Annotated in this window: 53 protein-coding genes, 1 pseudogene and 1 riboswitch (1 of these 55 cut by a window edge); of the genes and pseudogenes, 34 read left to right on the forward strand and 20 right to left on the reverse strand. The window is 61.1% G+C overall.

Annotated features, from left to right (window positions below; all coding sequences use genetic code 11):
* From QN219_RS01400 to QN219_RS01410, 3 genes and pseudogenes are all read right to left on the reverse strand, one after another.
* Window positions 1-72, reverse strand: a pseudogene (locus QN219_RS01400) (2-dehydro-3-deoxy-6-phosphogalactonate aldolase); the annotation flags it as partial.
* Between the two features lie 14 nt (window positions 73-86).
* Complete coding sequence (locus QN219_RS01405; protein ID WP_283997397.1) at window positions 87-1007, reverse strand: 2-dehydro-3-deoxygalactonokinase; 921 nt, start codon at window positions 1005-1007, stop codon at window positions 87-89.
* The gene (locus QN219_RS01410) at window positions 1004-1774 is read right to left on the reverse strand and encodes an SDR family oxidoreductase (protein ID WP_283997398.1); all 771 of its coding nucleotides are present in this window, start codon (window positions 1772-1774) and stop codon (window positions 1004-1006) included. The genes QN219_RS01405 and QN219_RS01410 overlap by 4 nt, the downstream gene beginning before the upstream one ends.
* Before the next feature lie 132 nt (window positions 1775-1906).
* Here QN219_RS01410 and QN219_RS01415 point away from each other — a divergent pair, with 132 nt between their 5' ends.
* The 12 genes from QN219_RS01415 to QN219_RS01470 all read left to right on the forward strand — a co-directional run bounded on the left by QN219_RS01415 (window position 1907) and on the right by QN219_RS01470 (window position 13971).
* Window positions 1907-2719: an IclR family transcriptional regulator gene (locus QN219_RS01415; protein WP_283997400.1), complete on the forward strand. Its 813-nt coding sequence runs from the start codon at window positions 1907-1909 to the stop codon at window positions 2717-2719.
* 198 nt (window positions 2720-2917) lie between these two features.
* Window positions 2918-3658, forward strand: a complete 741-nt coding sequence (locus tag QN219_RS01420) for a LuxR family transcriptional regulator (protein WP_283997402.1) — start codon at window positions 2918-2920, stop codon at window positions 3656-3658.
* 141 nt (window positions 3659-3799) lie between these two features.
* Window positions 3800-4573 carry a LuxR family transcriptional regulator gene (locus QN219_RS01425; protein ID WP_376741409.1) on the forward strand — a complete coding sequence of 258 codons (774 nt, stop codon included), beginning with the start codon at window positions 3800-3802 and terminating at the stop codon, window positions 4571-4573.
* A 626-nt stretch (window positions 4574-5199) separates the two neighbouring features.
* Window positions 5200-6357: an Mrp/NBP35 family ATP-binding protein gene (locus QN219_RS01430; protein ID WP_283997404.1), complete on the forward strand. Its 1158-nt coding sequence runs from the start codon at window positions 5200-5202 to the stop codon at window positions 6355-6357.
* 302 nt (window positions 6358-6659) lie between these two features.
* Window positions 6660-7637: a magnesium transporter CorA family protein gene (locus QN219_RS01435; RefSeq protein WP_283997406.1), complete on the forward strand. Its 978-nt coding sequence runs from the start codon at window positions 6660-6662 to the stop codon at window positions 7635-7637.
* A 17-nt stretch (window positions 7638-7654) separates the two neighbouring features.
* On the forward strand, window positions 7655-9556 hold the full coding sequence (locus QN219_RS01440) for a potassium transporter Kup (protein ID WP_283997408.1): 1902 nt from the start codon (window positions 7655-7657) through the stop codon (window positions 9554-9556).
* Window positions 9557-9862: 306 nt separating this feature from the next.
* Entirely contained in the window at window positions 9863-11005 is a 1143-nt protein-coding gene (locus tag QN219_RS01445) for a cell wall hydrolase (protein ID WP_283998230.1), read from the forward strand.
* Between the two features lie 293 nt (window positions 11006-11298).
* Complete coding sequence (locus tag QN219_RS01450) at window positions 11299-11658, forward strand: AtpZ/AtpI family protein (RefSeq protein ID WP_283997410.1); 360 nt, start codon at window positions 11299-11301, stop codon at window positions 11656-11658.
* A 60-nt stretch (window positions 11659-11718) separates the two neighbouring features.
* Window positions 11719-12471 (forward strand): F0F1 ATP synthase subunit A, encoded by a 753-nt coding sequence (locus tag QN219_RS01455; protein ID WP_173510687.1) that lies wholly within the window; start codon window positions 11719-11721, stop codon window positions 12469-12471.
* Window positions 12472-12555: 84 nt separating this feature from the next.
* Window positions 12556-12783 carry a F0F1 ATP synthase subunit C gene (locus tag QN219_RS01460; protein WP_012707029.1) on the forward strand — a complete coding sequence of 76 codons (228 nt, stop codon included), beginning with the start codon at window positions 12556-12558 and terminating at the stop codon, window positions 12781-12783.
* 77 nt (window positions 12784-12860) lie between these two features.
* Window positions 12861-13472: a F0F1 ATP synthase subunit B gene (locus QN219_RS01465; protein ID WP_283997411.1), complete on the forward strand. Its 612-nt coding sequence runs from the start codon at window positions 12861-12863 to the stop codon at window positions 13470-13472.
* Between the two features lie 13 nt (window positions 13473-13485).
* Complete coding sequence (locus QN219_RS01470) at window positions 13486-13971, forward strand: F0F1 ATP synthase subunit B (protein WP_283997412.1); 486 nt, start codon at window positions 13486-13488, stop codon at window positions 13969-13971.
* 174 nt (window positions 13972-14145) lie between these two features.
* On the opposite strand, the gene QN219_RS01475 is transcribed toward QN219_RS01470, so the two are convergent.
* Both QN219_RS01475 and QN219_RS01480 read right to left on the reverse strand, forming a co-directional pair.
* Window positions 14146-14796, reverse strand: a complete 651-nt coding sequence (locus QN219_RS01475) for a ribonuclease HII (protein WP_283997414.1) — start codon at window positions 14794-14796, stop codon at window positions 14146-14148.
* 197 nt (window positions 14797-14993) lie between these two features.
* Window positions 14994-16151: a PA0069 family radical SAM protein gene (locus tag QN219_RS01480; protein ID WP_283997416.1), complete on the reverse strand. Its 1158-nt coding sequence runs from the start codon at window positions 16149-16151 to the stop codon at window positions 14994-14996.
* A gap of 179 nt (window positions 16152-16330) precedes the next feature.
* Between QN219_RS01480 and QN219_RS01485 the strand changes: the two genes are divergently transcribed.
* Window positions 16331-16861 carry a glycosyl transferase gene (locus tag QN219_RS01485; RefSeq protein ID WP_283997418.1) on the forward strand — a complete coding sequence of 177 codons (531 nt, stop codon included), beginning with the start codon at window positions 16331-16333 and terminating at the stop codon, window positions 16859-16861.
* 321 nt (window positions 16862-17182) lie between these two features.
* On the opposite strand, the gene moaB is transcribed toward QN219_RS01485, so the two are convergent.
* From moaB to QN219_RS01500, 3 genes are read right to left on the reverse strand one after another with little or no spacing between them, the layout of a single operon-like run.
* On the reverse strand, window positions 17183-17725 hold the full coding sequence (gene moaB / locus QN219_RS01490; protein ID WP_283997419.1) for a molybdenum cofactor biosynthesis protein B: 543 nt from the start codon (window positions 17723-17725) through the stop codon (window positions 17183-17185).
* A 6-nt stretch (window positions 17726-17731) separates the two neighbouring features.
* Window positions 17732-18643, reverse strand: coding sequence for a 4-(cytidine 5'-diphospho)-2-C-methyl-D-erythritol kinase (locus QN219_RS01495; protein WP_283997421.1), 912 nt, complete (start codon window positions 18641-18643; stop codon window positions 17732-17734).
* 4 nt (window positions 18644-18647) lie between these two features.
* Window positions 18648-20480, reverse strand: a complete 1833-nt coding sequence (locus QN219_RS01500; protein ID WP_283997422.1) for a tetratricopeptide repeat protein — start codon at window positions 20478-20480, stop codon at window positions 18648-18650.
* Between QN219_RS01500 and QN219_RS01505 the strand changes: the two genes are divergently transcribed.
* Entirely contained in the window at window positions 20472-20636 is a 165-nt protein-coding gene (locus tag QN219_RS01505; protein ID WP_283997423.1) for a hypothetical protein, read from the forward strand. The genes QN219_RS01500 and QN219_RS01505 overlap by 9 nt on opposite strands.
* Here the strand turns inward: QN219_RS01505 and QN219_RS01510 are convergent.
* The gene (locus QN219_RS01510; RefSeq protein ID WP_283997424.1) at window positions 20633-21649 is read right to left on the reverse strand and encodes a polyprenyl synthetase family protein; all 1017 of its coding nucleotides are present in this window, start codon (window positions 21647-21649) and stop codon (window positions 20633-20635) included. The genes QN219_RS01505 and QN219_RS01510 overlap by 4 nt on opposite strands.
* 109 nt (window positions 21650-21758) lie before the next feature.
* On the opposite strand from QN219_RS01510, the gene QN219_RS01515 reads away from it, so the two are divergent.
* The 12 genes from QN219_RS01515 to QN219_RS01570 all read left to right on the forward strand — a co-directional run bounded on the left by QN219_RS01515 (window position 21759) and on the right by QN219_RS01570 (window position 32496).
* Window positions 21759-21980 (forward strand): DUF2007 domain-containing protein, encoded by a 222-nt coding sequence (locus tag QN219_RS01515; protein WP_283997426.1) that lies wholly within the window; start codon window positions 21759-21761, stop codon window positions 21978-21980.
* Between the two features lie 52 nt (window positions 21981-22032).
* The gene (locus QN219_RS01520) at window positions 22033-22806 is read left to right on the forward strand and encodes a tRNA1(Val) (adenine(37)-N6)-methyltransferase (protein WP_283997428.1); all 774 of its coding nucleotides are present in this window, start codon (window positions 22033-22035) and stop codon (window positions 22804-22806) included.
* An 85-nt stretch (window positions 22807-22891) separates the two neighbouring features.
* A complete protein-coding gene (locus tag QN219_RS01525) occupies window positions 22892-23758 on the forward strand; it encodes a S49 family peptidase (RefSeq protein WP_173510674.1) in 867 nt (288 codons plus the stop codon).
* A 118-nt stretch (window positions 23759-23876) separates the two neighbouring features.
* On the forward strand, window positions 23877-24068 hold the full coding sequence (locus QN219_RS01530; protein ID WP_283997430.1) for a hypothetical protein: 192 nt from the start codon (window positions 23877-23879) through the stop codon (window positions 24066-24068).
* Between the two features lie 114 nt (window positions 24069-24182).
* Window positions 24183-25145: a glycine--tRNA ligase subunit alpha gene (locus tag QN219_RS01535; protein ID WP_173510672.1), complete on the forward strand. Its 963-nt coding sequence runs from the start codon at window positions 24183-24185 to the stop codon at window positions 25143-25145.
* Between the two features lie 514 nt (window positions 25146-25659).
* On the forward strand, window positions 25660-26208 hold the full coding sequence (locus QN219_RS01540) for a LemA family protein (protein ID WP_283997431.1): 549 nt from the start codon (window positions 25660-25662) through the stop codon (window positions 26206-26208).
* 22 nt (window positions 26209-26230) lie between these two features.
* The gene (locus QN219_RS01545) at window positions 26231-28168 is read left to right on the forward strand and encodes a DUF2207 domain-containing protein (RefSeq protein ID WP_283997432.1); all 1938 of its coding nucleotides are present in this window, start codon (window positions 26231-26233) and stop codon (window positions 28166-28168) included.
* Window positions 28169-28270: 102 nt separating this feature from the next.
* A complete protein-coding gene (glyS, locus tag QN219_RS01550; protein ID WP_283997433.1) occupies window positions 28271-30436 on the forward strand; it encodes a glycine--tRNA ligase subunit beta in 2166 nt (721 codons plus the stop codon).
* 97 nt (window positions 30437-30533) lie between these two features.
* The gene (locus tag QN219_RS01555; RefSeq protein ID WP_405052075.1) at window positions 30534-31067 is read left to right on the forward strand and encodes an AraC family ligand binding domain-containing protein; all 534 of its coding nucleotides are present in this window, start codon (window positions 30534-30536) and stop codon (window positions 31065-31067) included.
* Entirely contained in the window at window positions 30989-31363 is a 375-nt protein-coding gene (locus QN219_RS01560) for a cupin domain-containing protein (protein ID WP_283998232.1), read from the forward strand. The genes QN219_RS01555 and QN219_RS01560 overlap by 79 nt, the downstream gene beginning before the upstream one ends.
* Window positions 31350-31979 (forward strand): LysE family translocator, encoded by a 630-nt coding sequence (locus QN219_RS01565; RefSeq protein WP_283997434.1) that lies wholly within the window; start codon window positions 31350-31352, stop codon window positions 31977-31979. Before QN219_RS01560 ends, QN219_RS01565 begins: the two co-directional genes overlap by 14 nt.
* A 31-nt stretch (window positions 31980-32010) precedes the next feature.
* The gene (locus QN219_RS01570; RefSeq protein ID WP_283997435.1) at window positions 32011-32496 is read left to right on the forward strand and encodes a DUF523 domain-containing protein; all 486 of its coding nucleotides are present in this window, start codon (window positions 32011-32013) and stop codon (window positions 32494-32496) included.
* A 189-nt stretch (window positions 32497-32685) separates the two neighbouring features.
* On the opposite strand, the gene QN219_RS01575 is transcribed toward QN219_RS01570, so the two are convergent.
* The 5 genes from QN219_RS01575 to QN219_RS01595 all read right to left on the reverse strand — a co-directional run bounded on the left by QN219_RS01575 (window position 32686) and on the right by QN219_RS01595 (window position 39718).
* Window positions 32686-33210, reverse strand: a complete 525-nt coding sequence (locus QN219_RS01575) for a plant virulence effector HPE1-like domain-containing protein (RefSeq protein ID WP_283997436.1) — start codon at window positions 33208-33210, stop codon at window positions 32686-32688.
* 266 nt (window positions 33211-33476) lie between these two features.
* On the reverse strand, window positions 33477-34748 hold the full coding sequence (purD, locus tag QN219_RS01580) for a phosphoribosylamine--glycine ligase (RefSeq protein ID WP_283997437.1): 1272 nt from the start codon (window positions 34746-34748) through the stop codon (window positions 33477-33479).
* A gap of 201 nt (window positions 34749-34949) precedes the next feature.
* Complete coding sequence (locus tag QN219_RS01585) at window positions 34950-37322, reverse strand: bifunctional diguanylate cyclase/phosphodiesterase (RefSeq protein ID WP_283997438.1); 2373 nt, start codon at window positions 37320-37322, stop codon at window positions 34950-34952.
* Window positions 37319-38359, reverse strand: a complete 1041-nt coding sequence (locus QN219_RS01590) for a spermidine/putrescine ABC transporter substrate-binding protein (RefSeq protein WP_283997439.1) — start codon at window positions 38357-38359, stop codon at window positions 37319-37321. Before QN219_RS01590 ends, QN219_RS01585 begins: the two co-directional genes overlap by 4 nt.
* Window positions 38360-38521: 162 nt before the next feature.
* Entirely contained in the window at window positions 38522-39718 is a 1197-nt protein-coding gene (locus tag QN219_RS01595; RefSeq protein WP_283997440.1) for an MFS transporter, read from the reverse strand.
* 110 nt (window positions 39719-39828) lie between these two features.
* On the opposite strand from QN219_RS01595, the gene QN219_RS01600 reads away from it, so the two are divergent.
* From QN219_RS01600 to ubiA, 3 genes are all read left to right on the forward strand, one after another.
* Window positions 39829-40680: a helix-turn-helix transcriptional regulator gene (locus QN219_RS01600; protein WP_283997441.1), complete on the forward strand. Its 852-nt coding sequence runs from the start codon at window positions 39829-39831 to the stop codon at window positions 40678-40680.
* A gap of 122 nt (window positions 40681-40802) precedes the next feature.
* On the forward strand, window positions 40803-41606 hold the full coding sequence (locus tag QN219_RS01605) for a MipA/OmpV family protein (protein WP_283997442.1): 804 nt from the start codon (window positions 40803-40805) through the stop codon (window positions 41604-41606).
* 67 nt (window positions 41607-41673) lie between these two features.
* A complete protein-coding gene (ubiA, locus tag QN219_RS01610) occupies window positions 41674-42633 on the forward strand; it encodes a 4-hydroxybenzoate octaprenyltransferase (protein WP_283997443.1) in 960 nt (319 codons plus the stop codon).
* Window positions 42634-43138: 505 nt separating this feature from the next.
* On the opposite strand, the gene QN219_RS01615 is transcribed toward ubiA, so the two are convergent.
* Window positions 43139-43705, reverse strand: coding sequence for a DUF6101 family protein (locus tag QN219_RS01615; protein ID WP_269277509.1), 567 nt, complete (start codon window positions 43703-43705; stop codon window positions 43139-43141).
* A 315-nt stretch (window positions 43706-44020) separates the two neighbouring features.
* On the opposite strand from QN219_RS01615, the gene QN219_RS01620 reads away from it, so the two are divergent.
* The gene (locus QN219_RS01620) at window positions 44021-46198 is read left to right on the forward strand and encodes a DUF1217 domain-containing protein (protein ID WP_283997444.1); all 2178 of its coding nucleotides are present in this window, start codon (window positions 44021-44023) and stop codon (window positions 46196-46198) included.
* A 51-nt stretch (window positions 46199-46249) separates the two neighbouring features.
* On the opposite strand, the gene QN219_RS01625 is transcribed toward QN219_RS01620, so the two are convergent.
* Entirely contained in the window at window positions 46250-47689 is a 1440-nt protein-coding gene (locus tag QN219_RS01625; protein WP_283997445.1) for an FAD-binding oxidoreductase, read from the reverse strand.
* Between the two features lie 140 nt (window positions 47690-47829).
* Entirely contained in the window at window positions 47830-48804 is a 975-nt protein-coding gene (locus tag QN219_RS01630; RefSeq protein WP_283997446.1) for an L-threonylcarbamoyladenylate synthase, read from the reverse strand.
* Window positions 48805-48923: 119 nt separating this feature from the next.
* Between QN219_RS01630 and QN219_RS01635 the strand changes: the two genes are divergently transcribed.
* Window positions 48924-49148, forward strand: coding sequence for a hypothetical protein (locus QN219_RS01635; RefSeq protein ID WP_283997447.1), 225 nt, complete (start codon window positions 48924-48926; stop codon window positions 49146-49148).
* Here QN219_RS01635 and QN219_RS01640 read toward each other — a convergent pair.
* Complete coding sequence (locus tag QN219_RS01640) at window positions 49132-49731, reverse strand: DUF6656 family protein (RefSeq protein WP_283997448.1); 600 nt, start codon at window positions 49729-49731, stop codon at window positions 49132-49134. The genes QN219_RS01635 and QN219_RS01640 overlap by 17 nt on opposite strands.
* Window positions 49732-50037: 306 nt before the next feature.
* A riboswitch (cobalamin riboswitch) is annotated at window positions 50038-50239 on the forward strand.
* A gap of 108 nt (window positions 50240-50347) precedes the next feature.
* On the opposite strand from QN219_RS01640, the gene QN219_RS01645 reads away from it, so the two are divergent.
* Together QN219_RS01645 and QN219_RS01650 are read left to right on the forward strand one after the other, a co-directional pair.
* Window positions 50348-51592 carry an aromatic ring-hydroxylating dioxygenase subunit alpha gene (locus QN219_RS01645; protein ID WP_283997449.1) on the forward strand — a complete coding sequence of 415 codons (1245 nt, stop codon included), beginning with the start codon at window positions 50348-50350 and terminating at the stop codon, window positions 51590-51592.
* Window positions 51589-52689, forward strand: coding sequence for a hybrid-cluster NAD(P)-dependent oxidoreductase (locus tag QN219_RS01650; protein WP_283997450.1), 1101 nt, complete (start codon window positions 51589-51591; stop codon window positions 52687-52689). Before QN219_RS01645 ends, QN219_RS01650 begins: the two co-directional genes overlap by 4 nt.
* A 29-nt stretch (window positions 52690-52718) precedes the next feature.
* On the opposite strand, the gene QN219_RS01655 is transcribed toward QN219_RS01650, so the two are convergent.
* Together QN219_RS01655 and QN219_RS01660 are read right to left on the reverse strand one after the other, a co-directional pair.
* Window positions 52719-53783 (reverse strand): glycoside hydrolase family 25 protein, encoded by a 1065-nt coding sequence (locus QN219_RS01655; protein WP_283997451.1) that lies wholly within the window; start codon window positions 53781-53783, stop codon window positions 52719-52721.
* A gap of 210 nt (window positions 53784-53993) precedes the next feature.
* Window positions 53994-54983 carry a transporter gene (locus QN219_RS01660; protein WP_283997452.1) on the reverse strand — a complete coding sequence of 330 codons (990 nt, stop codon included), beginning with the start codon at window positions 54981-54983 and terminating at the stop codon, window positions 53994-53996.
* 234 nt (window positions 54984-55217) lie between these two features.
* Between QN219_RS01660 and QN219_RS01665 the strand changes: the two genes are divergently transcribed.
* Window positions 55218-56792, forward strand: partial view of an acyl-CoA dehydrogenase gene (locus QN219_RS01665; protein ID WP_283997453.1) — the 5' portion only. Its footprint extends 207 nt past the window's final position; only the first 1575 of its 1782 coding nucleotides appear in the window; the start codon lies at window positions 55218-55220; its stop codon lies off the right edge, out of view.

A 56792-nucleotide genomic window follows, 5' to 3' on the forward strand; every position in this document is an offset into this window, starting at 1 on the left:
TTCTGCGGGCTTCAGCCCGCGCAGGATGGCGATCAGCGGATATTTCATCGGCGGCAAGGGGATGCGGTTCATCTTCATTCTTTCTGTCAAAGGGGCCAAATCGCGCAGGCGGCGGTGGAAAGGCCCGCCCGTACCGCATCGTCGGCGTCAACATGCTGAATTTTAAGGCCCTGGCTTTCCAGGGCTGCACGGTAGAGTGCGCCAAGCGGGCCTGAAGCGACGAGGCAAATTCCGTCGATCGATCCGGCTGTGGCAAGGGCGCCGGCGATCTCGATGCCGATCAGCGTGCCGGAGAGCCGTGCCTTGGCGTCGGTCGAGCTGATCCCGTTGAGAAGCTGTCCCGCGCGGACGGAGAAAAGCAGATTCGTGGCAAGTGCCGGCTTCCTCGTCGCTTCTGACACGGCCTCGACGAACGCCGGCTCTCTGCCGGTAAAGGCGCCTCCATCCGACACGGCATGACTGAGGATTGAATGACGTGAGACGACATCGAACAATTCGCCGGTCATGAAGGTGGAAAAACCGTCGACCGTCTCGCCGCTGAGGCGGACCCATTTGCTGTGGGTGCCCGGCATGCAGACGAGGTGCCGCCCGCCGCCAAGCGTGCTGGCGGCGCCGAGAAGCTGCGTTTCTTCACCACGCATCACGTCGGGGTGCTGCAGGCCGCGTTGGGCGAGGCCCGGAAGTATCCGGATATCGCGATCGACGTCCGGGATGGAGATAGCACTTCCTGCAATTGCAGTGAGTGCGGCCGGTGTATCGAGGTAACCTGCCTCCCTCCAGCCCTGACGGGCACCGGCCATGCCGCAAATGATGATCGGGAGGTGGCCGGGAGCGTCTGTCGCGGCGAGATGCGCGTCGAGAACCGAATGAAAGCCGACCTTTGCCGCCGTCGTCATGCCTTCCGCGCTGCGGCGCTCCGCAAGAACGGCTCCATCTTCCCCTATGATCCACAACCGGAAGCTCGTGGTTCCCCAGTCGACCGCGGCATAATAGGCTGCCGTCATCAAAATACGCCTCCATCGATGATCATTGTCTGGGCCGTCATTGCATCTGAGCAGTCGGAAGCCAGGTAGAGGCAGGGCCCCACGAGGTCATCGGCGATCAACATGCGTTTCAGACACTGCCTCTCTTGCATCCGCGTGATCGCGTCGTCATTCAGCCACAGCCGCCTCTGCCGTTCGGTGACGATCATGCCCGGAAGGATCGCGTTGACGCGAATATTGTCCGGCCCGAGTTTCCCGGCGAGCGACTTGGTGAGCCCGACGATGCCGGCCTTCGCCGTTGCATAGGCAGGAACGTCCGGCATGTTGAGCATGAAGGCGATCGACGAGAAATTGATGATCGATCCGCCTCCGTTGCGGCGCATGTAGGGCACTACTGCCTGGCTCATGAAAAAGAAGTGCCTGAGATTGATGGACAGGCTTTCGTCCCAGCTTTCTTCCGTCACCGCTTCGAATTGCTGCCGGTCGTCACGAGCGGCATTGTTGACGAGCACGCGGATCGAGCCGAGGGTGCTGGCAGCGGTGTCGACCGCCGATTTCAAGGTCGAGGTCTGCCTGAGATCGGCAGGAATGAATTGCGGCCTTCTTCCAGTTTCGGCGGCCAGCTTTTCGCAAAGTGCAAGGCTCTCTTCCTCTGCGATGTCGATGAAGGCCACTCGCGCGCCTTGCCGCAAAAAGCCTTCCACCAGTGCGGCGCCGATGCCGGACCCGCCGCCGGTCACGAGCACCCCGTTGTTTTGCAGGTCGGGAAACTGACCGCTCGGCAATGGCATGGCATCTCCCTGCTTCTGGGTCTGGGACGGATGGAAGTTCCATTATGTGGATCTATGTTTTATTATCTGGAATTATCGCGCCATTGCTTTTATTCTGTCAAGGTACGATGCCGCTGATCGAAGCTGGGTGAGATGGACGAGATCAAGACGACCGATGCAGAGGTTGAAATCGCCGGTACCGGCACGCTCGGCAAAGCCATGGCGGTTCTTGAGGCCGTGGTGACGGCAGGCAGTCCCCAGCGGTTCACCGATATCGTTCAGTCCATCGGCCAGCCGCGCGGGACGGTGCACCGGCTGCTCAGCCACCTCGTCGAGGAAGGCCTGCTCGTGCAGGGCCGTGACCTGTCTTACGAGCCCGGCCTTCGCTTGCTGAAGCTCGCCTATCGTTCGTGGTCGGGTAACCGGTTTCGGGACATCGCCGAACCGCATCTTTTGCGTCTGCACGAGCTGACCGGCGAGACGGTTCACCTCGGCGTCCTGCGGGAGACGGAGATCATTTATGTCGACAAGGTCGAGAGTCGACAGACAGTGCGCATGAGCTCACAGATCGGCAAGGCGTCGCCAGCCTATTGCACAGGCATAGGCAAGGCGGCGCTGTCGTCGCTTCCTCAGCCGGAACTGGATCGCATAGCCGCAAAGATGACGTTCCACCCATTCACCGCCCATACGCATCGCTCGGCAGCGGCCCTGCTTGCCGAAATCGATGAAATTCGCCGTGAGGGACACGCTTTCGACCGGGAGGAACATGAGGCGGAAATCTGCTGCGTCGCCGCGCCGATCGCCATCCCGGAACACGATCTGGTTGCGGGCGTGTCCGTCACCGGCCCCGCCTATCGCGTCAACATGGCGCAACTGGCGGCTTGGGCCGACGTCGTGCGCGGGGCGGCGGGAAAGATCGAGGAGGAGGTCCGAATGCGCCTTGGCCCCGGGCGCAATGGACGTTAACTCCGCTTTACGGTAAATTAGGAACTTCGACTGGACGAGGTGTTCCAAGAACGTTAGCTTGCGATATATCAGGCCCGCCGCTACGGCCGGTTGCAAGGGCCCAAAGCGGAATTTGCTTTCTGGCGAAAGCATTGACGCAATTTTATGATGGCGAGAGCGGCCTCGCTCGATCGGGCGCGGGATGTGGGAGACGAGCGGGTGGTAGATTTCAGCGCAGGCATATCGTCATTGATTCTCCCTGGCGGGCGGTCTATCGCCGAAGCGCTAGGCAGCGAAGACGATATCAGGCGGGTTCTCGGTCAGATATCGGATGCCTACGGCTTTCGCGGATTCCTGGTTCTGTCCATCCCGGAGACCGGATGCCACAGTCTTTCCACGCAGGCGCTGATTACGACCTGGCCGTCGGAGTTCCTGAGACGCTACGACAGTGCCGGCCTGATCGACGGCAGCCCCGTCGTCCAACGGTTGCGGCGCAGCACAATTCCCTTCACCTACGATGCCCACCAGCTTGCGCGCAGGCGGCTTGACGGCAAGGGTGATGCCGCGGTTAGCGTCTTTGAAACGGCCGGGCTGCCGAGAGGCGTCTATCTGCCGGTTCACGACGCTTCGGGACGCCGCGCGGCCATAGCCTTTGGCGGGAGCAGGGAGCTTGTATCCAATGATGAGATGCAAGCGCTCAATCTTTGGGCGGGTCTTCTCTACAGCCGGCTGAGCGAAGTGCGGGTGCGTGACAGGCGAGGACCCGGTAGCCTTTCGCGTCGTGAGATCGAGTGCCTGCGCTGGGCGGCTGCCGGCAAGACGACCATGGAGATGGCGAGGATCATGGCGCTGTCCGAATACACGGTGAACCATTACCTTAATCGCGCAACGCGCAAATTGGATTCGGTCAATCGTGTTCAGACCGTTGCAAAAGCCATACGCGCCGGTCTGATCAACTGAATTCTAGCCTTTTCGGAGAGGCAGACCGAATATGCAGCCCGCTAACCGGGGGAAATACACAGTCTTTTGCGCATGAATAGCGCCGAACGTCGATCACCTGTTGGCATTGGTCGACCGCTCGGGCTATTTGATAATTGATGAATGCCATGGAACGCGCGAATGCAAGATACGATGACGGCCGGGATGACTGACACCGATCTGCCCCGGGGCGGTGATTTCGCGTCTGAAATCGCAAAGCTTGAGACCCAGTTCGATATCATCCGCTACATGCGGCGGGTCACGCAGATCTTTGGCTTCAAGGCATTCCTCATCTGCTCGATTCCGGCGATCGAAGTGGAGAGACTGGCGGCGACCACCGTTATCTCCAACATGCCGGCCGAGCTCCTCAGCAAGTACGACAGCCTGTCAATGCTGCGTTTCAGCACCGGGGTACGTCGACTGAGGGAGACGACGACGCCGTTCCAGATCATGCTCGACGACTGGGAGAAGGAGGGTGGCAAGCCGGCCACGGCCGCGGATTACATCGCCATGCTGCGCGAAAACGGCATCTTCCAGGCAAATTATTTCCCGGTTCACGACGCCGAGGGCGGACGGGGCGCGGTGATCCTCATGGGTCCGGAAGCCGATTTGCCGATGACGGCCGCCATGGAATTGCAGATGATCGCGATCCACGTCTACAACCGGTTGGCGGAGATCGGTTCCGTATGGAAGAGCACCAACACCGCGCTGTCCGAGCGGGAAATCCAGTGCCTGAGCTGGACGGCGGCTGGCAAGACCAGCGCCGAAATCGCCGGGATCCTCGGTCTCTCCGAGCACACGGTCAATCACTACCTCAATCACGTCACCAAGAAGCTCGACGCCGTAAACCGCACGCAAGCGGTCGTGAAGGCGATGAAGAAGGGCTACATCAGCTGATCGCCGGCGCCAGCGAAAAACACTGAGGCGGCATTCCGATCCTGCTCCGCCCATATCCTTCCTGCGTGGAAGGATTACCGTCGGCGCCGCACCTTCTGTACGCAAATAGTACGTTTGCCCAGAAATAGTGCAGCCATCTTCATCGGCAACGTTAATGCGCGGCGGCTTCATCATCTTGAAATTAATGAATATTCCAGAATGGTCTGAGTCTGGCACGCCTTGTGCATATGCATTGTCGTGTCCAGAGGGGACCACAATAAGACAGCGCCCAAGAAGGTTGCGAGGGCAGGGCCGCCGCCGATCGTTCGTGATCCCGGATGTACGGACACAACGATCGGCTGGCGGCCCTGTTTTTTCCTATCTGTCGCATTGGCGAACCGCTCCGCCTCAATTATCACTGCATAATTCCTTAAATCGGGTCTGATTTGAGGATAAATTATCCACTGCATGTTTCCTTAAATCGTAGGCGATTTAAGGATAAAAACATGCAGCAATTCAAAGTGCTACAGCGTCCTTTGCGCGTCTGAAGAGGCGCGCGGCGCTGTAGTGGTTCAAAGCGTTACCGCCTGCGATCGTCCGAAAGGCGCCAGGCGCGGTGGCACGAACAGACAGATGAAGAGGGCGATATGCCGGACGTAACCAGGGAAACGGTTCTTGAAAAGCTGCGCAGCGTGCGCGGTCCGGATATGGAAGGCAATATCGTTGACCTCGGTCTCGTTTCCGATGTCTTCATTTCCGACGGCAAGGCTTATTTTTCGATCACGGTGCCGGCCGACCGGGCGAAGGAGCTTGAGCCGATGCGTGCGGCAGCGGAAAGGGTCGTGCGCGAAATACCCGGCGTCAAGGCGGCGATGGTCGCGCTGACGGCCGACCGCAGGGCGGCACCGCAGGCGGCGCCGGTGGAAAGACCGCGGCAGGTTCCGCCCACGACACACGGGCACGCTCAGCGTCCGACCGGCGGCTCTCCGGCAAAGGCAGGTATCCCGGGCGTCGGCGCCATCATCGCGGTTGCCTCCGGCAAGGGTGGTGTCGGCAAATCGACGACATCGGTGAACCTTGCGCTCGCGCTGCAGGCGAACGGTCTTAAGGTCGGTCTGCTTGACGCCGATATTTACGGACCCTCCATGCCGCGCCTCTTGAAAATCAGCGGCCGGCCGCAACAGATCGAAGGGCGGCTTATTCGCCCCATGGAGAACTACGGGCTTAGGGTCATGTCGATGGGATTCCTCGTCGATGAGGAGGTCGCCATGATCTGGCGCGGTCCGATGATCCAGTCGGCTCTGCTGCAGATGCTACGCGAGGTGGCCTGGGGCGATCTCGACGTTCTCGTCGTGGACATGCCGCCGGGCACGGGCGATGCCCAACTGACGATGGCTCAGCAGGTGCCGCTGGCCGGCGCCGTCATCGTCTCGACGCCGCAGGATCTCGCGCTCGTCGATGCACGCAAAGGTCTTGCGATGTTCCGGAAGGTGGAAGTCCCTGTTCTCGGCATTGTCGAGAACATGAGCTATTTCGTGGCACCCGATACCGGCAAACGCTACGATATCTTCGGTCACGGCGGCGCACGCAAGGAAGCCGAGCGCATCGGGGTGCCGTTCCTCGGCGAGGTGCCTTTGACCATGGGCATTCGCGAAACCTCCGATGCGGGAACTCCGTTGGTGGTTTCGGAACCCGGCGGTGAGGTCGCGCGTATCTACCGGGATATCGCAGCGAAGGTTTGGGAGCAGGTCTCCGCGGCTCGCCAGAACAAGAGCAGGGCGATGCCCGATATCGTCTTCGAATAGATTTGCTTCACTCGCGCGCGCAGGCTAGGTTGCGCCGAAAATGAAATCCTGTGGGGACAGGCATGCGCCAAGGTGCATTGATTTTGCGTGGCCGTTGCGCCATATGCCTTGCCGCACTCGTGCACGATGATCGGCGCTGTGCCTCTCACCGGAGACATGGCCTCCGGAGACAAACGATTGAGGATTTGTCGTGCCGGGCGGAAGCTTCATCTGATGAATCTGCATTGTGGAATTCGTGTGGCGGTTGATCGCTCCGGAGCCTCGTGGGTTGCCGTCGCTGGCCGCATAAAAAGGGCAGCGGCATGATCATGGGCTATTGTGCCAATGGCGAGGCCGTCGCCTTGTCAGCGGCAGAGCCGCCAGCGTCCTTGCGGCCTGATGTCGTCTGGATCGATCTTCTCGACCCGAGCAAGGCCGAAGACCTGATGATGGAGAAATTGCTGGGAATTTCCATTCCGACGCGGGAAGACCTGAAGGATATCGAGCCGTCAAGCCGTCTTTATACCGAGAACGACGCCGTGTTCATGACGGCATCGCTGGTCTACCGCAGCGACACGGATATTCCCGGATTGACCGATGTCGGCTTCATTCTTTCGCGCGGACGGCTGGTGACGATCCGTTATGCTGAACCCAGGGCTTTCGGGCTGTTCAAGGCGGGCATGCATCGGATTCCCGGCGGCTGCCGCAACGGCGCAGTGCTTCTGACCCGGTTGCTTGAGACGATTGCCGACCGGACAGCGGAAATTCTGGAGCAGGCCGTGGACAAGATTGATGGCCTGTCGATCGAGGTTTTTGGTGATAAGGCTGCAGCCAGACGCCGCCCGCCGCAATTGCTCGAGGCTCGCCTGCGCGATGTGGCGGGTCACCACAGGCTGGTTGCGAAAACGCGCGACAGCCTCGCTTCGCTTTCGAGGCTCCTGACCTTCGTCTACACTGTTCCGGACGTGCAGGAGGACAAGGACAGCCGCGAACTCTGCCGCTCGATCTCCCGGGACATACAGTCGCTCTCCGAGCACGCGGCGTTTATCTCGGGAAACATCACCTTTCTGTTGGATGCGTCTCTTGGCCTTATCAATGTCGAGCAGAATGCGATCATCAAGATCTTCTCGATAGCATCCGTGGTCCTCTTGCCGCCGACCCTCGTCGCTTCCATCTACGGCATGAATTTCCGCGTGATGCCTGAGCTCGAATGGCAGCTCGGCTATCCGTGGGCACTTGCGGCTATGGTGATTTCGGCCGTGATCCCCTTCCTCTTCTTCCGCTGGAAAGGCTGGCTTTAAGAGCCTGTTGGACACTCATGTCTCAATTGTCTGCCCCCGCCATACCCGGGTCCGAAAATTTGCGCCGCCTGCTGGTCCTGGGCCTAGGATCGATCGGCGTCGTGTATGGCGATATCGGCACAAGCCCGCTCTACGCTTTCCGTGAGGCGCTGCGGCCCGTTTCGGATGACGGCGTCACGGACGCCGAGATCATCGGCTTGATTTCGTTGATGATCTGGGCGCTGACGATCATCGTCACCATCAAATACGTGTTGTTTCTCTTGCGGGCCGACAACCAGGGGGAGGGCGGGACGCTTTCCCTGCTTGCCCTTTTGATGAAGACCGCCAACGGCCACACGTCGATCCTTTTCTTCATGGGGATAGCCGGGGCGGCTCTGTTCATCGGCGACGCGATGATAACGCCGGCCCTGTCGGTTCTTTCGGCCGTGGAGGGACTGAAGCTGGTGACGCCTGCCCTTACGGATTACGTCGTCCCGATTGCCGTTGTCATTCTGCTGCTGCTCTTCGCTGTACAGTCGAAAGGTACGGCTGCCGTTTCCAATTTCTTCGGACCGATCACCCTTGTCTGGTTTTTGGTGATGGGCGCGGTCGGTCTGATGCACATCGCTGATGATCTGTCGATCTTCGCGGCGTTCAATCCACTTTACGCCGCCACGTTCATGATTAACGAAGGCTTCGTCGGTATCGTCGTGCTCGGTGCGGTCTTTCTGACCGTCACCGGCGCGGAGGCGCTCTATGCAGACCTCGGCCATTTCGGTCGGCGACCGATCCAATGGGCGTGGTTCACTGTCGTCTTTCCGGCGCTCACCTTGAACTATCTCGGTCAGGGCGCGTTCGTGCTCAAGAACCCGGACGCGATGTCCGATCCGTTCTTCCTCATGTTTCCGAAATGGGCGCTGCTTCCCGCCGTCATTCTTGCGACCGCGGCGACGATCATCGCCAGCCAGGCGGTGATTACCGGCGCCTTTTCCCTGACGCGCCAGGCAATCCATCTCGGCTTCCTGCCGCGCATGGCGATATTCCACACATCCGAGACCCATACCGGCCAGATCTATTTGCCGAACGTCAACACGCTGCTGATGTTCGGTGTCATGGCTCTGGTCTTCGTGTTCGGCTCCTCCGAGGCGCTGGCAACTGCCTATGGCATCTCCGTCACCGGTGCCATGGTCGTGACCACGATTCTCGCGTTCGAGTTCCTGCGTGTCCGTTGGAACTGGTCGGTCTGGTGGGCGACCGGCGCGCTGCTGCCGCTGTTTGCGCTGGAATTCGTCTTTCTCGGCGCCAACATGCTGAAGATCCATGATGGCGGCTATGTGCCGATACTGATCGCCGCGACCTTCATCGTGATCATGTGGACCTGGAAGCGCGGCACGGAACTGCTGCATGCCAAGACGCGGCATATCGACATTCCGCTGGCGAGCTTCATCAAGTCGATCGAACGCAAGAGCGAGCATGCGCCGGTGGCCGTACCCGGCACGGCGATCTTCCTGACAAGCGATCCCGAGTCGACACCTGCCGCCCTGCTCCACAACATCAAGCACAATCACGTCCTGCACATGCAGAACTTCGTCCTGACGATCCGCACGGCCAATACACCGAAAGTGCGGAAGGAAGAGCGGGTCAGCGTGAAACCGCTGTCCGAGCGCTTCACGCTGCTCGAGATGAAATTCGGCTTCATGGAAACCCAGAACGTCTCGCAGGCGCTGGGACTTTTCCGCAAGTCGGGACTCAAGTTCGACATTATGTCGACGTCGTTCTATCTCGGTCGCCGCAAACTTGTGCCCGACGCCCAGTCCGGCATGCCGCACTGGCAGGATCGTCTGTTCATCGCGCTCGCCAGTGCGGCGATCGATCCATCGGACTATTTCCGTCTGCCGACCAACAGGGTGGTCGAACTCGGCTCGCACGTGATCATCTGAACGGTCTGCGAAGAAGTACCGCCTCCGACGCAAGCATCGCCGGCTCTACCGCATGTTTTTGTCCCCAAATCGGAGCCGGCACGGCACTGCAGTGGTGCCGCATTAACCAAACATCAAGGTTAATGCTTCATTTTCTAGGCTCGAACGAAGCGGTTCCGGTGCGCCGTCCGACCGCTTCCAAATCTTAGCTTCCTGCACGGAATCTTGCCGCTGGCCCTCTGCCGGCTTGCGAGAACGCGTGCCCGAGTAAGAGTTGCGTGGAGCCGGTTGGTGCGTAAGAGCCAGAAGTTGCGTAGCAAGTCTCGTATGTCGTTGCCGGCCTGGGCTGCGCCCGCGATCATCGGCATTGCCATTTTCATGAGCTTCCCTTCCACGGTCGCCTATTCCGACCTCGCGACCTTTCTGTCAGGCATTAATCATGGCGGCGAGCGCTGGCGGATGTATCTGACGCAATCGCCCGCCGGTTCGCTCCACGAGGTCGAGATGGTGTTCGCCGATCCGATCACCACCGGTGCCTTGGATGGCGGCGCCGGTGTCACCTTGCCCGACGGCAGCCACGTGGCCCTGACCGCGGAAACCAAGCACAAGGGTGGGACGTCTGACGAAGACCGTGTAACGCGCAAGCTGAAGAAGGGTCGGATCGTCGCCGTGAGCCCGGTGACGCCGCCGAAGGACTTTACCGCCGGTTCGATCCTCCAGCGCACGAGTTCGCTGACCGAGCCGGACTTCGACGGCGCCGAGAAGATGGTTTTCGCCAAACCGCGCATTAAGGGCAAGGAGATCGAGATCGCCACGGCCTTCTACAGAAAGAAACCGCCGAAGGCTGAACCCGGCGTCTCGCCGATGCTCGCCAAGCTCATCACCAACGACAAGGCCGATGTTCTTGCGACCGCCTATGTCCGGCCCGAGCCGGACTATGCGCGTGAGTCGCCCTTCGATTCCATCCTCAGGGAAGACAGGAATGCGGGGCGGTTCATTCCGGAGATCGCGCCCGACGACCATGCCTGGGCGGCAACAGCTTTGCCAGCGACGGTCTTCACCAAGGAGGAGCAGACCTGCCTTGCCGAAGGGATCTATTTCGAGGCCCGCAGCGAGTCTGTAAAGGGTCAGGCAGCCGTGGCCCAGGTCATCCTCAATCGCGTTCGCAACCCCACTTACCCGAAGACGATCTGCGGCGTCGTCTACCAGAACAAGGCGTGGCGCAACCGTTGTCAGTTCTCGTTCGCCTGCGACATGATCCGCGACCTGATCTACTCGCGCTCGCACTGGAAGACCGCCAAGGAAGTCGCGATGGCCGTGACTGCCGGCAAGATCTGGCTGCCGGAAGTGGGGTCGGCAACGCATTATCACGCGACCTACGTCAAGCCGGCCTGGGCAAAAACCATGAAGCGCGTCGGCAAGATCGGATTGCACATCTTCTACCGCACCTACGGCGGCGGCTGGAGTTGATCGACGAGCTCGATTCCGATGGATGACGGGATGCCGAACAGCAGGCGAACCTCGTTCAGCTGGCGCCGATTCCCGTTGCCGCTTTGCCGCAGCTGGCCGAAATTACAGCTAACCTTATGATATTAAACGTAAATATTGTCCACGCCCAACGTGCTCCCATGCCTTGACTATGAGGGTCCCTAAAACTATGTTGCGCGCGACTTCAAATGGGGGCCGAAGCGTGGCTTGAACACCGGCCGTTTGTATGACCGAAATCGCGTTTAAGATCGCGTGGGGCAGCAAAGGGGAGCCATGTGACGGAGAAACCGGAAGAAAGTCTGGAAGCGCGGCTGAAGCGCCTTGGCGACGACATCGCGTCCAAGCGGACGGACAAGTCGGACGATGCCGAGATGCGCGCGGCGGAAAGCCGGCAAGGCTACGCAGCGGCGATGAAGCTCTCGAGCGAGTTCATCGCCGGGATCCTTGTCGGGGCGTTTCTAGGCTATCTTTTGGATCACTTTGCGGGTACAGGGCCGTGGGGCATGATCGTCTTGCTGCTCCTCGGGTTCTGTGCCGGCGTCTTGAACGTGCTGCGGTCGGCCGGAATGGTGGCGACACCGGAATCGGCCAAACGCGGCCCTGGAAATGAAAAGAAGGACGGGGATGGCGCCTGAGGCGCCGCCTGAAAGAACACGGTTTCCGCTTGCGGGCGGGCAAAATGAAAGAGAAGCGCGGTGTCAAACGATCCGACCCACCAGTTCCTGGTCAACAAGATTGTCCCGATCGAAATTGGCGGAATTGACTTTTCCTTCACCAATGCGTCGCTGTTCATGGTCGCGACCGTCGGCGTGGCCGCCGGCTTTCTTTATCTGACCACGTCGCAGCGCGGGCTGATCCCCACTCGCCTGCAGTCGGTTTCGGAAATGTCCTATGAATTCATCGCCTCGATGCTTCGCGAAGGGGCGGGCAACCACGGCATGAAATTCTTCCCGATGGTTTTCTCGCTGTTCATGTTCATCCTGACGGCGAATCTGCTCGGCATGTTTCCGTACTTCTTCACGGTAACCAGCCAGATCATCGTCACCTTCGCCCTGGCGGTGTTCGTCATCGGTACCGTAATTCTCTATGGTTTCTACAAGCACGGCCTTGGCTTCCTGAAGCTTTTCGTGCCGCACGGCGTACCGGGGGTACTGTTGCCGCTGGTCGTTGCGATCGAAATCATTTCCTTCCTTTCCCGTCCCATCAGCCTTTCGGTCCGTCTGTTCGCCAACATGCTCGCAGGCCACATCACGCTGAAGGTTTTCGCGGGCTTCGTCACCTCGTTGAGCGCCCTCGGCGCGCTCGGCATCGGCGGTGCGATCCTGCCTCTCATCATGACCGTCGCCATTACCGGTCTTGAGTTCCTCGTCTGCTTCCTTCAGGCCTACGTCTTTGCGGTGCTGACCTGCATGTACCTCAACGACGCTGTCCATCCGGGAAGCCACTAAGGAATCACAGTCGCTGGCTTCCGCCCGGGTCCTCCGGTGGAAGCACAAATCCTAGCCGCAACACCATTTCGAAGGAGTTCAATCATGGAAGCGGAAGCAGCAAAGTTCATCGGCGCAGGTCTTGCATGCCTTGGTATGGCCGGCACGGCTCTCGGCCTCGGCAACATCTTCGGCAGCTACCTGTCCGGCGCGCTGCGCAACCCGTCGGCTGCTGACGGCCAGTTCGGCCGCCTCGTATTCGGCTTCGCCGTTACGGAAGCTCTGGGCATCTTCTCGCTGCTCGTAGCCCTGCTCCTCCTCTTCGCCGTCTAATACGGACCGAAGTTTTGGCCGCGGCCTCGTTCAGGGGTCGCGGCCGCGCATATTCTTGAGTGCACCTGGAGGTGAGCATGTTTGTGACCGCGGCTTATGCCCAGTCAACCACCACTGAAGGCGAAGCACACGATCCCGCTGCGGCCGGCGAGGTGCACACCGAAACGGGTGTGGCCCACGAAGGCGAACACGGCACGGGCGTGTTCCCGCCTTTCGATTCGACCCATTTCGCATCGCAGTTGCTCTGGCTCGCGATCACGTTCGGCCTCTTCTATCTGCTGATGTCGAAGGTCATCATTCCGCGCATTGGCGGCATTCTCGAAACCCGTCACGACCGGATCGCGCAGGATCTGGACGAAGCGTCGCGCCTGAAGGGTGAAGCCGACGCCGCCATCGCTTCCTACGAGCAGGAACTGGCAAGCGCCAGGGCCAAGGGCCATTCTATCGCCGATACCGCACGTGAGGCTGCCAAGGCAAAGGCGACGGCTGACCGGACCGCCGTCGAGGCCGATCTGACGAAGAAGATCACCGCCGCGGAAGCGCGCATTGCCGAGATCAAGTCCAAGGCGCTCGCCGATGTCGGCGCTATTGCCGAGGAGACGGCAACCGCCGTCGTCAAGCAACTGATCGGTGGAACCGTTACCAAGGCCGAGATCGCTGCAGCGGTCAAGGCATCTGCAGGCAACTGAGGAGCAATGAACGATGGCTCTTGATGCGACTTTCTACGCCCTCGTCGGCCTGATTCTCTTCTTTGCCCTCGTCGCCTATCTCAAGGTTCCGGGCATGATCGGCAAGGCACTCGACGCACGTGCCGACAAGATCGGCAATGAGTTGGCGGAAGCCAAGCGCCTGCGGGAAGAAGCCCAGAGCTTGGTCGCTGAGTACCAGCGCAAGCGCAAGGACGCCGAAGCGGAAGCCGCCAGCATTGTTGCCGCCGCGCAACGGGAAGCCGAAATGCTGACGGCGGAAGCCAGGCAAAAGACCGAAGACTATGTCGCGCGCCGCACGGCACTTTCCGAACAGAAGATCAAACAGGCCGAAAACGATGCGATCAACGCCGTCCGCTCGGCTGCTGTCGATCTAGCGATCAGCGCTGCCGAGAAGGTCTTGACCGCCAAGACCGATGCCGGTGCGCAGGAAGCGCTCTTCAAGCAGGCGCTCGGTGAGGTCAAGTCGCGGCTCAACTGAGACGACGACTGGTTCTGGGAAATCGAAAAAGGCCCCGCGGGGCCTTTTTTGTTGTCTATGCGGCGGTCCCCGGGGCGGCGATGGGATGGACGCGGGCCGGATACTTCGCACGGTCATCGGGCATGTGCGGACGCTGTCGAGGCGGGGGGCTGTTCGCGGGCCGAATGCTCGGGATTAAATCTGGCGAAAGGGACGGAAGCTCATCCGATGCAGCGAACAAGGACCGTGACTGTCGATGGCGTCGCGATGCCTTACCGTGGCATAGCCCGCATGAACGGCGAAGCCATAGTCCGGAAAGGTGATGTCGGCGCGCGCCATCATTCGATCGCGGGTGACCTTCGCGACGATCGACGCGGCGGCGATCGACATCGATCGGGAATCGCCTTTTACGATCGCCTTAGCGTGGCAGGAAAGCCCCGGAGGAACATCACGGCCATCTACGAGCACAAAACGCGCGGACGTTGAAAGGCCATCGACGGCCCGTCGCATCGCATCGAGGCTCGCCTTGAGAATATCGGTCGTGTCGATGCGTGTCGCCGAAGACGAGGCGATCGAGACCGTTGCCGTCGCGAGAATTTGCTCGAAAAGCGCCTCGCGCTGTTCCGCACTCAACAGCTTGCTGTCGTTGAGGCCGGCCGGAATGGAGTCCGGGTCGAGAATGACGGCAGCTGCGACGACCGGACCAGCAAGCGGACCACGACCGGCCTCGTCGGCGCCGGCGACGGGCCAAAGGCCATCTCTGCGGGCGGCAAGCTCGAAGCCGAAATCCGGAACTGGGAGTTCGACGGGAAAGAGTGGGGAATCGGGCGATTTGCGACGTGACATGCGGGGACCCTCGCATATTCGCCCGATTCCCTTCAAGCCCCCCGGTACGAGTGCGGCGGTGACCGGAGGAAAACCAGCGCCATCCTGAGGCGGGGGAGGGCGCCGGAACCGAAATTTTGCGTGAAGAATGCTATCGAGTTCCTGTCGTGGAGAGAGATCGGCTCCTATTGTCGAGGAATCTCAAGGGGTCGGCGATCCTAAAGGAGTGACAACTGCACTCCCATTCCGAGCGGGGGCACGAAGATGTCATTCCGCAATTGTCGGCGCGTCAGATTGAGGCCTAGCCGCTTGGCGGCAAGTTCGAAACGCCGGCCGATCTGCCAGGCGTAAGGACCGGCGCCTTTCATGCGCTTGCCGAACTCGGCGTCATAATCCTTGCCGCCACGCATGGAGCGGATCAACGACATGACGTGGCGATAGCGATTCGGATAATTCCGCAGGAGCCAATCGCGAAAGAGCGGACTCACTTCCAGCGGCAGCCGCAACAGCACATAGCTTGCTTCCGATGCGCCCGCCGCCTTCGCCGAATCGAGCACGCGTTCGATCTCGTGGTCGTTCAGCGCCGGAATGATCGGCGCAACCAGCACACCGGCCGGAATGCCCGCTTCCGAAATGGCGCGCATCGCCTCCAGCCGCTTAGTCGGCGTCGATGCCCGCGGCTCCATCGTACGCGCCAGTTTCCTATCAAGCGTGGTCACCGAAATTCCGACGCGCGCGAGACCCTTCTCCGCCATCGGGGCAAGCAGATCGATGTCGCGGGTCACCATTGCCGATTTGGTGACGATCATCACCGGGTGGTTTGCCGCCTTCAACACCTCGAGAATCTGGCGCATGATGCGCCATTCCTTCTCGATCGGCTGATAGGGATCAGTGTTTGTGCCGATCGCGATCGGTCGAACTTTGTAGTCTGGCCTTGCAAGTTCGCGTTCCAGCAAACGCGGCGCATCCGGCTTGGAGAAAAGTTTGGACTCGAAATCGAGGCCTGCGGAGAGTCCCATATAGGCATGGGTCGGTCGCGCAAAACAGTAGATGCAGCCATGCTCGCAACCGCGATAGGGATTGATGGAACGGTCGAAGGAAATATCCGGGGACTCGTTTCGCGTGATGACCGCCCGCGGCTTTTCGACCTGGACTTCCGTCTTGAACGGCGGCAATTCCTCGATGCTCTCCCAGCCGTCGTCGAAGACCTCGCGCGTTGTCGGTTCAAAGCGTCCGGACATGTTGAGTCCGGCGCCGCGGCCACGCCGCCGATCGACCTCGATCCTCAGCCCCGTCCCCTTGATCATTGCTTCGGCCATATCCGCGGTGTTGGCAGGCGCAAAGGCACCCTGCCTCAGTTGAGACAGCTCGGTCATCGATATCTCCTCGGAACAGACGGTGCTCCGTTTCGTCCTGATTATTTTCCTATCGCAGAAAAAAGAACAAAGCAAGAACAAAACTCGGGAATATGAGCGAACCGGCAGTGGCATCGAGAGCGCCGAAGGGGCAACGCCCGATGGGTAGCATTTCGCAGTGCTATGCGGTAGGAACGGCTATGCTGACGATAATCATGGAAACGCAGGACAACGAGGCCGAACTCGTGCAGACGCTGTCTGTGCTTGTTGCTGGCGCCGTGGAGGGCCTCGTCAGCGACGTCATCATTCTCGATCACGGTTCGAAAGACGGTTCGCTGCGTGTAGCGGATGCTGCCGGATGCCGCTTCTGTGTCGATTGGGACTTGGGCGAAATCGTCCGTTCGGCCCGAGGGGAGTGGCTGATGTTCCTGGAGCCTGGCGCACGGCCAACGGGGAGATGGGTGGACGAACTTCTCGAATATGTGTCGCTCAACAAAAAACCGGCGCGGTTTTCTCCTTCGCGAATCCATCGTCGCTCGCTGTTAAGCCGCCTGTCTCGCAGAGCCAGGCCGCTCGAGACAGGGTTTTTGATGCAAAAGCGTGATGCGATCGCCGTTGCCCGCGCGAACATGCGGCTGAGCGATATGGTGAATGTTCGTGCAGTGCGCAAACTGGCGACGGAGCTTGTTCCCGCATGGGTGGCGGCCGCCAACAGACCGGCTGCGGAGTAGCGGGCAGACCATCGGCCGCGAGAATGGGGTGCCTGTCTTGTCAGCGGCACCCCCCGAAGCGGCTCTCAAATGACCTTGCTAGCGCAATGAATTGCCATGCAATCCAATGGACGGCATGTCGTATGCCTCCTGCTCTTCCCGCCGGCGTCGCCGGAAAGATCTGTCTTCGCAGCGCTTGAGATGGATGATCAGTGTGCCCTTTGACCATCTCGCGCTAGCTGACGGGAAAAAATTTACCGAGTCCGTTTGAGGCCCGCTGTTTCGAAGGGAACAACAGCAGGGCTGGACGACAAAAATCTCAAGGCGGGTCCGGCGAGCGCGTCAGCCGCGCTGCAGGTGCTCGTCCAAGCGCGGCATGATTTCAACGAAATTGCAGGGCATGTGCCGATAGTCGAGTTGCTGCTTCAGGATGCTATCCCAGGCATCCTTGCAGGCGCCCGGCGATCCGGGCAGAACGAAGACGAACGTCGCATTGGCGACGCCGCCGGTAGCCCGCGACTGAATCGTCGACGTGCCGATCTTCTCGTAGGAGATCCGGTGGAACACTTCGGAAAAACCGTCCATGCGCTTTTCGAAGAGCGGCTCCAGCGCCTCCGGCGTCACGTCGCGGCCGGTAAAGCCGGTGCCTCCGGTGGTAATGACCACGTCGATCGCATCGTCCAGCGTCCAAGCCTTCACTTGATCGTAGATCGTCAGCCGATCGTCCGGGACGATCGCTCGCGCTTCAAGCCGATGGCCGGCCTCGCGTATGCGTGCCTCGAGCGCATCTCCCGACTTGTCGTTCGCGCGTGTGCGCGTGTCGGATACCGTGAGCACGGCAATGCCGACGGGAATGAACGGGCGGCTTTCATCGATGCCAGGCATTGGGTGTTATCCTCTTTCTCCCGTGGTTCGAGCGGCGCAAACGTACCACTCCGTTTGGCTGGCGGAAATGCGGTCAGCGGCCTGCTGCGCTCTTTCGTCGCTCTCGAACAGCCCGAAGCATGTGGCGCCAGAGCCGGACATGCGCACAAGCGTGGCGCCCGCCGCGCTCAGCGCACCCGACACGTCATCGATCACCGGAGCGAGCCTCCGCGCAGGCGCCTCCAGATCGTTGCGCATGCCGGCCATGGCCGACAACCAGTCCGCAGCCGTGGCTATTCCTTGCGGTAGGATGAGCCGTGGATTCGTCTTGTTGACCAGTGTCCGGAAGATCACCGGCGTCGGAACGGCGACCAGCGGATTGACGAGGACGATCGCGAAGGACGGCAGATCGGGAAGGGGGCTAATCTCTTCGCCGATTCCCTTGGCAAGAAGCGGCCCGCCGTCGAGGCACATCGGCACATCCGCGCCGAGTTCGAGGGCAATGGCATCGAGCGTTAGCGGCTCGATCGACGCTCCCCACAGCAACAGCAGCCCCGAAAGAGTGGCTGCCGCATCTGCCGAGCCGCCGCCGATACCGGAGGCGACGGGCAGGTTTTTTTCGAGATGGAGATGAACCGGGCCGGCGGCGATGCTGCGCGACGCGAACTCCCGTCGCAACAGGTCGCGCGCCCGCAGCACCAGATTGCCGTCCTTGCCTTCCCCCGAAAGCGGCAGACCGCCCGAGAAGCGCCCCGACACGGTGAAACGGTCGGCGTCACCCGCCGCAAGGCCGATCCGGTCGCCGCAATCCGCGAAAGTAACCAGGCTTTCCAGAAGATGGTGGCCGTCGGCACGCTGGCCAATTACATGCAGCGCCAGATTGATCTTGGCAGGCGCCGCGCATGTCAGCGCGAAACCCGGAATGCCGTCCAACCGCATATCCTCAGGATTTCTTGTCCGGTGTCGCGGTCCCGGGACCCGTCCTCTTCGGCAATGTTTCCTTGGCGTCGGCTGCGGCCGGAACCCGCGCCTTGAGCGGCGGCAAGCCGTTTTCGATCTTCGCCTTGATCTTCGGAATTTCCGATTCTTCGGGTTTCAGCTCAAGTGCCTGGTTCCACTGGAACACCGCTTCGAGCTTGCGCCCGACCCGCCAGTAAGCATCGCCGAGGTGGTCGTTGATCGTGGCGTCGCCGGCCATCAGTTCGGCCGCGCGCTCGAGTTCGGTCACGGCATCATCGAACCGGTTCATGCGGAAATACGCCCAACCGAGCGAATCGACGATGTAGCCGTCATCGGGCTTGAGCTCGACCGCCTTCCGGATCATGTCGAGGCCCTCTTCGAGGTTTATGTTCATGTCGACCCAGGAGTAGCCGAGATAATTCAGGACCTGCGGCTGATCCGGATTGAGCTCCAGTGCCTTGCGGAAATTCGGTTCCGCCTTCTCCCAGATCTTCTGCCGCTCGTAGGCGATGCCGCGCTGGAAGAAGACGGTCCAGTCGCCGCGCTTCGGCACAGGGCCGATGGCCGCGACGGCTCGGTCGTAAAGTTCGCCCATCTCCTTGTAGTCCTTGGCGTCCGACAGAACGCTGCCATAGGCGAGATAGCTGCGGATATTCTTGGGATCGACGTCGATCAGCGCCCTCAGGTGCTTCTTGGCCTCTTCGACCTTGCCGATGCTGGCAAGGCTAAGTCCGAGTTGAAGCTCGGAGAGGCGGCGCATCGGCGAGCCTTCCGGCACGCTCTTGTAAAGCGCGATCGCCTCTTCCTCCTTCTTCAGGTTTTCGGCAATCCCGCCGAGCATGACGAGGATGTCGGCACTTTCCGGATCGAGCTGGCGTGCGGTCTGCAAATAGAGCGAAACGACGTCTTCAGCGCCTTCGCGGTTGAGCGCGCCTCCGATCGAAAAGAGCACCGCTGCGGCGCCTTGCACGGCGTTGCGAACCTGCTGCTCCTGGGGCTTGCCTTCCTCGATACTCTTTCTCAGCGCCTCGAGCGGGGTGTAGTTGTTGACCATGCCTTCGCCGACAGCAATCGTATCCAGGGCCTTTTGCTTGTTGCCCTCACGAGCCTCGAAACGGGCGAGCGCCTCTACCGCACGCATGAACGTGTCCGGGGCGGCGCTGCCGCCTTCGCGGTCGAGAATGGCGTCGTTGAGGCGTGCGCGGGCCGCTGCCTTGTCGCCGGCGGCAAGCGCGATCGCACCGGCGTGATAATTCTTGAAAACGCGGAACCATTCAGGGCCGTCAAGCGCCTTGATCTGCGCCAACGCCTCCTTCGGCCGACCTTGACCGAACTTCGCCCATGAGGACAGAAGCGTATTCATCAGCCGGTCGAGATCGTTCGGGCCGTCATAGGCCAGCAGCTTCTGGGCGCTGCGGTATTCGCGCTTGCGGATCGCTTCGATCGCGCGGACGACCGTCGTGATGCGTTCGACAGCCGGGTCGGACTTCAGATCCTCGGCGATCTTGACGCCATCGTCAAGCTTGCCTGCCATGAGCAGCGTGATCATCAGCCGCTGCTTGACGTCGCTGTTGTTCGGTTCGAACTGCAGAGCGATCTTGTAAAGTTCGGTTGCTGAGGCGAAGTCGCGATCCACGTCGGCCGTGCGGGCGGCAAGAAAGGCGCCGGAAAAGGTGTCGACAGATTTGATGTCGAAAGGCTTCGCGTCTTCGACCGCCGCCTTTTCCTCGGCGAAGGCCAGATAGCTGCCGGTCACCGATGCAAGGGCCAGCAGTGCCGCGCCGCCAAGAAGGCGAAGGAGTGTATTTTGCCGCATATCAAACCTTTCATTGCCGACGGTGCGTTTGCCACACCATCGCTGGGTGTTCCGGAAATCGATCGGAAATTGCCGGAAGCAAGTTTTGAGGAACAGAATGGCTTTTTTGGCGCAATGCGGCAAGAAATTCCTAAAGTAAATTGCCTGCCGGTCTAGCTTACCCGATCGATGCAGAAATCGATCACTTCGACCAGTGCTGACTTCCAGGGGGACGCCGGCAACGGTGCAAGGGCGTCACGCGCGATCGTGCCATAATGCTGCGCACGCGCAATCGTGTCGGTAAGCCCGCCATAGCGCCGGATGAGGCCTAGCGCTTTTTCCAGATTTGGGCCGTCGTTGTTGCCGCCTTCGATGGCTTCCCGCCAGAAGGCGCGATCCTCCGGCGTGCCGCGCCGATAGGAAAGAATGACCGGCAGCGTGATCTTTCCTTCGCGGAAATCATCGCCGACGTTCTTGCCGAGATCGATCGAGGAGCCGCCGTAGTCGAGAACGTCGTCGACCAATTGAAAGGCGAGACCAAGGTTCATGCCGTAGGACTTCAGCGCGTTGCGGTCAGCCTTGCTGGTTGCTGCAACGATCGGTCCGACTTCCGCTGCCGCGGCGAAGAGTGCCGCCGTCTTAGCGCGGATGACCTGCAGGTAGTCGTCTTCGGTCGTCTCCATGTTCTTGGCGACCGAAAGCTGCAGGACTTCGCCCTCGGCAATGACCGAGGCTGCCGTTGAAAGCACGTCGAGCGCCTCGAGTGAGCCCACATCGACCATCATGCGGAACGCTTGACCAAGCAGGTAGTCGCCGACGAGCACGCTTGCCTGGTTGCCCCAGATCGTGCGTGCCGTCGATTTTCCACGCCGGAGATCGCTTTCGTCGACGACATCGTCGTGCAACAGCGTTGCCGTGTGCATGAATTCGACGCTGGTCGCGAGCTTGATGTGGGCGTCGCCCTCGTAACCGAACATCGAGGCGGCGGCGAGCGTCAGCATGGGGCGCAGGCGTTTGCCGCCGGACGAAATCAGGTGGTTGGCGACCTCCGGTATCATCTGGACATCGGAGCCGGCCTTGGACAGGATGAGCTGGTTGACCCGTTCCATGTCGGACATGGTCAGGTCGACGAGCGGCTTCACAGACGCCTGTTTGTTTTTCTTGTCTTCCAGCGGTATCACTACGCCCAACGCCCGGACTCCTGTTTCGTTGTCGATTTCGACAATAGAAAGAGGGCTTTCAGGCGGCAAGAGGCGAATTGCCCCGCTTGCTTGAAATAAGACAGGAAAACCGAGCCGGATGAAAGAACTGATCCGCACGAACGACGCCGTACTTCTCTCCTTTGCCGAAAGCCTGATGAAGGACGCCGGCATTGGCTGCTTTATTGCCGATCAGGGCATGAGCATCCTGGAGGGTTCGCTGGGACTTTTGCCGCGCCGTTTCCTGGTTGCGGAGGATGACGCCGACAGGGCGCGGCGGATCCTGATCGATGCAGGCCTGGAGAGGGAATTGCGGCAGTGACTTCGGCCTTCCTGCTAACCGCTCGCGACCTTCCCTTTGGAAGGGCAGGGCAATGACGACGATGCCGGAAACGGTGGATGCGTTCCACAGGGGTAGGTTTCACCTGATCCAGCCGCTGGGCCAGGGCCATCGCGCCGGCATGGATGCGATGCTGCTCTCCTCCCTCGTGGCCTGCCGCGACCGTTGCCGCGTGGCAGACCTCGGCGCCGGTGCGGGCGCCGCCGGCATGGCGGTCGCCTCGCGGCTCGACGATGCTGAAGTGCTGCTGGTGGAGCGTTCGGCCATCATGGCCGGCTTTGCCCGTCGCAGCCTCGCATTGCCAGAGAATGCACACTTCGCATCAAGAGTCGCGGTGCTCGAGGCCGACGTGTCGCTGAGCGGCAAGGCACGCGCCGCCGCCGGTCTGCCGGATGACGTCTTCGATCATGTGATCATGAACCCGCCGTTCAACGACGCCGCGGACCGGCAGACGCCGGACAGTCTCAAGGCAGAGGCTCACGCGATGACCGACGATCTTTTCGAGGCGTGGATCAAGACCGCCGGGGCGATCATGAAGCCGGGCGGACAGCTGTCTCTCATTGCCCGGCCGGAATCGATCGCCGAGATCATCGCGGCATGCGGTCGGCGCTTCGGCGGCATAGAGATCACGCCGCTTCTTCCACGTGCGGGCGAGAATGCCGTGCGCATCCTCGTGACAGCGATCAAGCAGAGCCGTAAGCGACTGGCTCTGCGCGCGCCGCTCGTGATGCATGACGAGGGAACACACCGCTTTTCTCAGGAAGTGGATGACCTCAACAACGGGCGCGCTGCCTATCGCCGCCGGTAATAAGACGCAAGGTGCGAAAACGGGCATTGCGTTTGTGACGGCAGTGCATACATGCAGATCAGGTTTGTGACTGGCAGGAGTTGAAATGGCCGGATTCTTTAAAAGGCTGATGCCGAGGCGGTTTCGCAGGGATGGGGTGACGATTCCGGCGATCCGGCTTCACGGCGCGATCATGGCCGGCGGCGGCCAGTTTCGCCCGGTCCTCAATCTCGCGACCGTCGCCCCGCTTTTGGAAAAGGCCTTCTCACTCAAAGACGCCCCGGCCGTTGCCATCTCCATCAATTCGCCTGGTGGCTCGCCGGTTCAGTCGCGCCTGATTTACCAGCGCATCCGCGACCTCGCCGAAGAAAAGAAAAAACGCGTTCTGATCTTCGTCGAGGACGTGGCCGCGTCCGGCGGCTACATGATCGCGCTTGCCGGCGACGAGATCATCGCCGATCCGACTTCGATCGTCGGCTCGATCGGTGTCGTCTCCGGCGGCTTCGGCTTCCCGGAACTCCTGAAGAAGATCGGCGTCGAACGGCGTGTCTACACAGCCGGCGAAAACAAGGTCGTGCTTGATCCGTTCCAGCCGGAAAAGGAGCGTGACGTCGAGTTCCTCAAGAGCTTGCAGATCGAGATCCATGACACGTTCATCCAGATGGTGAAGACCCGCCGGGGAACCCTTCTCGCCGATCATCCCGATATTTTTTCCGGCCTTTTCTGGACAGGCCGGCGGGGGCAGGAACTCGGCCTCGTCGACGCTCTCGGCGACATGCGCGGAGAGGTGAAGCGACGTTATGGAGCAAAAGCACGGCTCGAATTGATCCAGCCGGCACGCAGTCTCTTCGGCCGCCGCCAACCGGGTGCGGCCGTTGCCGGCGCAATCGCGGCGCCCCTGGCCGCGTCGGCCGCCGCCGGCCTCGCCGACGCACTCGAAGAAAGGGCGCTGTGGGCGCGATACGGGCTTTAGATCCGGCTCCTCCACCCTCGCATCTGGTCAGGCGTACAGGGTCGCTGTTACACTTTGAAAGGCTGCATTGCTTCGCCGGCACCGCGTTCGATCGGATGAAGCGTGCAGAGGAGGAACGATGCCGCAGATTATCCTGCTCCTGATTATCGGTATTATCGCCTGGATCGGATATCGGAAATTCATTGCCGACGCCGAGAAGCTGGCGCGGCAGCGCGAGCGGCTGCGCCGCGAGCAACAGACCGGCGCCAATGGAACCCTTGTCAAGGACCCGAAGACCGGAGAATACCGCCTGAAGCGCGACGACGAGTGAAGGTTCACGCCTTATCCCTGACCTGGATCAGGACACGGGATCGGGCAAGACGCTTGACCCCTGCCGTGCGGCATGGCACCTGTCCGGCAAATTTCGAAGAATTCGGACGATCCCATGACCACCGCCTCCCTTCCGGACCACATGAACCCGAAGCGCTCCTTTCAGGCCCTGATCCTGACGTTGCACAACTATTGGGCCGACAAGGGTTGCGCCGTGCTGCAGCCTTACGACATGGAGGTTGGCGCCGGCACATTTCATCCGGCGACGACGCTGCGCGCGCTCGGGCCGAAGCCGTGGCGTGCGGCCTACGTCCAGCCGTCACGCCGCCCGACCGATGGACGCTACGGCGAGAACCCGAACCGGCTTCAGCACTACTACCAGTATCAGGTGCTTCTGAAGCCGAATCCATCCAACCTGCAGGAACTCTATCTCGGCTCGCTCGAGGCGATCGGCCTCGACCCTCTGCTGCACGACATCCGCTTCGTCGAGGATGACTGGGAGAGCCCGACGCTCGGCGCCTGGGGCCTCGGCTGGGAATGCTGGTGCGACGGCATGGAAGTGTCGCAGTTCACCTATTTCCAGCAGGTCTGCGGCATCGAATGCTCGCCCGTTGCCGGCGAGCTGACCTATGGTCTGGAGCGCCTGGCCATGTATGTCCAAGGTGTCGATAATGTTTACGACCTGAATTTCAACGGCCGCGAGGGTGCCGAAAAGATCAGCTATGGCGACGTTTTCCTGCAGGCCGAGCAGGAATATTCGCGGCACAACTTCGAATATGCCAACACGACGATGCTCCACCAGCATTTCATCGACGCCGAAAAGGAATGTCTGGCTCTGCTTGCCGCCGGGGCGCCGGGCGACAGCAGCAACAACCGCCTGCATAAATGCGTTTTCCCGGCCTATGACCAGTGCATCAAGGCGAGCCACGTCTTCAACCTGCTGGATGCGCGGGGCGTGATCTCCGTCACGGAGCGCCAGAGCTATATCTTGCGCGTTCGCACGCTGGCAAAGGCCTGCGGTGAGGCGTTCCTGCTGACTGACGCCGGCGGTGCGAACTGGAGCAGGGAAGCAGCATAGTCGGCGGGCTGCCAGCTTTCGTCCATCTCGTTCGTTCGTGCGGCCAGCTCCGGGCATTCGGGCGGGCGATCAGATCGCTCGCAAGGGCGCGAATCCGACCACAGAAAACCTGTTGCCGGAAATTCACCGGATGATCCTTGTCCGGCGTAGGTCTGTAGCGCCCGACGCACGCCGCTCGGCCTGTCGCTATGGCTTCCGCCCTCGTACGCAACGAAGAGGGCTGTGAAGGCGATCGCGTTGATGAGAGTAGAGAGCGTATTCATGGCCGTGGGCTTTGCGTCTTGAGTTCTTCGATAAGACGACTTTCGCCGATCGCCGGTTTCGCCGCCGTTCCCGGCGGAACAGCCTCATTTCTGCCGGCCGCGAATATTCCGATCGCCGGGTTTTGCACTCAGCGTCGAGCCGACGGGCCGCTTCCCAAGTTCGCGCTCACCCATTGCTTTGATTGCAAAAATGCCTTTCAAGCTGGAAAGCCGGCGGCTAATCTCTGGCGGATTCTCAAGGAGGGGCTTTCATGATCGGGCTGGCAATCGGCGTCGCGGTGATCCTGTATCTGGTTTTTGTCTATAACGGCCTCGTGAAGGCGCGGCAGGTCGCTGAAGAGGCCTGGTCCGGCATCGATGTCCAATTGAAGCGGCGCGCCGATCTGATCCCCAACCTGATCGAGACTGTGAAGGGGTATGCGGCGCATGAAAAGTCGACGCTCGAGGAGATCGTCGCATTGCGCAATCGAGCGCAGACGGTGCCGCAGGGCGATGTCACCGCCCGTGCGGCGGTGGAGGGGGCGCTTTCGCAGGCGCTCGGCAAGCTGTTTGCGCTCGCCGAAGCCTATCCGGATCTCAAGGCAAACGAGAATTTCGCGGAACTCCAGCGCTCGCTGGAGACGATCGAGGGCGAGATCCAGATGTCGCGGCGCTATTACAACGGCGCAGCCCGTGACCTCAACGTCAAGGTCGAAAGTTTCCCGTCCAATCTGATCGCCAACTCCTTCCGCTTTGCCAAGGCCAGCTATTTCGAGATCAACAACGAAGCGGATCGGGCAGTGCCATCGGTCAAATTCTGACGGTGCGGAAAAGGAAATTGCGATGAAGCGGTTTTCCGCAGCGCTTGCACTTGTTCTTCTCGTGTTTGCTTGGCCGCTGGCCGCATCCGCGGAAGAGATTATCTCGTCCTACCATTCGGTCATCGAGGTCGCGAGGGACGGCACGCTCACCGTGACCGAGACGATCACGGCCAATGTCGAGGGCAACCAGATAAAGCGCGGCATCTATCGGGATTTCCCGCTGACCTTCGTCGACGCGGACGGCCGCCGCAGCAAGGTGGATTTCGACCTCGTCTCGGTCGAGCGCGACGGCGAGGAAGAAGCCTACCGCACTGAGGCGATCAGCGGCGGCATCCGTATTTACACGGGCAAGGCCGACGTGTTTCTGCCACGTGGTGAACACACGTTCCAGATTACCTACGAGACCGGCCGGCAAATCCGATTCTTCGACGATCACGACGAACTCTATTGGAATGTGACGGGAACCGAGTGGGCCTTCCCGATCGAGGAGGCAACGGCCACTGTGACGTTGCCGCAAGGCGTGAAGTCGCAAGCGCTCGACGTCTTCACTGGCGGTTACGGCGCCACAGGAAAGGATGCTCGGGCGGTGGAGGAGGGCAACGAAATCTTCTTCGCCACCACGCGCCGGCTGCGCCCGCAGGAGGGCCTGACGATCGCGGTCAAGCTGCCGAGGGGCAGCATCGACCGGCCAAGCGCCTCTCGGGAAAACATCTGGTGGCTGCGTGATCACCTGGCCCTGATCATTGCCGGTGCAGGCCTGGTCCTCGTCACCCTCTACTATGGGCGCGCCTGGGTGCGTGTCGGTCGGGATCCGGCGCGCGGCGTGATGGTGCCGCGCTGGGATGCGCCGGACGGAATTTCGCCGGCGCTGGTAAATTACGTCGACAACAAGGGCTTCTCCGGAGAGGGGTGGACGGCGCTGTCGGCCGCCGCGCTCAACCTGGCGGTCAAGGGACACGTCGTTCTCGAGGACCTGAAGAAGGCTATCGTCATCACCGCTACGGGCAAGGCGGGAGCGGAAAAGCTGCCGACCGGCGAGGCGACGCTGATGAGGGCGATCGGGGCGGCCGGTGGCAAGCTCACGATCGATCGGGCTAACGGGACGAAAGTCGAGGCGGCGGGATCCGCCTTCCGCAGTTCGATCGAGCGGGAACATCGCGGCAAGTACTACCGTTCCAACACCGTTTATGTCGTCGGTGGTGTCTTTCTTTCACTCATTGCCCTAGCGGCGCTCGTCATCTTCGGCGATCTCAGCGAAGAAAGCATTCCGCTGATCATCGTGCCGGTTTTCATCGCCTTTTTCGTCTCGATTTTCGCCGTGTCGTTCGGCAAGTCGTTCCGGCGCGGATCGAGCCTGACGCGCCGCATCATGTCGATCGTGGTGCTGGCCTTCATCGGGTTCGTGCTTTTCACGGTTTTTTCGAGCGTCCTTGTCGTCATTTTCTCCGTCACCGCGCCGGACGAACTGCCGCTGCTCTTTGCCGTCGGCGGCATCGTGCTCGTCAATGTGCTCTTCTTCTTCCTTATGGGGGCGCCGACGCCACTCGGCACGCGGATGATGGACGGCATCGACGGGCTGCGGCAATACATGACGCTCGCCGAGAAGGACCGGATGAACCTCCAGGGCGCGCCGGAAATGTCGCCCCGCCATTTCGAGACGCTGCTACCCTATGCCGTGGCGCTCGGCGTGGAAAAACCGTGGACGGAGACGTTCGACCGCTGGCTGCTTGCCGCGTCGGCAGGCGCCGCCGCTGCCGCTGCATATCAGCCGAACTGGTATCACAGCGATTCCTTTGGCCCCGGTTCATTTGGCGACAGGATCGGCGGGTTTGCCGGTTCGATGGCGGATACCATGACGTCGTCCTTGCCGCCGCCGCCCAAGAGCTCGTCCTCGGGCTTTTCCTCCGGCGGAGGATTTTCCGGTGGCGGCGGCGGCGGTGGTGGCGGTGGCGGCTGGTAATGCTGAGGAGCGGCCAATTTCCTTGCCGGGCTTGGTGACTTTTTCATCGGAGCTTGCTAAGTCCGCCGCAACCGTCCGGAACAGAACAAAGTCCAGAGTCCCATGCCCGATCTTCTTATCGAACTGCGCTCCGAAGAAATCCCCGCCCGCATGCAGCGCAAGGCGGCCGGCGACCTGAAGAAGCTTGTGACGGACGCGCTGGTCGAGGCAGGTCTGACCTATGAAGGCGCGCGCGAACACTGGACGCCGCGCCGGCTGACGCTCGACATCCGCGGCATGAATGCGCGCTCTGCCGATATTCGCGAGGAGCGCAAGGGCCCGCGCACCGACGCGAACGAAAAGGCGATCGAAGGCTTCCTGCGTGGCGCCGGCCTTTCCTCCATCAGCGAGGCCCATGTCCATAGCGACCCGAAGAAGGGCGATTTTTACGTCGCTCATATCCTCAAGCCGGGCCGGCCGGCCGAGGAGATCATCGCCGAGGCGATGCCGCCGATCATCCGCAATTTCCCATGGCCGAAATCGATGCGCTCCGGTGCTGCCTCCGCGAGACCTGGAAGCCTGCGCTGGGTTCGCCCGCTCCAGTCGATCGTCTGCACCTTTGGTTCCGAGACGGAGGAAACCACGGTAATTCCGTTCGAGGTCGACGGCATCGTCGCCTCCAACGTGACCTATGGCCATCGCTTCCATGCGCCGGAGGCGATCACAGTTCGCCGATTTGCCGATTATGCCGAGAAGCTCGAGAAGGCGAAAGTCGTGCTCGATGCCGAGCGCCGCAAGGAGATCATTGCCGCCGACGCTCACAACGTCGCCTTCGCCAGCGGTCTTGAGCTCGTCGAGGACGATGGCCTGCTCGAGGAAGTGTCGGGCCTCGTCGAATGGCCGCAGGTGCTGATGGGAAGCTTCGAGGAGAGCTATCTCGAAATCCCGTCGGAGATCATTCGCCTGACGATCAAAACCAATCAGAAGTGCTTCGTCACGCGCGAGCCGGGCGCTGAAACGCTGTCGAACAAGTTCATACTCGTGTCGAATATCGAGGCCAAGGATGGCGGCAAGGAAATCGTCCACGGCAACGGCAAGGTCGTGCGCGCGCGCCTTTCGGATGCGGCGCATTTCTGGAAGCGGGACCAGGGCAACCTGCCGGATCTCGACACGCTCACGCTGTCCGCGGTGAAATTCGGGCTCGACCTCAAGAAGCCGCTCGACCAGCGCATGGCGAAGCTCGATGCGTTGAATGTCACCTTCCACGCCAAGCTCGGAACGCAAGGCGAACGCGTTGCCCGCATCCGTGCGCTGGCCGCAGAACTTGCCAGTGTCACCGGTGCTGATGTGGCCCAGGTCGACCGCGCCGCCGTGCTCGCCAAGGCGGATCTGCGCACCGAGGCAGTCGGGGAATTCCCCGAACTCCAGGGCATCATGGGTCATAAATATGCGGTGCTGCAGGGCGAAACGCCCGTCGTCGCCAATGCGATCGAGGATCATTACAAGCCGCAAGGTCCCTCCGACCGCGTGCCGACCGACCCCGTTGCGGTGACGGTCGCTCTTGCCGACAAGCTCGACACCCTCGTCGGCTTCTGGGCGATCGACGAAAAGCCGACGGGCTCGAAGGATCCCTATGCATTGCGCCGAGCCGCACTCGGCGTGATCCGTCTCATCCTGGAAGGTAAAACGAGGCTGTCGCTTCGGCCGGCTTTCGATGTTGCGCTCGCAGGGCTCAAGGCACAGAGGCCGGAGGTCGCCGGCGATGTTTCTGCCGACCTTCTCGCCTTCTTCCACGACCGATTGAAAGTCTACCTGCGCGATCTCGGTGCCCGCTACGATCTGATCGACGCGGTGTTGACATCGGACGCCGACGATCTGCTGCTGATCGCGCGGCGCGTCGAGGCCCTGACGGCCTTCATCACGGCCGAAGAGGGAAAGAACCTGCTGGCTGGCACCAAGCGTGCAACGCAGATTCTGGCGGCGGAGGAGAAAAAGGGGACGGAGGTCGCCGCTTCCGTCGACGAACGGCTGTTCAAACTCGACGCCGAAAGAACTCTTCACGCATCGATCAAGATCGCAACCGGCGATGCCCGTGACGCGATCGTGAAAGAGGATTTCCGCTCGGCGATGGCGGCGTTGTCGAAACTGCGTGAGCCGGTCGATCAATTCTTCGATGATGTCCTGGTGAATGACGAGGATGTGGAGATCCGGGCCAATCGCCTGGCATTGCTGGGGCTCATCCGCTCTGCTACCGGGGCGGTCGCCGATTTCTCGAAGATCGCGGGATAGCAAGTATAGCCGTCCTCACGGTCGCCGCTACCCGCCTGACGCGCGCGGGGGCCGCATTGCATCGACAATCTACAGCAATTGCCCTATCTCGTAGGGCATGACGAGCGGCCAACCGAGCGCAGGCGCAGGCATCATCGAACCGCCGACCCTTGGGCGGCGAGGCGACTGGATTGCCGTTGCCGAAGACGCGGTGCCGTTCGAGCGCATCGAGGCTTTCTTCGCCGGGCACGCCTACGAGCCGCACCGGCACGATACCTACGCTATCGGACAGACGCTTTCAGGCGTCCAGAGCTTCCGCTATCGCGGCGCCGACCGCTTCAGCCTTGCCGGCAGAACGATGGTGCTTCATCCCGACGAAGTGCACGATGGCCATGCGGGCAGCGACGACGGTTTCCGCTATCGCATGATCTACATCGAGCCGGCGGCTATCCAGAGTGTTCTGGGTGGCCGTCCGCTGCCCTTCATCAAGGGCGGCATTTCCCCCGATCCGCGGCTCTTTGCGGCCGTTCGCGCGCTGCTTCCGGCGACGGACGCCCGCATCGAAGCGCTGGAATTCGGCGACGGCCTTTTCGAACTTGCTCATGCGCTCGAAGCGGCAGCCGGCGCTTCGATCAGTGGCAGCCGCGCGTGATCGCCGAAATCAACGACTACCAGGTCAAGATCGTTCGCATCGAAGGCGATTTCGTCTGGCACGATCATCCGGAAACGGACGAGGCGTTCATCGTGCTGGACGGCGCGCTTCGGATCGATTTCCGCGACGGTTCTGTGACCGTCAGCCCGGGCGAGATGTACGTCGTGCCGAAGGGAGTCGAACACAAACCCTTTGCGGCAGGCGAAGTGAAGATGTTGCTCATCGAGCCGCGCGGCGTTCTGAACACTGGCCACGAGGGCGGCGAGCGCACGGCTCGCAACGATGTCTGGATTTGATATTGGCGGCGCGACAATGGCCGGCGATCTCGCTCTCCTGGTCCTTGCGGCGTTGCCGCTGATGGGCAGTCCCGGTCCGGCGACGCTTAGTCTCGCCGGCATGGGGGCAGCCCACGGCATACGCCGAAGCGCGCGTTACGCCGCGGGTGTCAACATCGGTACAATTGCTGTTGTCCTCGCGATCGCTGCGGGCGTAACCGCCCTGATCCTCGAGGTGCCGGGGATGAAGACGGCGCTCACGGTTCTCGCCGGCGCATATATGATCTATCTCGCGTGGCATATCGCCACTGCGCCGCCGGTTGCCGCTCATGAAGAGGGCTCAGGCGCTCCTTCGTTCCTCAGCGGATTTGTGCTCGCGATCGCCAATCCCAAAGCCTATGCGGCGATCGGCGCTGTTTACTCCGGCAGCACAAGCGACCTGGATCAGGGCGTCGACGGCGCAATCGCGAAGGTTCTCGCGCTCACTCTCATTGCGGTTGCCGTCAACACGACGTGGCTCTCCTTTGGAGCGGCTATCGCAACGGTCCTGCGCGACCCATGGAAGGCACGCATCGCCAACCTGGTCTTTGCCGTCCTTTTGCTCGCCTCCGTGGCCTTGCCATTGCTCGCCCCTTGAAAGGACCTGCGGCAACCGTCTATGAAGCGGTATGACTGCCAAGATCCTCGTCAGCGCCTGTCTAATGGGCCATGCGGTGCGCTACGACGGCGCATCGAAACCGCTTTCTCATCCGGCGATCGATCGCTGGCGTGAGGAGGGCAGGCTTGTCACGATCTGTCCCGAGATGTCGGCCGGCATGCCGGTTCCGCGCCCGCCGGCGGAGATCGAGCATGCGCAGGTAGGTGCCGACGTGCTTTCGGGGAACGCCCGGGTGGTTGAAAGAACTGGCCGGGATGTGACAGACGAATTTGTCCAGGCGGCCGAGAACGCCTTGGCGCTGGCGCTCGACACTGGCTGTCGATTTGCACTGTTGATCGACGGCAGTCCGTCTTGCGGTTCAGGCTTTATCTATGATGGCAGCTTCAGCGGCGCGCGGCACCCGGGCATGGGTGTTACCGCCGCGCTGCTGCGGCAGAACGGCATCGAGGTTTATTCCGACAGCGAGATAGAGCTTCTGGCCGCCAAAGCTGGGTGAGGCATGGGCAAGGTGAGGCATGGGCTGGATGAGGCGACGGCAGGATGAGGAATGCGTCTGGCGTATATCCCCAAAAGATTGCGCCCCTGCTTCTCTCAGGGGCGCAATCTCTCGCCATTGCAGCGAATACCCGTCAGCCGTGAAGTCAGGGGTCAGCTGGACGGGGCAGGGAACTGTATTTATATGGTTTTAGTCTAGCCGAAGTTCGAATGCGGCTGGATCAAATTCCTGTGAGTTGTCCTTGGCCATCGATGCTGCAACGGGTTCTGCATGCGAGATCGCATGAACGGCGGCGGTTTTTGCCGTCTCGTCGATTTGCGGGGAGATGGTGCCACCCGTCGCGGGTTGGCGCAGGTCGATGCCCATCGAGGCGCTCGCAGTCGCCGACCCGCCAGTCTTCGTCGCCGCGGCTCTCACGACCTCCTCGGGTGCCTTGCTGACGAAGACGACCGGGGATCCGCCGAGCCAGGCTTCGGTGCGCACCAGCTTCACCTCGCCACCGATTTCCTTGAGCTCGATCTTGTCGGTGCCCGGAGTGATCTCGGGGACGACATAGGAGGATTTCTTCTTCGGCTGCAGCGGCGGGCAGTCCGCGCAGGAAACCGCAGCGACGCTGGAGTTGACAGCCTTGCCGGAGACGACGTCCTCGATTGAAGATGCAGCGGCCGTGCCGGCGAGAAGCGCGAAGGCACCGGAGATGAGCAGGGAACGCATTGGATTCTCCTCGAAACTGTCGAGGACGACAATATGGCTTTTCCCTTACCTTCCCGTCAGGAGGATCGCTAAAAATTGACCGATGCAGGCTTTTCGCTTACAGCGCCGCGCATGTTTTATCCTTATATCGGCTACGATTTTAGGAACGTGCAGTAGAGCGGGGCGAGGAAAACTGTGCATGGTTTTCCGCTCCGCATCCCGCTCTAACTCATTAGAATCGATCGCGTTTGTGACGTCGGGTCGACTCGACCCAAAATCATCGTGATCTAGGCGGTTTCCCGCGCGACCGCGCGCCAGCCGATGTCGCGACGATAGAATCCGTTTTCCCATGAGACACCGCGCAGCACCGTATAGGCCGCGTCCTTGGCGCTGCTGACGCTGTCGCCCATAGCTGTGACGTTCAGCACGCGGCCGCCGGTTGCAACCAACTGATCGTCCCTTATCGCCGTGCCGGCATGAAACACCTTGGTGGTTGCGGATTCGTCTGGCAGGGCAGTGATCGGCGTGTTCTTCTCGTAGGCGCCGGGATATCCCCGCGAGGCCATGACGACAGTCAGCGCCGCCTCGTCGCGCCAATCAACGCTCATTTCGCCAAGCGTTCCGGTCGCAGCCGCGTAGAGCAGCGGCAACAGATCGCTCTTCATGCGCATCATCAGCACCTGGCATTCGGGGTCGCCGAAGCGGACGTTGTATTCGATGAGTTCCGGGCCGTTTTTGGTGATCATCAGCCCCGCGAAGAACACGCCGGTAAACGGGTAACCGCTTTCGGCCATGCCGCGCATCGTCGGCTCGATGATCTCCTTCATCGTGCGCTCGACCATTTCGGCAGTCATCACCGGTGCTGGCGAATAGGCGCCCATGCCGCCGGTGTTGGGCCCCGTGTCACCGTCGCCGACGCGCTTGTGATCCTGGGCCGAAGCAAGCGGCAGGACGTTCTTGCCGTCGCAGAGGCAGAAGAAGCTTGCTTCCTCGCCATCGAGATAGGCCTCGACGACGACTTCGGCACCAGCGGACCCGAAGGCGCCGGCAAAGCACTCATCGACAGCGGCGAGGGCTTCATCGAGCGTCATCGCGACGGTCACGCCCTTGCCGGCGGCAAGTCCGTCGGCCTTGATGACGATCGGTGCGCCTTGTTCCCGCACATAGGCCTTCGCCGGTTCCGCTTCAGTGAAGCGTTTGTAGGCGCCGGTCGGAATTCCGTATTTCGCGCAGAGATCCTTGGTGAAGCCCTTGGAGCCTTCGAGCTGGGCAGCGGCAGCAGACGGGCCGAAGACCGCAATGCCCGCGGCGCGGAGCGTGTCTGCGAGCCCCGCAACGAGCGGCGCCTCCGGACCGACCACGACGAAATCGATCGCCGTTCTTCGGCAGAAATCGACCACGGCCTGTTGATTGTCGACGTCGAGTGCGACGATCGCCGCTTCTTCGGCGATGCCCGGGTTGCCCGGCGCGGCATAGAGCGCGGTCAGTTTCGGCGATTGTGCGATTTTCCATGCAAGCGCGTGTTCGCGTCCGCCCGATCCGATCAGAAGAACCTTCATTGCCACCCTCGCCATCAGCTGCTGCATGATTCCTTAAATCGAGATCGATTTAAGAACAAAATCGTGCAGAAACTCAAAGTTCTACAGCGTCCTTTGCGCATCTGATTACACGCGCGGCGCTGTAATTGCTGCGCTGCGGTTAGGACGGCAAGCGGGGTAAGGTCAAGGAAAAAGCGGCAGCCGCGGTGGATTCAAGGGAATCTAGCGGGCGACCGTCCGCCGGTCTTCGGCAGCGCCTTCGGCCGCTTCGGCATCAGGTCGCGCCATTCGGGTCAGCGCCCAGATTCCGAGATCGTCGAGCGAAAGCGGTTTGCTGATCAGATAGCCCTGGAACCGGTCGCATCCGGCTGCGGTCAGCATCGCAAGCTTTTCCGGCGTATCTACGCCTTCGCCGACCACCGCCATGTCCTTCGCATGGCACAGGGCGACGACGGCCTTGAGGACCGGCAGGGATTGCGATGCGGTCAGGTTTGAAACGAGTGCTCGGTCGAGTTTGATCGTATCCGCGGCATAGTCGATGATCTGCTGAACCGACGTGTAGCCGGCGCCAAAATCATCGATCGAAAGCCGAAAACCCTTCTGGCGCAGGTCCTCGATGTTCCGCCGCAACTGGTCGCTGACCTGGACCGCGAACGTCTCCGTCAGCTCGACGTCGATCGACTGCGGCTGAAGTCCATGGCGTTCAACGCAGTCCGAGAAATAGTCGCTGATCGACCGCGAGTGCAATTCAGCGGAGGAAATATTGATCGCCAGCACGGTCTCGGGGCCGAAAAGCGCTTTCAGCTGGCGGCAATCGGACATTGCCTTGTTGATGACCCACCAGTCGATCTTGGAAAACAGACCCGAGCTTTCCGCAATCGGGACGAATTCGTCCGGGGTGACGTTGCCGAGAACGGGGGAGTGCCAGCGCAGCAAGGCCTCGCAGCCGGTGACGCGGCCTCTCGTATCGACGATCGGCATGTAGACCAGGTGAAACTGCTCGTCCGGGTCGAGTGACCGCAATTCCTCCTGGATCTGGCGCAATCGGGTGCGTTTGTCGTTGAGAGCGCGGGAGAACCGGCTTGAGCGGTTCTTGCCCGCGCTCTTGGCCTGATACATGGCGGCGTCGGCATTGGAGATCAGTTCGGCGACATTGCTCGCGTCGTCCGGACAGATCGCCGCGCCGATGCTTGCCGTCACCGGATAGCGCTTGCCGGTAACCTCGAAACCATCGTTGAACAGCGCGAGAATTGCGCCAGCGATTTCCCTGACGGTGCCGTCGCCCGGTCTTGAGCGCACCAGGACGGCAAATTCGTCGCCTGACAGGCGGGCGAGGATTGCAGGCCTTTGTCCCCGTCTTTGGGTGATGGCATCGACATGGTCTGCAAGTCGGGCGGCAAGCGTCTTCAGGAGCTCATCGCCGACTTCGTGACCATGCTTGTCGTTGACGAATTTGAAGTTGTCGATGTCGATGAATAGCAAGCTGCATTTTTCGCCGGATGCAATGGCTTCCTGAACAACGCCGGCGGCAAGCGTATTGAAGTGACCCCGATTGCTGATGCCGGTTAGTGTATCCGTCCAGGAGCTTCGCTGGACGAGTTCCAGCGAATGCACCGACTGGCGATGCAATTCGCGGATGTTGCGGGTGAGGCGCCCGATTTCGCCTGCTTCGTCCCGATCCGCTATCTCGGCGCGCGCGCCGACCATGACCGCCATGACATTGGCGTCGAGCGTTGCGATCGGCTCGGTAATGAAGCGCCGGATAAGGACGACGATCAGCCAGATGGAGAAAAGGCCCATGGCCACGGCGCCAAGTGCAAGCAGCACTTTCTGGCGCAGCATCTGCCTCTCGAAATGCGAGTCCGAAATCGTAAGCGTCGCGTGAAGTGCCGGCCCGAGAGGGGCACTAGCCGAAAGATCGTCGGTAACGGCGAGCGGCCATGGCTGGAGAACGATGTCGGCGCCATACTCTTTCTTCAGCGCGGTCTGCATTTCGAGGAACCGATCGGGCTGCACGGCAACTTGCATCAAAAGTGCGTTCGCCTTGTTGCTGGGCAAAGGGCGGCTGAGAGTGATCGGGTCGATGAACTGGGAGTAGACGATTCTTGGGCTTCCGCCGCTATCGTGAAGATAGGTCCAATCCGTAAGCTTGGTGCCCCTGATGAGTTTCCTTGCCAGTTCGATCTGTGCGTCATCGACGTCCGCAAAAGGATCCCAACTGTTTTCGAAGTAATATTCCGTTTCCAGCTTGGAGGTCAGAATGATCAATGAGACGAAGCCCATCGGATCGTCCGAGAGCGACTTTACACTCTCCTGCAGGCGCACGCCGAGCGCGTTGGCGCGATAGGTCCTGTCTGTTTCGGACACGAACTGACGCAGCGCATTGCCGTTCAGCAAAGCGTTGAGAAAGCTCCTGCTCCGCCGGATCTCGCTTTGAAACACCGCGGCTGCATGTTCGAGTCTTTGCGACAGCTTGGCGTGTTCGAGCGCCCGGATCGATCGGCTCTGGGTGATGTGGACCGAAAAGGCCGCGAGCAGGTAACCCGCAAGCACCACAGGGAAGATGAGGAAAAGTGCGCGCTTGCCGAGTGTCACTGGAAATTCGCCAACGTGCTGATGATGCGCCGGCGTGCTTGCACCGACTGGATGGAAAGTTCTTGCTGATATTGGCTCTTCGCCAATATTTCCGGAGGAGGATAGACCGCCGGGTCGGAGCGCATCGCTTCGGGCAGGAGTTTGAGTGCCGCGCTGCTTGCCGTCGGCATGGTCAATGTCATCGCGTTTGCGGCAGCGCTTTCCGCGGAACCGATGTAATCGAGGAATTCCAGCGCCCGCCGCTTGTTCGGCGAGCCCGACGTCGCTGCCATGCAGTCGAGCCAGGAGAGCGTTCCTTCTTCGGGGACCGAATAGCGCCAGAGACCCCTTACGCCTGCCTTGCCGTTGAGCACATGCTGGTCACCGCTGTAGCCGAGCGCCATGTGAATGTTTTCGCCGATCGCCGGGTTCTGGATGGATGTGATCACATAGTCGTAGGTCAGCACCGACGGAGCCTGTTCCTTCATGAGGTCGAAGGCGGCCTTCAGCGTTTCGTTGTCGTTGGCATTGATGGAGGCGCCAAGCAGCACTAACGGCGCGACGAAGGCCTCGTTGTGGTCGTCGAACATGGCGACATGCTTCTTCAGCGCCGGTGCCGGGCGCATCAGATCCTGCCAGGAGGTCGGGCGCTCCGTCACGATATCGGAGCGGTAGAGAATGCCCATGGTGCCCCAAAGATAGGGCAGGCCGTGTCCGGCGCAGCGCTTGCGCCATTCGGGCGCATAATCCTTGAGCGAGGGTAAATTGGCCTCGGTGAGCGGTTCGAGCACACCCCTCCTGCCGAACAGCGCCGCACCGTTTTCGCCGACGACGACCACATCTATGTTGCTGCCGGGATCCGCAAGGATCTCGTCGCGAGCATCGCCGCTGTCATAGTTGACCTGATGGATCGCGACTCCTGTCTTTTCCGTCCAGCGGTCGATGATCTCCTGGTCGATGTAGGATTCCCAGATGAGCAGATTGAGCGTTTCGGCGCGAGCAGCGGACGCGTGTACCAGCGTCGCCAGGAAGCCGGAAATAACTGCGCGCCCTCTCATTTTCTGCCTCTGCCCAAGCCCCCATCCGGTGACCGTAACCTGCAATAATTTATGAATGATTACAGAGGGCCGCGCCGGCAGAAGCAGATTTCGGCGCGGCCGGCAACGAGACGGGACGGCGCTCCCGGGTGGCCCGCCGGGGGCCCCCCAGGATGGCACATCCTATCTCGCCGGGATCTTCGGTAGCAGCACCGTAAGAATGCCCAGCAACGGCAGGTAGGAGCAGATGTTGTAGACGAACGCGATGCCCTCCCGGTCGGCGAAGATGCCGAGAACCGCGGCGCCCATGCCGCCGAAGCCGAAGGCAAAGCCGAAGAAGACGCCAGCGATCAATCCCACGCGACCAGGAACGAGCTCCTGCGCGAAGACGACGATGGCCGAGAAGGCAGACGAAAAGATGAGACCGATGAGAACGCTCAGCACGCACGTCCAGAAAAGGTTTGCATAGGGCAGCATGAGCGCGAACGGGATGACGCCGAGGATGGAAAACCAGATGACGAAGCGCGCGCCATATCGGTCACCGATCGGTCCGCCGAGGAAGGTTCCGGCGGCCGCCGAGCCGAGGAACAGGAACAGCATCAACTGGGCCTGTTGCACGCTCGTGCCGAACTTCTCGATGACGAAAAAGGTGAAATAGCTGGATATGCTGGCGAGATAGACGTTCTTCGTGGCGGTCAGCAAAACAAGGATGGCGATTGCCCAGAGGACGCGAGCTTTCGGCAAGGGAAGCGCGCGGTTCGGTGCCGGCCGGTTCATGGTCATGCGGCGGTGCCGTACGTACCACGTGCTGACCCAGGAAAGGACAAAGAAGCCGGTGATCGCAACGATCGAGAACCAGGCAAGACTGCCCTGGCCGAACGGAATGACGATGAAGGCCGCAAGCAGCGGCCCCAGCGCGCTCCCGGCATTGCCCCCCACCTGGAACAGCGATTGTGCCAGTCCGTGGCGGCCGCCAGATGCAAGCCGGGCGACGCGGGAAGATTCAGGATGAAAGATCGCGGAACCGACACCGATCAGGCTCGCCGCCACGAGAAGCATCCAGAAGTCACCGGCGCTCGCGAGGAGGATCAGCCCGGAGCAGGTTGAAAGCATGGCCACGGGCAGTGAATAGGGCAGGCCCCACCGGTCGGTAACAATCCCGACCGCCGGCTGCAGCATCGATGCGGTCAATTGAAATGTGAAGGTCAAGAGGCCTATCTGGACGAAGTCGAGCGCGTAGTTCGCCTTCAGCAGCGGGTACAGTGCGGTCAGCAGCGACTGCATGACATCGTTCAGCATGTGGCAGAAGCTGACTGCGAGAATGACGGAGAAGGCGGTCTTTTCGGGATTGAGGCTGCCCGTCGACGTAACCGAAGCCATGAGATATTTCCTTACGAACGGCTCGTTCCTGAAGTCTTTGGGTCATCTCTAGACGGCTTGTCGCTGGCCTGCTTTTGTGATTTGGTCCAATTCTTTCGCGAGTGGGCCAAATGCCGGAATCGAGAAGAAATCACCTGTCGCAAATGCCGGATGCAGACCATTTCAGAAGCTTGGAGCGGATCGAGAAAGCGAACGCCCCCGTTCTAGCGATCGGCAAGGACTATGGTTCCGGGCTGAAGGTTCCTCTGCACAGCCACAGCCGAACGCAGTTGTGGTGGGCGCGTCACGGCGTCGTCCTCGTGCATACGCCGGGCGGGCGCTGGATGATTCCTCCTGGGCACGCCTTGCTTATTCCCGCCGGCACGGAACACTCGGCCGAGATGGTGAGCGATGTCCGGATGCATTCGATCTACATTTCCGCGGACGCCAGCCCCGCGGACCGGCCGCTGGTGCTGGAGATCACCGCGCTCGCCGCCAGTCTCATTGACGCGCTCGTCGGTGCTGAAAGCGAAGAATCATCGGAGCGAAGGGAGCAATTGATCATGGATCTCTTGCTGGCGGAGATCCCGCGTCTTGCAGAGCGGCCGTTGGGCTTGCCTTTCCCGCAGAACCAGCGGCTTGCCTCGCTGTGCCGGCAGTTCCTGAAGGCACCGTCAGCGACTGCCACCATAGATCAGTGGGCCGATCGGATGGGCATCAGCCGCCGCTCCTTCACGCGCCTTTTTCGACAAGAGACCGGCATCAGCTTCGTCACCTGGCGACAGCAGGCTTGCATCTTCGGCTCGCTGCCGCGCATCGCTGACGGCGAGCCGATCATCGTCGTGGCGCTGGATGCCGGCTATGAGAATGTCGCGGCGTTCACGACCATGTTTCGCCGAATGCTTGGGGCGCCGCCAAGCCTCTATCTGCGGGCCAATCGGGTTGACAAGATGCCATGGGAAACGAAAGCTGAATTGACCTAGTTAACGGAATCGTAGGAACACACCGCCGATAAAGCGGCAGTGTGTCACATCCGACCTTTCCCCCGCGCTCGTGCCCCGGTACGATCCACCCGCTTGGCGAATGATTCACCCGGAGTTGTTCATTGCGTATCCGTATCGCTTTTCTTTCTGGTGCTTTTTTCTTGCTGGCCGGCACGGTTTCGGCGGGAGACGGCCGCTATATGTGGTCGGGTGACTGGTATCTGAAGGTCGGTGCGGCGGGCTTCATCGGTCCGAAATATGAAGGCGCTTCGGACCGGATGTTTCAGGCGGCTCCCTTGGTCTCGCTCGGCAAGGCCGGCAGCAGCGTGCGCTTCTCCTCGCGCAACGACAACATGTCGTACGGGTTTCTCGATCAGGGCGGGATCCGGGCAGGCGTCGTGGGCAAACTGATCTTCGAACGTGACGAGGATAGATCTAGCGATCTGGAGGGCCTCGATCCCGTCAAGTTCGGCGGCGAAATCGGTGGCTTCGCCGAGGTCTATCCGACCGACTGGATGCGTCTGCGCGCCGAGGTTCGCCAAGGTATCCGCAGCCATCATGGTGTCGTCGCAGACGTGGCGGCGGATGCCTTCGTCGATGTCAGCAGCACGGTACGGGTTTCCGGCGGTCCTCGCCTGACCGCTGCGACAAGCGATTATTTCGACGCCTATTACGGTGTGAACAATAGGGAGTCGGCCGCATCCGGCCTAAGCACCTATGACCCCGGCGGCGGCATCCACTCCGCCGGCCTCGGTACCGCGATCACCTGGCAGGCGACTGAGAAGCTGGAGACCAGTGCCTATGCCGAATACCGGCGATTGATGGGGCCAGCCGCGGATTCGAGCCTGGTGCGCGAACATGGCAGCCGCAACCAGCTTCTGGTCGGGGTTTCCGCGACTTATCGCTTCGACTTTACTCTTCCCTGACTGTCAGCGGCTGTGAAACGGAGCGCCGCCGCTTGACCACCCGTCCTCGGGGAGCCAAACAAGAGTCATGAACACTTCCTCTCTGGATTCCGGGCGCGTCCATGACGCACCGTCCAACAACTGGGTCTATCGCGTCTTGCCGCGCGCATCCTGGCCCTATGCGCAGCTTGCGCGCTGGGACAGGCCGATCGGGTGGCAGCTTCTGTTGTGGCCCTGCCTCTGGTCGGCCGCCTTGGCTGCCGCGACGGCGGCAAGCCTCGGCAGCTTCTCGCCAGGCCGTTTCCTGTTCCACGTTGTTCTGTTCACGGTCGGCGCGATCGCGATGCGCGGCGCCGGCTGCACCTACAACGACATCGTCGACCACGATATCGATATGGAAGTGGCGCGCACGCGCTCGCGTCCCCTGCCTTCCGGGCGCGTCACGCGCTTCCAGGCGAAGGCGTTCATGGTGCTGCAGGCCCTGGTGGGCCTTCTCGTCCTGCTGCAGTTCAATGGCTTCACTGTTTTCCTAGGTGTCGTCTCGCTTGCGCTGGTGGCGATCTATCCCTTTGCCAAGCGCTTCACGGACTGGCCGCAATTCTTCCTCGGCCTTGCTTTCTCCTGGGGCGCGATAATGGGTTGGTCGGCGGAGTTCGGCGAACTGTCGCTCGCCGCCGTTGTGCTCTACGGCGCCGCGATCGCCTGGACCATCGGCTACGACACCATCTACGCCTACCAGGACAGGGAGGACGACGAATTGATCGGCGTCCGTTCGACCGCCCGCCGGTTCGGTGACAATCCTCGGCCGTGGCTGATCGGGCTCTACGGATTAGCCGTCCTGCTGATGTTGCTGGCCTTCGTCGCGGCGGGAGCGGGCTTCTTCGCTTACGCAGGTCTTCTGGTGGCAGCCGTCATGCTTGGCTACCAGATCCTGGTGCTGAATATCCATGACCCGCTGCAATGTCTTGCATTATTCAAGTTCAACAGCGTCGTCGGCCTCATTGTTTTCGCCGGACTGGTCCTGACGCTGCTCGTACGGCTGATATGAAAAATCCTCCGGTTGGGTCCGGAGGATGTGTGGGCTTCGGTTCGACCGAGCATCTTGGTCAGGATCGGCCGTTCGGTCGTGATGCCTCTTTACGCCCAGCTCGGGTCGCTCTCCGCCGTGCGCGACTTGACGACAGCGCGTGCGCGGAAAACGGCCCGAATTGCGATGAGGACGGCGAGCAGGTGCTTGCGCATGCGGTATCTCCTTCATTCGTGCCTCTCGCTATGGAGCGCATATGGCATGAAGAAGGCGAAACCACTGTTTCTACGGTAACATTTCCCGCGGCGTGCGGATAAATCTCCACCACGAATCGTCCTTCGGACGAGACCTGTATGGGACCGCTTGCAGCGCCGCGCGTCTTATCAGACGCGCAAAGGACGCTGTAGCACTTTGAATTGCTGCATGTTTTTATCCTTAAATCGACTACGATTTAAGGAAACATGCAGTTAAATGACGAAGACCGGCCGCAGGGTCGGCCGGTCTTCGCCCTGGAGATCGATCGAGGTCAGGACCGGGCGATGATCTCGCGCCCGTTGATTTTCATGTGAACGCCGAGTTCTCCGGTCGAGCGGCGCACGAGAAAGCGCGGCCGGCGTTCGGCAAAAAAGGAGTGGCGGCGGCGTGGCTTCACCGGCGCGGTGCGGACATCGCCGAGGTGTTCCTCCAGCGGACGGGCGACACCGTCGGCTTCGACCATCAGCATCGGGATGCGATAAGCCTCCGCCCAGGCCCGCCAGTCGGCGGCAATGTCGGAAAGGTCGTGGGCGACGAGCAGCGGGATGCAAAGATCCGGATCGTCGTGATGGAGTTCTAGTGTCACTGTAACCTCCCCGTCGCCATGGTCGATGGCCCGCGCTGCAACACCCCGGAACGCGCGTGCGGGCAAGGCGATCGAAAGCGGCAGGCCGCTCGATGGTAGCACCTTGCGCAAAACAGCGCCACGCTCGTCGAGGCTGATGGTGACATTGCCGTCATGGCCGCGCAAGGCGTAGGTCGCCTGCTGCGGAAAACGCTTCGGATCGAGCCTCAGTTTATTTTCAACCCAAGCCGGTTGAGAAAGTGTGTTGCGCATTTCAAATCGCCCTTGTTTTCCTTGAGAGCCGGTTCCCGGTCTTCTCGTCGGGACTTTTCGTCCTCTATGGGCGGGAGAATAGGCAGCCGCTCTTCCGGACGGCTTAAAAATTGCGGTTAAAAAAACTTTGCGTGGCCCGATGGTTAGCAAAAGCCGACCCGTCAAGGTTTCTTCTTCGTCAACGTAATTGCCGCGATTCTTCCAACCGCGAACGAACTCCGGAAAAGCCACACACAAGTCTCCTGTGAGATGATGTGGCGTCAGAATTCTGTTTTGGTGGGATGCGTCCCGCCGGCAATCGACAAGGCGACGGGCATGGTTTCGACCTATATCGACTACAATCTCATCACCCGCGACATGAGGGCCAGTCTCAATCGCGTGTCGATCCAGCAGCTGGTTGCGCGCGAAGCCGAATATTACAGAGCGAATATCGGCAAGGTGACTTCGGTCGACGAATTTCTCGACGATTACCGTCTTTATTCCTATGCGATGAAGGCCCACGGTCTCGAGGACATGACTTATGCTGTCGCTTTCATGCGCAAGGTCCTCGAGAGCGATTTGAAGGACGACAACAGCTTTGCCAACCGCCTGACGGACGAGCGATATCGCAACTTCGCCGAAGCATTCAGTTTCGGTTCCTCGACCGCGGTCGCGCAGACCGACGCCCAGACCGATGCGCTGATCGGCCTCTACAGCGAGACGATTGCCAACGAGTCGAATGTGCTCAATGCAGAGACGAGCTATTACAACGCGGTGATCGATACCGTGACAGATGTCGACCAGTTCCTGGGCAACGAGCGCCTCCGGACCTATGCGATGAAGGCCCTCGGCTTCGATCCCAAATACACGTCCTATTCTCATTTGAGACAGATTCTGACCAGCGACGTCAACGATCCGAACAGCTACGTTAACAAGCTCGGCAGCAGCACGGCGCTGGATTTCGCGAAGGCGTTCAATTTCCAGACCGACGGGAGCCTGCCGACGAGCACGCTGGCGCAGAGTGCGGCGCAAAAGAGCGCCATCAACGAGAACTACATCCTGAACGCCAGCGACCGCGTGACCTCCGCGGAGGCTCTGCTCAACAAGAGCTATTACGAGGCGACGATCGGCAGCATCACGACGGTCGCCGAATTGAAATCCAATACCCGCTTGCTGAACTACGTGGTGACCGCTTTTGGATTGCCGCCGAGCACTCTGACGACGACGGTCGAGAACATCCTCACCAGCGATCTCGACGACCCCAACAGCTACGCCAACACGATGGGCGGCGCGTACAATGCCGCCTACAAGGCGATGGCCGCCGCCTTCAATTTCCAGACGGACGGCACCCTCGCCAACAGCGATCCCGCGCAAACGGCGGCGCAGATCGCGACGACATCTGACGGTTACATGGTCCATTACAACGATAAGGACGATGCTGCCGACGAGGCGCTGATTTCACGCTTCAAGATGCTGGTTAACACGCTGACAAGCGTCGATAACCTGCTCAACGATTCCAGCATGATGACGCTAGCGCTGCGCGCCTTCGGCCTTGAGGAGGAGGGCGACAGCTTGCGTAAACTGAGAAAGGTTCTGACCAGCGATCTCAGCGACCCCGACAGCTACGCCAACTCTCTCAGGGACGAGCGCTACGTGAAGCTCGCCAAGGCATTCAATTTTGAGCCCGATGGCACGCTCGGCGCACCGAAGCTGGCACAGTCGGAGGCCGAGATCCTCAACACGTCCAAGGCATACGTTATCGAAAAGAGCCGTTTCGGAACCGATGAGGACAAGGCCAAGGCGACGGAAGAGGCGAAGTACTACAGTGCCGAGATCGAGAAGATCGAAACGCTTGACGATTTTCTAGGTAACCGGCGTCTGGTCGATTTCGTCCTTGTCGCCGCCGGCATCGATCCTGAAACCGTCGAGACGAGCTATCTCAGAGAGATGTTTGCCTCCGATCTCGACGATGCGGAGAGCTTTATCAACACGGAGAGCGACACGCGCTACCGCGAGATCGTCGCCTCATTCAATTTCGACATCGACGGAAAGCTTGCTCGCGGAGCCGCAGGCGAAATCCAGACCCGGCGCGGCATCATTGCCACGATGGATCTCTATCTTAACCAGACTCTGGAAGAGAATGCCGGCGCGGACAATGCCGGTGTCCGCCTGGCGCTCTATTTCAAGCGCATGGCTTCCGACGTCAACACGGCTTACGACCTTCTTGCCGACAGCGCCTTGATGCAGGTCGTCAGAACCGCTTTCAGCATCCCGCAGGAGATGGCAAGCAGCGACATCGATGTTCAGGCCGAATATATCAAGCGCGTGCTGGATATCGCCGACCTTCATGATCCGGAGAAGCTCGAGAAACTTCTGCAGCGTTTCACCGCTCTCTATGATGTCGAAAACAACACCGATGTGTCGCCCGCCGCCATCGTCCTGTCGGGCAGCGGCGGTTTCGGCATCAGTGCCGACACGCTGATGCAACTGACGCAACTGAGGATGGGCGGTTAGAGCAATTCGAAGAAAGGTGTAGCGGCTTCCCGCTCCAGCTTTTGGCATCGGTCACGTTGAGCTCGAGCGCAGCACTTTGTCGGGATTCATGATGCCTGCCGGGTCGAAGGCATGCTTGATCCGTTGCATCAGCTCGATCTCGATCGCCGGGCGGATTTCCGCAAGCTCGTCGCGTTTCAGCTGGCCGATGCCGTGCTCGGCGGAGATCGATCCGCGATATCTCAGCACGATGCCGTGGACGATGGCGTTTATCTCGCGCCAACGGTCCAGGAACGCCTGCTTGTCGGCGCCGACCGGCTGGGAAATGTTGTAGTGGATGTTGCCGTCGCCCATGTGGCCGAAGGAGCATATGCGCACCCCGGGTATGGCTTTCATGACGGCGGCATCGGCCTCCGCAATGAAGGCGGGGATGCTCGATACCGGCACCGAAACATCGTGCTTGATGGAGCCGCCCTCCGGCTTCTGTGCCGGCGACATGCTCTCGCGCATATGCCACAGCGCCTTGCGCTGTGCCTCGCTTGTCGCGATGACGGCGTTTTCGACGAGACCATCGTTGGCGCCCGCTTCGAGCACGCCCTGCACCAAACGCTCCGCGCTTTCGGCGGAATCCGAAGTCGAGATATCGATCAACGCGTACCAGGGGTGGACCGTCGGCATCGGGTCGCGCACGCCCGGAATGTGTCTCGTGGTGAACTCTATGCCTATCCTCGGCATCAGCTCAAAGCCCGTCAGCGCCGGGCCGCAGAGGCTCGATGCCCGGTCGAAAAGACGAAGTGCATCCTCAACGCTGCTGAGACCAGCGAAAGCGACTTGATGGCCAAGCGGCTTTGGGAACAGCTTCAGCACGGCGCCGGTGATGACGCCAAGCGTTCCTTCGGCGCCGATGAAGAGGTCGCGAAGATCGTAGCCGGTATTGTCCTTCTTCAGCCGCCGCAACCCGTCCCAGATCTCGCCGGTCGGGAGCACGACTTCCAGCCCCAGGCAAAGCTGGCGCATGTTGCCATAGGCAAGCACGGCGGTGCCGCCGGCATTGGTCGAGAGATTGCCGCCGATGCGGGCCGAGCCTTCGGAACCGAGCGACAGCGGGAAAAGGCGCGCGTGGTCGTCAGCCGCTTTCTGGATGTCCGCCAGGATGCAGCCCGCATCGGCTACGATGACATTGCCGACCGGATCGACGTCGCGGATGCGGTTCAGCCGCTCGAGCGAGAGGACCATGTCGGCCTTCCCTTCGCGCGGGATCTGGCCGGCTACATGTCCGGTATTGCCTCCCTGCGGGACGATGGCCGTGCGGGTCTGGCTGGCGAGGCGCATGATGCGCGAGACGTCCTCGACGGAACCGGGCCTGAGGACGAGTGGGGTTGTGCCGTGATAGAGCCCGCGCGATTCGACGAGGTAAGGTGCGGTTTCCGCCGGGCTGCTCAGCGCATTGGCGCTGCCGACGATGTCGATGAAAGAGGCGATCAATTCGGGAGAAAGAAGTGTGCTCGTCATGATCGTGTTCTCATTTTTTTTCAGCGAATTGTTCAACCTCTAGAGCGGGATGAGGAAAAGTGTGACGGGTTTCCGCCCGCATCCCGCTCGTATTGGAATCGATCACGTTTATGATTTTGGGTCGATTGGACCCAAAATCATCATGATCGAGGGGCTGCTGCCCGCTGGAGGCGATCGATGATCGCCTCCCCGAGGTCTTCCTCCGGAACTGGGCCGAAGGCTATCGTTCGAGCGCCGCTCGCATCCGCTTGCTTCATGTAATCGAAAAGGTTGGCGGCCGCCTCGCGAAGATTGCCGCCGGGGCTCAGGTCCAGCACGATCGTCGCTTCGCCCTCGCCGGGAAGTGGCCTGCCGCCGAAGCGGATCAATGCCTCGCCGGCACGAACGTCCTCGGCATTCAGCCTTACCGCTGCGCTCGGCGCGTAATGCGAAGCAAGCATGCCCGGCGCCTCGATCGTCGAGCCGGCGCTTTCGGGCCGCAGGACCTCGCGCCCCGTCAGTTTTTCTATCTCCGCGGCGTCCAGACCACCGGGCCTCAGCAGCCGCAGTGCCCCGTCTTCAACCTTGATGATCGTCGACTCGAGGCCGATTTCAGCCGGGCCAGCATCGAGGATGAGTTTCAGCTTGGAGCCTAAGTCGGCGTCGACATGGGCTGCGCTGGTCGGGCTAATCTTGCCGGAAGTGTTGGCACTCGGCGCCGCAAGCGGGCGTCCGAAGCGAGCGATCACCTGCCGCGAAAAGCCATCTGGCATGCGGATGCCGAGCGTATCGAGGCCGGCCGAAGCGAGTGCATGGACGGTACTGTCCGGCCGTTGCGGCAGGATAAGCGTCAGGGGACCTGGCCAGAACGCCTCCGCAAGTCGGCGCGAAATCGGGTCGAACGTCACGTGAGCTTCGGCCATCGCCATATCCGAGACATGGCAGATCAGCGGGTTGAAACGCGGCCGGCCTTTCATCTCGTAGATCCGGCTGATCGCGTCGGGGTTGCTGGCATCCGCCGCAAGGCCATAGACCGTCTCCGTCGGGATCGCGACAGGCCCGCCCTCGGAAAGAATGGCGCAGGCTCTCTCTATCGCCCGGTCCGGTTCTGTGCGTGTATCGATGATTTCGGCCATGGCAGTTCCGTTTGCCCTTTCCGTCGCTTCCTTAAAGGAGGTGCGGAGAAAACAGAACGATTTTCTTCGTCAATGCATGTCGCCCAAAAGTGCGCAGCGGTTTTGGGATGACGACATGCATGGAAACAAGAGAGCGCATGTCGTCCAAAAGTGCGCAGCGGTTTTGGGATGACGACATGCATGGAAACAAGGGAGCGCATGTCGCCCAAAAAGTGCGCAGCGGTTTTGGGATGACGACATGCATGGAAACAAGGGAGCGCATGTCGCCCAAAAGTGCGCAGCGGTTTTGGGGCAACGACATGCATGAAGACAAGGACCGGCTGCGCGTCAGAGACTGCGAATGATCTGGCGCAGCGCATCGTCCCGCGCGCCCAGCGTCAAGACGTTCTTGAGCGCGATCTTCGGGTCCTGCGTCCGGAAGATCAGGCCGTTGCCGCGGACATCGCGGTTGATGACCATCCGGCCTTCCTCGCCGCCAGGCTCGATGGCCACGGCGAAATACATCCGCGAATAGCCTGTCTGTATCCGATCGAAGAAATGCGTCTCGTTACCGAGATCGGAAAAGAAGTTCGCAAAATAGAAAGCCCAGGTCAGGTCGCGCGACTGGGGAAGGTGCGTTTTTGCGGCGGTCACGTGGCAGTAGCCGAGATGCGGACTGTTTGGCAGCGTGCGGTGGAAGATCATCTTCGGAAACTGGATCGATGCATGGAAGGCGTTGATCCGCTCGTGGGTGGTATCCCCGGCCGCCGCCAGTTTCCGCCTCGTGCGCTCGGCGACTTCCTCATGCGTCAGGTAGCGCCGCTGCTCGGCTGCCCAGTGCCGTCGGCGGTCGATCCGCCCGGTTCGGAGGAACTCCGCATGTGGTGTTGTCTTGGGCGCTGGCAGCGAGGCTCTCGGGGCGGCGTCATAATATCTGAGTTTTGCCATCGGCGTGGGCGCCATCCTGTCCGCGAATTGATCCATTGCGGAATGCTAACCTTTCAGGGTTAACAGATGATTTTTCAACGCATTCGTCGATGGCGTTCGCGCGGGACGAATGTCGCAAAATGGCCAGTCCGCTTCGTGCCGGAGATGACGCTGCCGAAAAAATCGCCAGTTGCTTAAATTTTCTGCTATCGCATTGTTTATAATGGACAATGTTTATGGATGATTCGCAGTTGAACACGAGAATGTCGTGTCGCCTTTCCGGAACAGGATGTCGTCAATCGGCAGATGCGGAACCGCTGCGCGCGCTTAGATATGAACACTCAAGGTGCCGCTCCAGGGAGGGCGGAGAATTGGGAAGCCGGTCAGATCCCGGCGCTGCCCCCGCAACGGTGGTGGAGCGAAAGCCACGGCAAAAAGCCACTGGACGGTGCGTCCGGGAAGGCGCCGGGCGGGTCCCTCCAGGGGCCGCTCCAGAGCCCGGAAACCAGCCTTGGGGATGAAAAATCGACCGTAACTGGTTGCGGCGGGCAGCCGGATCGGAGCCGTTGATGCGCCGGTATCTTTATCGGTGCCGGTTCCTGTCCTGCCTCTCCGAACTGATGAACGAGGATAGGACATGGACGTTCAGAACGATATGCTGCGCCGGCTGAAAACCCGCCGTGAGGGCTATAGCCTCGACCGGGCGTTCTACACCGACCCGGATTATTACCGGCAAGACCTCGAGCACATCTGGTACAAGGACTGGCTCTTCATCGGCCACGACTGTGAAGTTCCGAGAGCCGGTAACTACTTCACCGTTCAGGTCGGCGACTATCCGATCGTCATCGTCCGCGACCGGCAGGGAACGATCCGAGCGCTCCACAATTCCTGCCGCCACCGCGGCTCGCGCGTCTGCACGCAACACAAGGGCTCTTCAGCCAAGCTTGTCTGTCCCTATCACCAGTGGACGTACGAACTCGACGGCAAGCTGCTCTTCGCCCGGCAAATGCCCGAAGGTTTCCACCCGGCTGAGCACAGCCTGAAGCCGGTTCATTGCGAAACCGTAGGCGGTTACATCTTCATCAGCCTCGCCGACAAGCCGATGGATTTCCAGCCGTTCCGCGACATGGTCGCAGGCTATCTCGCACCGCATCGTCTCGGCGAAACCAAGGTCGCCTATGAGAGCACCATCGTCGAGAAAGGCAACTGGAAGCTTGTCTGGGAGAACAACCGCGAGTGCTATCATTGCGCCGCCAATCATCCGGAGCTTTGCCGCACCTACCCCGAAGCCCCGACGGTGACAGGCGTCCAGGGAGCGATGAACGACCCGGAGATCGGCGCCCATTGGGAAAAGTGCGAGGCGGCGGGCCTTCCGAGCACCTTCAGGATTGCGCCGACCGGCCAGTTCCGGATGACGAGGATGCCGCTGATCAACGGGGCAGAGAGCTACACCATGTCCGGACAGGCAGCCGTCCGCAAACAGCTTTCGGCGGGCGTCAACACGCGCGGGATCGGCACGCTGCTGCTCTTCCACTACCCGACGACGTGGAACCATGTGCTCGGCGATCACGCGATCACCTTCCGCGTGCTGCCGCTTGGCCCGGAATTGACGCAGGTGACCACCAAATGGCTGGTCAGCAAGGACGCGGTCGAGGGCGTCGACTACACGATCGAGGACTTGACCCATGTCTGGACGGAGACCAACGACCAGGACCGCCAGATCGTCGAAGAAAATGCCTTCGGCATCCGCTCGCCGGCCTATGAGCCAGGCCCCTATTCGGCCGAGCACGAGGGCGGCGTGATGCAGTTCGTCGAATGGTACTGCAATTTCATGCAGAACCGTCTGCAGGGCGACGCCGCTCCTCTCTCGCGGGTGGCATGACCATGGAAATGCCCCTGTCCTTCCGCCACTTCGATGAACTGCACCCGTGGATCGATCGGCAGCACCTGCTTGAGTGCATTTCGGCCGTCGTCGAGACCGCGGATGTGATGACCTTCACCTTCCGCTCGGACAAGCCTTCCTGGTTTCGCTATCTGCCGGGGCAGTTCGTCACGCTCGAACTGCCGGTCGGCGAAGAGCCGGCGATGCGCACCTACACGCTGTCGTCTTCGCCATCACGTCCGCTCTCTGTCGCCGTCACCGTCAAGGCGCAGCCGGACAGTATCGGCACCCGCTGGATGTTCGACAATCTGAAGCCAGGCATGAGGCTGAAGGCGCTCGGGCCGCTCGGCGATTTCAGCTTCGTTCGCCATCCGGGTGAGAAGTATCTATTTATCTCGGCCGGTTCCGGGGTGACGCCGATGATGTCGATGACGCGGTGGATGGCGGACTGCGCGCCCGACACGGACGTCACCTTCATTTCCTGCGCCCGCCGGCCGGAGGATCTCCTGTTCCGCTCCGAGCTTGAGGTTCTCGCCCGCCAGATGCCGCGGCTCAATCTCGGCTTCCTCGTCGAGGGCCACGAGGCGCGCCACGGCTGGCACGGGCTGCGCGGTCGCATCGATGCGACCAAGTTGCCTCTGCTCGCGTCGGACTTCCTGGAGAGGACGGTCTTCTGTTGCGGGCCTGAACCCTTCATGCGCGGCGTCAGGGAGATGCTGAAGGGCGCCGGCTTCGATATGGCGCGCTATCACGAGGAGAGCTTCCAGCCGGCAGCCGCGCCGGCGGCCGAGGAACTTGCCGTGCGCGCCGGACCCGCTGCGGGCGCTCCGGCCGAGGCGGTGCGGGTAAGCTTTACCATGAGCGGCAAGGACGTGACGGGCGTGCCGGGCCAGACGATTCTGCAGACCGCGCGCGCCAATGGTGTCAGGATTGGTGCGGCCTGCGAGGGCGGCATCTGCGGTACATGCCGGGTGATGAAGGTCGCCGGCGATGTCGAGATGAATCACAATGGCGGCATTCTCGATGACGAGATCGAGGAAGGCTACATCCTTGCCTGTTGCTCGCGGCCGCTCGGCGACGTGCAGATCGAGGCGTAGAAGCCGCGGCTTCGTTCGGAAGGGTGGCCTTAGCGCCGCTCCGCCCGGTGGGGCAGGTGTGCTTCGGCCGCTTTGACGGCAATCGAGCCGGTAACGGTCATGTCTACCCCGCTGCCCGACTTGCTCGCGGCCGTTGCCCGGCTTACGAGCAATGAGGGCCGCTCGAACGAGACGGCGGCCGTGGCGCTGGCTGCTGGCGCCGTGCCGCGCGTCGCCGCGGCGACAACGGTCAAAACCGGCGCCTTCTCCGGCAGCAGGGCGCCTTGCGCCCAGACGGCCTTCAGCGCGGAGGCCGGCATGGCGGCGACGTTCACGTCGATATCGTTAAGCGTGCCAGGCACCCGGTATGGGCAGCGCCGCTTGCCGCAATTGTGCGACGACGAGAATTGCCAGAGCGCGTAGCTGTCCCAGTTTCCCATCGGAAACACCTTGCGGATGTCAGGCTTGTAGCGGGCGTACCAGAGCGGAAGGCGCGACAGCAGCCGGTGCTTGAAGCGGTTGGCGGCGATGTGCTTCGCGGTGATGTGATTGGTGTAGAGGATCGGGTAGCGGCCGGTGCGGGCCTTGATATGCCCGGCGAAAATGGCGGCGTCCTCCAGCGACATGAATTTTTCCGGATCGATCCCCTCGATATCGAGAACCATCACCTCGTCATCGCGGGGATCGGCATAGTCGAGGAAATGGTTGGCCTGATCGACAGGATTGCCGGGCCGAGCGAGATGGTAGGCGCCCCAGAGCAGGCTGTGCGAGCGGGCGATCATACGGCGCGTCTGGTAGAGTTCGCGGCTGACGGCATATTTGCGCCACATCGTTTTGCAGTGGGCTACCGTGTCGCCGCCATGGTCCCCGGTACAGGAGAAGCTTTCGGGCAGGCCATCGGAGGCCTTTGCGATGAACCCGGCGATACGCTTGTCCTTCAGCATCACTTCCCAGTCGATGCTGTTCATCTCATAGGCATCAACGATGATGGCGTTCTGCCGCTGCTTCCAGGGTTCGAGGTCGCGCGCGTGCGCATCCGCCGCCGCGAAGGTCAGACCCAGAAGGGCCACCAGGCGCAAGATCGTCCCCGAGATCGAGAGTCCCCGCTTTTCCATTCACTGAGATTGCCGACATTAGCGTTAAAAGGTCGTAAATCTCAGCCCCGTGTCGATCCTGCGCGAGACGATCGCTCCTGTACACAGACCTCCAGCAGAAGCGTCGTACGCAAGTTCGGCTCTGGATTGTAGCGTTTGCAATAAAGGGAGGGCGCAGGCTTGCCGGCCTTTTCGCACTTCTGGGCCAGCCGCGCGTGACTCTTACGTGGTCTACAGAATGCCAATGCGGCGCAGAATAAGCCAGGCAAGGCCCATGGAACAGGCGATGATCAACGCAGCGTAGAGCGTCCCGCCGCCGTCGGCGAAGGGCAGGGCTCCTGTGTTCATGCCGAAGAAACCGGTCACCAATGTCGGCGGCAAAAGGAACGCGGTCATCAGCGACAGAATGTAGAGATGTCGGTTGGTCTCCGAGGAAATCTTGCTGTCGATTTCCTCGTGGAGAAGCCTTGCGCGCTCCTGAAGTGCGAACACATCCCGGTCAACCGCCTCCAACCGGTCGGAAAGCCGCTCCGCCGCGCCGATGAAACCCGGCGGCACCTCGTCCTCCTCCGACGCTCCGGCCCGGCGCAGCAGAGCGAGAATGGTTCTCAGATGCCGGTGCAGCCGCACCACGGTCCTGCGCAGCGGCGCGAGCCCTGGCTGCTGCCTGTGCCCGATCTCTCCGTAGACATGATCCTCGATGACGTTCAGTTCTTCGGTGAGCTCCAGCACGAGCGTGATCAACATGCGCTGGAACTCGACGACCAACATTTCGAAGAGGTCGATCGGCCGGCTGCATCTGGCGCTTTTCTCGACTGCCGCCTTCACCCGATCGATGCTGCGCAGTGGATGCAGCCGCGTCGTAATGATGATCTTGTCGTTGACGGCAAAATGCAGCCAGCCGATCGTTTTCGTGACCGCGTCGAAAGTGCGCTCGAAATCCACCAGCGTTCCATGGACGGCATCGTCGGAAACGGTGATCGCGGCCTGGGTATCGTGACTGGTGAGTGTAGCAATCGCCGCCTGCGGAAGGTTGCTGATGCGCTCGATCAGCGCGGGCGTGCGCGCATCGCTGAGCGCGAGATGCAGCCAGACCCAGCCGTCACCGTCAAAAAGGGTGTCGATCGACGAGTCGGTGGCGATGCGTTGGCATCGGCTTTCTCCCGGTATGAAGCGGTAGGCCCAGACAAGGCCCGGTATCTCGGGAGAAATCAGGTTCATCGCAGCGCCTTGGCTGGAGCGGGATCATGGAAGAGTGTGAGCGGTTTTCTGCCTGCATCCCGCTCTAACGACTCGGCTTCTAATCGCCCTCGATGACAGTTTTGTTACAATTCTTCGCAGCCCGAACCGACAGTGATTGACGTTGACGTTTACGTAAAAATCAATAGTGTTCGGTTCGAAGAAGGACGCGCAGCGCTGTTCGACGATGGTTTCGGCTGCACGGGGAGGATGAGCATGTACAAGGCACCGGTCGACGAGATCGCATTCACATTGAAGCACGTGGCGGGCATGGCCGAGGCCCTGGACGCCGGTGCTGTCGGTGAGCTCGGTGAGGATCTGGTCGATGCGATCCTTGCGGAAGCCGGGCGCTTTGCGACGGAAGAGGTGGCTCCGCTCGGCGATGTCGGTGACCGGCAAGGCGCACGACTCGTCGATGGCGCCGTCAAGACGCCGGAAGGATGGCGTGATCTCTATCACAGATGGATCGGTGGCGGCTGGAACGGTTTGACGGCTCCAGAGGCCTTCGGTGGGCAAAATCTGCCGCACATGCTGCACGTCGCCGCGATGGAGATGTGGAATGCCGGTTCGATGGCTTTCGCGCTTGGCCCGACGCTGACCATGGGCGCCATCGAAGCCCTGGAGAGATACGGCTCCGACGCGCTGAAGGCAACGTACCTCGCCAAGATGGTTTCGGGTGAGTGGACAGCCACGATGAACCTGACGGAGCCGCACGCCGGTTCCGACCTGGGGGTGCTCAAGACCCGGGCCGAACGTCGCGACGACGGCAGTTATCGCATCTTCGGCCAGAAGATTTTCATCACCTGGGGCGAGCACGATCTTACTGATAACATCGTCCATCTCGTGCTGGCGCGGTTGCCGGACGCGCCCGCCGGCACGAAGGGCATTTCGCTGTTTCTCGTGCCGAAGTTCCTTGTCAACGCCGACGGCTCGCTCGGTGCCCGGAACGACCTTTTCTGCCACTCGCTCGAGCACAAGCTCGGTATCCACGGCTCGCCCACCTGCACGATGATCTATGGTGACGGCAAGTTCGGCGATGAAAAAGGTGCGATCGGTTATCTTGTCGGCGAGGAAAACCGCGGCCTCGCCTGCATGTTTACAATGATGAACAATGCCCGGCTTGCCGTCGGCATGCAGGGTGTCGCGATCGCCGATGCGGCCACCCAAAAGGCGATCGCCTATGCGAAGGAGCGTACGCAGGGCAGGGCGCCGGGATGGAGCGGCGAGGGCATGAGCCCGATCATCGAGCATCCGGACGTCGCCCGGATGCTTTTGACGATGAAGGCGCTGACTCAAGGGTCCCGGGCGATCGCCTATGCCTGCGCCCACGCAGTCGACATGGCGCATGCCAGCGAGGGCGAGAAAGCCCGTCATTGGCAGGAGCGTTCCAGCCTGCTGACGCCGATCGCAAAGTCCTTTGCAACCGATGTCGGCGTCGAGGTCGCCTCGCTGGGCATTCAGGTGCACGGCGGCATGGGCTTCATCGAGGAGGCAGGGGCCGCCCGCTACCTCCGCGACGCGCGCATAGCGCCGATCTATGAAGGCACCAACGGGATACAGGCGATCGATCTCGTTACTCGCAAACTGCCTTTGTCCGACGGCGCCCATGTGCGCGGCTTCATTGCCGAACTGGGTGAGATCGCCGCCGCCGTCAGGGCCACGGACAGGAAGGGCTTCGGCGAAACGGCGGCGCGGCTCGACGCTGCGATCGCCGATCTCTCCGACGCGACCGAATGGCTGCTGGCTGCTCTCGATGGCCGAGAGCTCACCAATGCGCTCTCGGGCGCAACC

The organism is Sinorhizobium sp. 8-89, from assembly GCF_030124325.1.
Classification (GTDB): Bacteria; Pseudomonadota; Alphaproteobacteria; order Rhizobiales; family Rhizobiaceae; genus Sinorhizobium.

Excerpts from the sequence above, each read along its gene's own strand:
- QN219_RS01445 (WP_283998230.1), top strand. The coding sequence starts at position 9,863 with ATGTCGTTGCCGGCCTGGGCTGCGCCCGCGATCATCGGCATTGCCATT.
- QN219_RS01495 (WP_283997421.1), bottom strand. The coding sequence starts at position 18,643 with ATGCGGTTGGACGGCATTCCGGGTTTCGCGCTGACATGCGCGGCGCCT.
- QN219_RS01530 (WP_283997430.1), top strand. The coding sequence starts at position 23,877 with ATGCCGCAGATTATCCTGCTCCTGATTATCGGTATTATCGCCTGGATC.
- QN219_RS01470 (WP_283997412.1), top strand. The coding sequence starts at position 13,486 with ATGGCTCTTGATGCGACTTTCTACGCCCTCGTCGGCCTGATTCTCTTC.
- QN219_RS01660 (WP_283997452.1), bottom strand. The coding sequence starts at position 54,983 with ATGAACCTGATTTCTCCCGAGATACCGGGCCTTGTCTGGGCCTACCGC.
- QN219_RS01555 (WP_405052075.1), top strand. The coding sequence starts at position 30,534 with ATGACGAGCGGCCAACCGAGCGCAGGCGCAGGCATCATCGAACCGCCG.
- QN219_RS01435 (WP_283997406.1), top strand. The coding sequence starts at position 6,660 with ATGATCATGGGCTATTGTGCCAATGGCGAGGCCGTCGCCTTGTCAGCG.
- QN219_RS01595 (WP_283997440.1), bottom strand. The coding sequence starts at position 39,718 with ATGGCTTCGGTTACGTCGACGGGCAGCCTCAATCCCGAAAAGACCGCC.
- QN219_RS01535 (WP_173510672.1), top strand. The coding sequence starts at position 24,183 with ATGACCACCGCCTCCCTTCCGGACCACATGAACCCGAAGCGCTCCTTT.
- QN219_RS01575 (WP_283997436.1), bottom strand. The coding sequence starts at position 33,210 with ATGCGTTCCCTGCTCATCTCCGGTGCCTTCGCGCTTCTCGCCGGCACG.
- QN219_RS01500 (WP_283997422.1), bottom strand. The coding sequence starts at position 20,480 with ATGCGGCAAAATACACTCCTTCGCCTTCTTGGCGGCGCGGCACTGCTG.
- glyS (WP_283997433.1), top strand. The coding sequence starts at position 28,271 with ATGCCCGATCTTCTTATCGAACTGCGCTCCGAAGAAATCCCCGCCCGC.
- QN219_RS01565 (WP_283997434.1), top strand. The coding sequence starts at position 31,350 with ATGTCTGGATTTGATATTGGCGGCGCGACAATGGCCGGCGATCTCGCT.
- QN219_RS01645 (WP_283997449.1), top strand. The coding sequence starts at position 50,348 with ATGGACGTTCAGAACGATATGCTGCGCCGGCTGAAAACCCGCCGTGAG.
- QN219_RS01620 (WP_283997444.1), top strand. The coding sequence starts at position 44,021 with ATGGTTTCGACCTATATCGACTACAATCTCATCACCCGCGACATGAGG.
- QN219_RS01460 (WP_012707029.1), top strand. The coding sequence starts at position 12,556 with ATGGAAGCGGAAGCAGCAAAGTTCATCGGCGCAGGTCTTGCATGCCTT.
- QN219_RS01425 (WP_376741409.1), top strand. The coding sequence starts at position 3,800 with ATGCCATGGAACGCGCGAATGCAAGATACGATGACGGCCGGGATGACT.
- moaB (WP_283997419.1), bottom strand. The coding sequence starts at position 17,725 with ATGCCTGGCATCGATGAAAGCCGCCCGTTCATTCCCGTCGGCATTGCC.
- QN219_RS01465 (WP_283997411.1), top strand. The coding sequence starts at position 12,861 with ATGTTTGTGACCGCGGCTTATGCCCAGTCAACCACCACTGAAGGCGAA.
- QN219_RS01600 (WP_283997441.1), top strand. The coding sequence starts at position 39,829 with ATGCCGGAATCGAGAAGAAATCACCTGTCGCAAATGCCGGATGCAGAC.
- QN219_RS01590 (WP_283997439.1), bottom strand. The coding sequence starts at position 38,359 with ATGAGAGGGCGCGCAGTTATTTCCGGCTTCCTGGCGACGCTGGTACAC.
- QN219_RS01570 (WP_283997435.1), top strand. The coding sequence starts at position 32,011 with ATGACTGCCAAGATCCTCGTCAGCGCCTGTCTAATGGGCCATGCGGTG.
- QN219_RS01650 (WP_283997450.1), top strand. The coding sequence starts at position 51,589 with ATGACCATGGAAATGCCCCTGTCCTTCCGCCACTTCGATGAACTGCAC.
- QN219_RS01625 (WP_283997445.1), bottom strand. The coding sequence starts at position 47,689 with ATGACGAGCACACTTCTTTCTCCCGAATTGATCGCCTCTTTCATCGAC.
- QN219_RS01615 (WP_269277509.1), bottom strand. The coding sequence starts at position 43,705 with ATGCGCAACACACTTTCTCAACCGGCTTGGGTTGAAAATAAACTGAGG.
- QN219_RS01630 (WP_283997446.1), bottom strand. The coding sequence starts at position 48,804 with ATGGCCGAAATCATCGATACACGCACAGAACCGGACCGGGCGATAGAG.
- QN219_RS01635 (WP_283997447.1), top strand. The coding sequence starts at position 48,924 with ATGGAAACAAGAGAGCGCATGTCGTCCAAAAGTGCGCAGCGGTTTTGG.
- QN219_RS01485 (WP_283997418.1), top strand. The coding sequence starts at position 16,331 with ATGCTGACGATAATCATGGAAACGCAGGACAACGAGGCCGAACTCGTG.
- QN219_RS01520 (WP_283997428.1), top strand. The coding sequence starts at position 22,033 with ATGACGACGATGCCGGAAACGGTGGATGCGTTCCACAGGGGTAGGTTT.
- QN219_RS01475 (WP_283997414.1), bottom strand. The coding sequence starts at position 14,796 with ATGTCACGTCGCAAATCGCCCGATTCCCCACTCTTTCCCGTCGAACTC.
- QN219_RS01655 (WP_283997451.1), bottom strand. The coding sequence starts at position 53,783 with ATGGAAAAGCGGGGACTCTCGATCTCGGGGACGATCTTGCGCCTGGTG.
- QN219_RS01640 (WP_283997448.1), bottom strand. The coding sequence starts at position 49,731 with ATGGCAAAACTCAGATATTATGACGCCGCCCCGAGAGCCTCGCTGCCA.
- QN219_RS01430 (WP_283997404.1), top strand. The coding sequence starts at position 5,200 with ATGCCGGACGTAACCAGGGAAACGGTTCTTGAAAAGCTGCGCAGCGTG.
- QN219_RS01480 (WP_283997416.1), bottom strand. The coding sequence starts at position 16,151 with ATGACCGAGCTGTCTCAACTGAGGCAGGGTGCCTTTGCGCCTGCCAAC.
- QN219_RS01415 (WP_283997400.1), top strand. The coding sequence starts at position 1,907 with ATGGACGAGATCAAGACGACCGATGCAGAGGTTGAAATCGCCGGTACC.
- QN219_RS01410 (WP_283997398.1), bottom strand. The coding sequence starts at position 1,774 with ATGCCATTGCCGAGCGGTCAGTTTCCCGACCTGCAAAACAACGGGGTG.
- QN219_RS01515 (WP_283997426.1), top strand. The coding sequence starts at position 21,759 with ATGAAAGAACTGATCCGCACGAACGACGCCGTACTTCTCTCCTTTGCC.
- QN219_RS01440 (WP_283997408.1), top strand. The coding sequence starts at position 7,655 with ATGTCTCAATTGTCTGCCCCCGCCATACCCGGGTCCGAAAATTTGCGC.
- QN219_RS01540 (WP_283997431.1), top strand. The coding sequence starts at position 25,660 with ATGATCGGGCTGGCAATCGGCGTCGCGGTGATCCTGTATCTGGTTTTT.
- purD (WP_283997437.1), bottom strand. The coding sequence starts at position 34,748 with ATGAAGGTTCTTCTGATCGGATCGGGCGGACGCGAACACGCGCTTGCA.
- ubiA (WP_283997443.1), top strand. The coding sequence starts at position 41,674 with ATGAACACTTCCTCTCTGGATTCCGGGCGCGTCCATGACGCACCGTCC.
- QN219_RS01545 (WP_283997432.1), top strand. The coding sequence starts at position 26,231 with ATGAAGCGGTTTTCCGCAGCGCTTGCACTTGTTCTTCTCGTGTTTGCT.
- QN219_RS01525 (WP_173510674.1), top strand. The coding sequence starts at position 22,892 with ATGGCCGGATTCTTTAAAAGGCTGATGCCGAGGCGGTTTCGCAGGGAT.